The organism is Citrobacter sp. Cpo100 (genome assembly GCF_030332595.1).
Taxonomy (GTDB): Bacteria; Pseudomonadota; Gammaproteobacteria; order Enterobacterales; family Enterobacteriaceae; genus Citrobacter; species Citrobacter portucalensis.
Genome location: NZ_JAOWHM010000037.1, coordinates 457,248 through 514,918, shown reverse-complemented (window position 1 = coordinate 514,918; position 57,671 = coordinate 457,248). Strand labels below are relative to the sequence as shown.

The following is a 57,671-nucleotide window of genomic DNA, read 5'->3' as shown; positions in this document are numbered from 1 at the left end:
ATCTGATGATACGACTTGGTATGAATAAAACAGAAGAGTTCACGCATCCCGCGTTGCCGCCAGATCATCGATTGGCACAACATGTTCTGTATCGTCTTTGCCGATAATTAATCAGTCTATTTTGCTCCTTTTCTCATATCAGAGAAAATAACTAAGCCAATTCCAGCCAAAATAATGACGCTTGCGAGAAGGATTCTGACGGTGAGCGTTTCGCCCAAAAATAGGATCCCACCGAGAGTGGCCAGACAAGGTACGCTGAGTTGAATAGTACTGGCCGTTGTGGACCTGAGTAAGGGGAGCAATGAATACCAGAGCAGATATGCACCTCCCGATGTAATTGCACCAGAAAGCACGCCCAGAACTAATCCATATATATCAATATGAAGATGAGAGCGGAAGAACAGAGGGATAATCAATGCGACCGGGATTGCCAGGATGAAATTCCCCCCGGTTGAGGCAGCAGCATCCGTGATTTTTTTCCCTGTGATACTGTAGAAAGCCCAGGCTAACCCAGCAATAACCATCATTATTGCAGCATACAAGGAAGGGCGTTCTGCACCAGGAAGCAGCAATATGGCTATTCCAGCCAATGCCCCGAGTATACCTGTTATTTTTAAAATTATGAGCTTTTCTCCCTGAGCTATCCCCCATACTGTCATGACGAGCTGAACGGTACCAAAGAGCAGCAGGGCACCAGCACCGGTGCTGAGAGAAACATAGGCAATGGAGAATGAAAAAACATAGATACAAAGGAGCAGGGCATTTAACCACTTGAACTCAAATTTTCTGCTGTCAGATGTTATCGCAATAAATAAGAAAAGGGCAATTGCGCCACTTATCAACCGGAGGCTGCTGAATGAAATAGCATCAGCATGCATCCCCTTCAATGCGAGTCGGCAAAGTACGGAGTTGCCGGCAAATGCGACCATTGCGATGATGATTCTGATGAGCAAGATAACGTCCTTTAGTCGATACGATAATTAGCGCAAGATGCAGGTGTTGTCTTTAAAAACAGGTGTGTTGATTAACATAATTGCCAACATCAACGACTCTATTCGTGTTGGGATCGACATTAAGAACGACAAAACGCATTTGCGGGCAGAACAGCTCTGCACTTTTCTTGCTGCATTCAGTTTGTAGCCATCGATGCTCACCCTGTTCGGTTACAACCGTGTTCACGTTTCCGTATTCGCTGCACACAAAACCTTTTTCAGTTGCTCTTTGCCTTGCTGCCTCCAGGCTCAGACCAATAACATTCAGCTCATCGACCTCTTTGGCATGTGTGCTGTCGGAAACACGGGTTAATGTGCAGCTCGACAGCGTAGAGGTAGAAAGTAGTAATAATATGATACGTAAGAAGATGTTATCGTCTTTTAGGAACATGGACTGATGCCTTAAACAGATCGTTATGGTGATGATTTCACGACGCACTGCGCCGGGTCAAATACGGTCTTCCAGTCCTGTTTCATATCAACCACGGTCCAGCCATGCGATTTCGCCTGCGTTAATCCATCAACAAGTTTTCCGCTTGCGGGTGGGTGACTATCATAGGCGTATTCACGTGCGGCATCGGTATGATGGACCAGCAGTCCGAAGGTTTTCGCGTCCGGATTGGCGGCCGTGTACTGCAGCATGGCGAGATCGCCATCGCTATTGCCAAATGCGCCCACGGGGCGCTGCCCCATAAACAGGTGGATCGCCACGGGCTTGTTCGCCGCGTCATCATTGAAGGCTCCCGACATCGTCTTGGTGATTGTTGTCCCATCTCCGGATAACGCGAACTCGCCGAGCGCGAACGATCCGATCACCTGTTCTGGCGGAATACCATACATTTTTTGCGAGAGCACGCGCATGAAATCTATCCCGCCGCCGGAAACAATCCAGGTTTTAAAGCCATTCTCTCGTAGATAATCCAGCAACTGACGCATAGGTTGATATCCCATCTGGTCATACTGGCAGCCAAAACGTGGGTCTTTATGCGTTGAAACCCAGTTGGCAACCCGCTGAGTAAAGTCCTCCGTTGTCATGCCACTGTGCGTGAGCGATAGCAGGTGCATAAGCCCTTTTTCTCCTGAACCGACGACGCTTTTGAGGTCGTCTTTCAATACGGCCTGCACCAGCGGATCGTTCGACCAATTGGGATTTTCTGGGGCAAGACGTTTAATCTCGTCCAGCGCGAACTGGATCTGAAACGTCATCGGCGCTTCCGGCCACAGTGTCCCGTCATTATCAAATACGACGTAGCGTTTATCAGTGGGAATAAACGTTGGACGATCGGGGTTGGTGGCATTTTGTACCCATTCTTCAATAGCGTGTTTGGCTGCCGTGTCATTCCATGCGGAGAGGGGCTCAGCCGCGGCGGTGCTGCAAAGGCCGCATAAAGCCAGTGTAATTAACGTATGCTTCATTGTGAGTTCCTGTTATCTGGGGTTTGTCCCGGTAACGAAATCGGCTGCCAGAATCGGCACCAGCGGTGAGATAAATAACGCGTGCTACGCAGCAATGTGCGGCGGAAAATAAACATAAGAACGAGTAAAGCGAGGCCGCCCGTCAGCAGCAGCACGGTCGACCAGGTGAAGGTGTCGCGGCTGCCTTTTAACACAGATTCTGCCCCAGCGGTGCGTGAAGCGGCAACGGTATATTTACTGCCGGGCAGTTCAGCGATTTGCCATTGCTGATGGGTTGTATCCCACCAACGTAATTTAATCGGCGGTAGTGTGATTTCTCCTACATCAACCGGTAAATAGCGGAGTGTTTCCACGCGTTCAGCGCCTGTAATGTCACCGCGCCCCGACGTCAGCATACGGTTTTCTGGTGTCAATCGTTGGGTGTGCGTGCCGTTTATAGCATACAGCAACTGTGGGATCTGAGCGGGCATCACATCGGTAGCATTGGCTGTGACGACGCGTTCGATTACGTCACCGGCGCGCAGCGTTTTATCTTCACCACTGCGGTAAATATTGACCTTCTGGCTGAGAGAAAAGCTGGAAGCGGGCAGAAAACGGTCCGGTTGTTGGACTCCTGTCGGCCAGCTAACCGCCGTTTCCAGTGCAGGCAGTTTGACCGTAACGGGTGCTTGCCCGGATGCGGTTAATGTCATTTCGAAAGCCGGTAAATCCAGCTTACCCTGATCCCATGCAGTGATTTGGCGTTCCATGCGCACGCCGCTCCAGCTTGTACCGCCATCGTGACGGGTCAGCAATTGATTCGGTGACGTGCTGGTTAGAATATCGCCATTTTCTACTGGGAAATCGGGCCACTGCGGCGGCGGGTTAAACCAGGAATCTGTCCAGAACGTTACCGCTACCCGCACCGGCTGGCCAGGGACAACGTGTTCTGGGGCGATCAATTCGCGGGAGACCGTCATTGCCGCCTGGCAGGGAAGTACCGCCAGCAGTAATAACCAGATAAGCTTCATTGGTCTTCTCCTGGCTGGGTTCGGTAGAGGCTTTCTAACAGCCCAGAAGGTGAAACCGCCAGATTTTCATACCACTGATTCACCTGTGGATTCCCTCCGGCAATGGGCTGAATATCCTTTTGGTCTGCCCCCTGGTGGGGCTTCAGGTCGTGCTTAATTTCATCGGGTTTGTAATCTTCTTCTTCTCCCTGAGCCGATTTATTTTCGCGCTCCTTTTGTCGCAGTTGCATGATGATTGCGGCGATTTTTGCGCGGTTACCCTGCGCCAGTTTCCAGTCCGGGCGCAGGCTTAATGCCCGATCATAGCTGTTCAACGCCTGTTGCCACTGTTTTTGCTGGGCGTAGCTATTGCCTGTCCAAAGCAGCGCTTCCGGGGTTTGTTCCGCCTGTCGGAACGCGGCGGTAGCGGCGGGATAATTTCCCGCCCGATACCATGCGATACCTTGCCGGAGTGGATCGTTAAAATGCTGGGCAGCGCGTGCGTAATCCCCCCTGGAGAACGCACGCTGCCCCTGCACATCGGGGCTTACCCAGGCATCCAGCCAGGCGGCGTGGCCGGAAGGCTGCCAGAACAGCAGCGGCGCGACCAAAACCCAGCAAAAGAGCTGGCGTCGCCAGATTAACAGCAGGGCAAGTATTGGGATCGTTAGCATCCAGCCATCGCTCCGCCAGTGTAAATCGCTGCGGGCATTGTTTTGCGCGGTGACACTTTGCTGGATGTGGCTCTGTACCACGGGCAGGTCTTCATCATCGGTGGTTACCAGCGTGACCGGAATTCCGTCGTCGCGCATCTGCTCGAAGCGCGAAACGTTCAACCGTGTATCCGTACCGCTGGCGGCATATTTCTCGGGCAGCGCGCCCCCTTGCGCGGTTCCGGGCACCCAGATTTGTAGCGGCGTATTTTGTTCACCAAGCCATCTGGCGTCTTCCGCGCTTAAGGTATCGGTCACCAGGATAATGCTGCGCGGCGCGGCGGGCATATTGTGCATTGCCAGCGAGACCGCATGTTGTAATCCAGAACCTTCGCCAGAGGGTAATAGTGCAGGCGTTTGCGCATGCAGGAACAGCGAGTAAAAGGCCGTATCGACGGTAAGTGGAGTGGTAAGCCAGGCCCCGGCGTTATAGACCACCAGGCCAAAGCGTGTTCCCGGCATGCGTTCCATCAGCGACATGATTTTGGTCTGCATCCGCTGATGTCGGCTGGGAGGCAGGTCGCTGGCAAGCATCGCGGTATCCTGCTGCAAAATCACCATCACGTTGCTTTCTGGCGTCAGGGCGGCGGGAAGCTGACGCTGCCAGCTTGGGCCTGCGAGCGCGATAACACCAAGCATCACCAGCCACGGCAGCGCCCGACTGAGTTTACGTTGTCGCCCGACGATCAGCGCGTTTGCTAGCGGCTTATCCATAATGCGTGACCAGGCGCTACGCCCGGCAGAGGGTAACCACCACAGCGCGATGGCAGGAATCAACAGCAGCAAACACCAGGGGTATAAAAAGTGAAAATCACTCATGCCATTCTCTCCCTGAGCGCGCGATAAATATTAAAAGCCAGCAATAAAACCAGTGCGGCAGCGAGAGGCCAGGCAAACAACGGTATTCGCCATGACCAGCCAATACTCTTCACCTGCACCGGCGTGATGGCGTCAATTTCTTGCCAGACCGCATCCAGCGACGCACCGCTGTTCTGCGCCGTCCATGCGCGCCCGCCGGTGGTATGGGCGATATCCTGCAAAAGACCTAAATCCACCTTGTCATCGCCGCTGCTGTTGACGTCGCCAAAAGCGATGGTGTGGACCTGTACGTGATGGCTGGCCGCCAGCTGTGCGGCAAGGCGAGGTGTCAACTGCGAAGCTGTGTCGTTACCGTCGGTCAGAAGAATGGCCAATTTGCTGGCTTCATTATCACCGCTGGAATCTAACAGTTTCACCGTCACGCCCAACGCGTCGCCAATCGCCGTCTGTTGCCCCGCCATGCCTGGCGCAAGCTGATTGATACGGGTTTCCAGCGCCTGTTTATCCTCACTGACGGGCGCAAATGGCCAGGCGCTGTTAGCAAAGATCACCAGACCGATACGATCTGATTTGCGGGCGGCCACGAATTTTTTAACCGATTCCTGCACCGCCTGTAACCGGGTAATGCCCCCCGCAACATCGTTTTTTTCCATTGATCCAGAAACGTCCAGAATCAGCATGATGTTGCGCATTGGTTTTTCAATATGTTGTGGCGGAGTCAGCAATTCCGGGCGGGCAAGCGCGCAGACCAGCAGCACCCAGACCAGCCAGAACAGCCCGGTCGATAACTTTCCGCTGTGGGCAGGCTGGCTATTGAGCTGGAGTTCATTGATCAGCCCGGGCAAAAAAGGGACCCGAACATACTCTTTAAGTGAGCGCTCTTTGGCCATCACAAAGTGGCCTACCAACGGTAGGATAAGTAGCAGCCAGGCCCATGGCCAGGCGAACGCCAGGCGTGAGAAGTATTCAGACATGGGGTAGTCCTTCAAGCCAGGTGCGAAGCTGCACACGCAGCCGCGCGGTATCGGCATCACTCAACTGGTTGTCTGGTTGACAGTATCGTTCGCAAAGACGTTGGCGCAGCGCATTATCCAGTGGGACGGACGGGAGCCATTGGGCAGGGTCCAGCGCACCGCTAACCTGTTCACGCGGCTGATGCACCAGCAAAATACGTTTGATCAGCAGCAGCCAGCTGTCCACCGTTTGTGGTTGAGTGAGGGCCGTCAGGGCCTGACGACGCCACAGATTACGGCGCCATCTGGCGACGCGAATGATGAGAAAAACAAGTATCACGAGGAGCACGACGCCGCCCAGAGCGAACCATCCCGGCGGCAGGGGAAACCATGACGGTGAATCGGGGAGAACCGGTTCCGCCAGTTCGGGTACCGTAAATCCTTTCTCCAGCATCTAAACCCCTTTTTGTAGCTGTCTGAGCAGATCCCCGGCGACAACAATCTGCTTCACCTGGACGCCAAGCCGCGTGAGGCGCGACGCCTGTGCCGAAAGCCGCGCAGTAATACTCTGTTTGATGCCGTCCTGTAGTTCAGGCGAGAGTGAAAATGCCGCCTCTTGCCCTTCATAACGGGCCGCCAGTCGCCCGTGAGCAGGCAGGCGCAAATGCAGATCGTCGAGCATCACGAACGCGCTCACTTCTCCCCGACGGCGCAGGGCCGCCAGCAGTGCATCGCATTCACTATCCATATCGTGAAAGTCGCTGATTAACGCGACCCAGCAGCCGGTTGGAATCAACGGCAGGCTGTGGCGCAGGATGGCTGCCAGCGTGAGCGGATGGGGAGCTTCATGCGGATAGTTGTCCGCCACGGCGTGGTTGTACTGCACTAAATCGTCGAGAAATGCAGGGAGTGAAGCGTTTGGCGCACGGCATTTGCGCAGGGAAAAGTCCTGGTCACCAAAGACGATACCGCCTAAACGATCGCCGTCGTGCCAGCTGCGCCAGGCCAGCAGCCCGGCGGTTTTAGCCGCAGCGACGGATTTTGTCTGCACGCGCGTCGAAAAAAACATATCCCGCCGCTGGTCGACCAACAAGAACACGGGACGTTCTTTCTCTTCGTTATACAGGCGAATCCACGGCGTACGCATGCGCGCGGTGGCCTGCCAGTCAATCAGCCGGACGTCGTCGCCGGGCTGATAGCGACGTAGGCTGTCAAAGTTCAGCCCGCGACCTTGCTGTCGTGATGTGCGCTCTCCGCCAAGTGCGCCTGGTGGGATCTGCCCTGGCGGATTGGCAATGGCTCGCGCATCGCCAGCGAGCTTCAGCAGCGTATCGCGGTCAACGCGAACGGCACTGTTCATCACGCTACCACGGCATCAAGGAGCATCCGTACGGCATCATCCGGCGTGCAGTTGTCGGCGCTGGCCTGGTAGCTGAGCATCAGGCGGTGGCGCAACACGGCCGGGGCTATCTTTTTAATGTCTTCTGGCAGCACCGCATCCCGACCTTCCAGCCAGGCCTGCGCGCGACCGCAACGCTCAAGGGCCAGGGTGCCGCGGGGACTAATGCCAAAGGTCAGGTACCCGGCCAGCGTATCGTTCACCGACTGCGGATGGCGGCTTAAGTCCACCAGATTGACGATATAGTTTTCGACAGTAGAGGAAACATGAACGGCGGAAATAGCCTGCCAACATTCGGCAATTTCTTGTTGGCTCAGCATCAGCGCATCGGGTTGTTCAGGTGCGGCCGGTGTGGCGTTCGTCAATTGTTGGTACTTTTGCTGCTGTTCTCTGCGCACCAGTTGCATCACTTTCTGTTCGTTTTCTTTAGACGGGTAATGCACCAGCACCTTCATCAAAAAACGGTCCAGTTGGGCTTCCGGCAGCGGCCAGGTTCCTTCCTGATCCACCGGGTTTTGCGTGGCAAGGACCATAAAAACACCGGGCAGAGGCCAACTGTTGCCCGCCACCGTTACGTGACGTTCTTCCATGGCTTCCAGCAGAGCGGACTGCACGCGCGCCGAGGCGCGGTTAATTTCATCGGCGAGAATGATATTGCCGAACACCGGGCCAGGGCGGAAGCGGAACTGCTCCTCTTCGCGGGAAGCGTTTTGCTGATAGATTTCGCTGCCGGTGATGTCTGAAGGCAGAAGGTCCGGCGTGAACTGAATACGGCGGTAATCCCCCTCAACGTGGCGCGCAAGCTCACGCACAGCGCGAGTTTTCGCCAGACCCGGTAGGCCTTCCAGCAGAACGTGTCCATCACAAAGCAGGGCGATGATCAGCATGCGCACCAGCTCTTCCTGACCGAGAACCTGCTCATTCATGCGTTGTTCAAGCTGTAATAATTTTTCTCGATTTATCATCGGCGTAGCCCTGCAAAATCACGTTTAAGTAAGGTTGTGATGCCCACCAGAATCGGCTCGGAATAGTTAAAAAAGGCTTTAATGCCCGGGCAAAGGTAGTTCAACCCCAGCTCGCCATCCGGTGTGCGGACAATGCGGTTTTTCGGGCATTCGCCCCAGCACAGCTTCAGATAAGGGCAGGTTTTGCAGTAGTTGGGTAGCGTGTCGCGTTTGCCCATGCCGAAGGCTTTTTGCCGTTCGGAAAAAGCCAGGTGTGAAAGCTGGGCATGTTCAATATTGCCGATCTGGTACTCGGGATAGACGTAGTGATCGCAGGAAAAAATATCGCCGTTTTTCTCGATCGCCAGCCCTTTACCGCAGAACTCTGAATGGGTACAGATTTGAGCAGGCATTCCCATCGTCTGCGCGACCGCCGTTTCGAACAGATTGACCTGTACGCGGCCCAGATCGTTATTAACCCACTCTTCAAACACGGCGATCAGAAATGTGCCCCAGTCCTCCGGGTCAACTGACCAGTCGGTGACGATCGAATCGAGATCGCCAGGGCGCGCGCGGCGGCTACCGGTCAGCGGGATGCTTTCGTCCTGCCAGAACTGTGGTGCGGTTTGCTTGAAATCGACCGGTTCGACGCACGGGTTAAACTGTACGTAGGTTGCGCCCAGTTCACGGGTGACGAAGCGGTATACTTCCAACGGAAAGCGGGCATTGGTGCGGTTTACCGTGACCAGGGCGTTAAATGGGACGCCGTGACGCTTGAGGGCCTCAACGCCCGCCATCACTTTGTCGAATGTCGGTTTGCCGCTACGGGTGACACGGTAGCGGTCATGCAGTTCTCGTGGGCCATCAATTGACAGCCCCACCAGAAATTGATGTTCTTTAAGAAATTCAGCCCATTTGTCGTTCAACAACACGCCATTAGTTTGTAAATCGTTCTCGACGCGCTGGCCGGGCTTCTGGTACTGCTTCTGAAATTTGACTACTTTCTGGAAGAATTCCAACCCCATCAATGTGGGTTCGCCACCTTGCCAGGAAAAGACCACCTGGTCGCCGTCCTGGCCATCAATGTACTGGCGAATGAAATTCTCTAGCACCTCATCGCTCATGCCAGTATGTCTGTCCTGATGCAGCAGCTCTTCTTTGTGCAGGTAAAAACAGTAGGAACAGTCAAGGTTACAGGTCGAGCCGGTGGGCTTGGCCATCACATGAAAGCGGCGCTTGTATTCTGGCCCTTTGCCGTCATATTTTTCCGCCGACGGAAGCGCTTTAACCGGTAGTGTGGTGCTGTACTTCATATAGCAGACCCCTAACAAGAAAACGTCACTACTCTTCAAAAAACGGGCAGGCTGTCTGAACAGCCTGCCCGGAGGCTTAGGTTATTTATTGATATTAGAGCCTTGTTCCAGCATCGCCGAAGCGTCGGAAATGGTGAACGAACCCGGTTTCTGACGCGGTGGGAACTCTTTGAAGGTTTCCAGCATCTCTTTCGCGTATTTCTGCGCGCCGCCCATCAGGAACAGACGGTCGTAGAACCAGGAGTTGTAGCCCATACCGTCGCTGCCTTTCTCCAGCGGATCGACTTCAAGGTCAAAGATCAGTGGCGTACGCAACTTGGTGAATGGGTATTTCCACAGATCAAGACCGGTATGCTCCTGAATCATAAAGTGAACTTTCCAACGCTCGTAGCGCATAGCCAGCAGATCGCCGTCATCGCTCCAGTAGAAGAACTCTTTACGTTGATTCGGGCCCTTGCCCTGGAGGTAGTCGAGCTGGTTGTAGCCATCCAGGTGCACCTTGTAGGTAATGGACGGCGTTTTGTAGCCTTTTAACAGCTCGTTTTTAATGTTCGGATCGCCCGCAGCCGCAACCAGGGTAGGGAACCAGTCGTTACTGCCGAAAATGCCGTCAACGATGGTGCCTGGCTTAACGTGGCCCGGCCAACGAATCATCGCAGGTACGCGGAAACCACCTTCCCAACCGGTGTTCTTCTCGCCGCGGAAAGGCGTTTCGCCTGCATCCGGCCAGGTTGCTGTCATCGGGCCGTTATCGGTGGTATAGACGAGGATCGTATTGTCTTCGATGCCGAGATCTTTAATCTTCTGCAGCACTTCACCAATCATCTTGTCATGTTCCACCATGCCGTCGGCGTAGGTTCCAAGGCCCGTAGCACCAATGCTCCCGTCTTTCAGGTGCGTTTTGTTATGCATACGGGTGGTATTGAACCAGGTGAAGAATGGCTTACCGGCTTTAACCTGACGTTCCATGAAGTCGTTGTTGGCCGCGAGCGTTTCTTCGTCCACGGTTTTCATACGCTGGACGGTAAGCGGACCGGTATCTTCAATCTTGCCATCGGCGGTGCTCTTAATGACGCCACGTGGGCCAAACTCTTTGCGGAAGGCCGGATCTTTCGGGTAGTCCGGGTTCTCCGGTTCTTCTTCGGCGTTCAGGTGGTAAAGGTTACCCATGAACTCATCGAATCCGTGCGCGGTTGGCAGGAATTCATCGCGATCACCGAGGTGGTTTTTACCAAACTGGCCAGTAGCGTAGCCCAGTTGCTTCAGGATGTTCGCAATGGTCGGATCTTCTTTTTGCAGACCCTGCGGCGCACCCGGCATCCCCACCTTACTCATCCCGGTACGGAACGGCATTTGTCCGGTAATGAATGAAGAACGGCCAGCGGTCGAGCTTTGCTCAGCGTAGTAGGAGGTGAACTTGGCACCTTCGGCAGCGATGCTGTCGATATTTGGGGTTTTATATCCCATGGTGCCCTGATTGTAGGTACTCAGGTTCCAGTATCCGATGTCATCGCCAAATATAACGACAATATTTGGTTTAGATGAGTCTTGCTTTGGCGCATTTTCCGGTGCGGTAGATGTCGCCGGTGCAGCATGAACAGTGGACACAGCGCCAGCTGCTAACGTTAGCACACTGGCAATCATCGTCCTTCTAAAAGGGACACTTTTATGCATGGTGGGGAACTCCGTTCATTAGGTAAGCCTTTTGAGTATAGACACGAAAAAATCCTCCAAATTTTTTCTAATGGAGGTTAATTACTTTCACAAGATAACTATTCGAGAATTCCTGCAAAAATATGAATAATGCAGGGCATATCTTTCGCATCGTGATTAATTTAATGCAGCTTAATTAAGGCGGAGGGGTTATTCCATCTGGAAGTTATTTAATAATAAATTATGGAAGAAGTTATGATTATTGGATTTCAACATAATGCTGAATCGATGCAACACATACTGTCAGTTAATTTCACGCACCAGGGCGCGATGCAAGCCACGCGGATACATAGCTGCCAAACGCTCTATTCAGGTCAAAGAGGTGCTATTTCTTTACGAATGGATACGCTGACTGACCCCGTAGGGAAACGTTATTTACCTTTTTATCAGAGGGGATAATCGAACGCTTATATTTAGTGATGAGGAAAAGAACCTTTGAAAGGCAATGTCATCTTTCACATGAAATGAAGACCTCTTTATCACTAACATTGCGTAAGTGAAAGGCTGGTCTATGCTAAAAAAAGCAATCAAATTTGCGTTGGCTTTTTGAATAATAACGATAATTCTCGTGTTTTTGGTGGCGAATATGAACAGGATTGTGATCGCTTTTTTAATGTGCTTTCTTTCCTCTTTGGTTGTTAACACATATGCGGCGGAACCTCGTCAGGAGCCCACCGAAAAGGAACGCGCGCGAACGGTTTATATTTTTCATCAACCGATTGTCATGCTCCAGGCGAAATTCGGCCTTACTACGCCAGAAGAGCGGGTGCTGCGCATCCGCAATACGCTACGAAATTTCACTGAAGCCGATGTTCGCGAACCGCTACAGGTTGTATCGGTCACGCGTTATAACCAGCCGGGAAGGCTTATCGTGATGAACGGTAAACCGGTGATGTTGCTGACACAAGGCGATCTCGACGAAGGAGACGATCTTACGCTCGACCAGGCGGCGCAGCGCGTACTGGCGCGCATGGAGGCGCAGCGGTCTGCATTGAGCGATCAGTATAACAGCAGCTGGCTGGCGCTGTCGGCGGTGAAAACGGTGGCTGGTCTGGTGGGACTGGTACTGTTTTGGTTCGGTGCATACCGTTCCTGGCGTTGGGTCAGACGCGTTTATCGTCGTCGCATTTTTGAGAACAAAAGCTGGATCCCCCAGAGTTGGCGGCGTTTTATCGGCGCTATCGAGACACGCCTGTACGCACTGTTGATGATCCTGCTGGGTATCGTTGCACTTTACGTTTGGCTGAGTTGGGTCTTTAGCCTGTTTCCCTGGACGCGCGTCTGGGGAGAGTCCCTTGGTGACTGGTCTGTACGCGTAGTGCGTGATATTGCATTGTCGATTGTCTCAGCGTTACCTGGCTTGATGATCGTCCTGATCATTTTTCTCATCACGGCGTTCATCCTGAAGTTGCTTAAGGTGGTTCTCAACCAGGTGGAGGCAGGGCGTTTGCAGTTGCCTGGAATTCATCCAGAAACCGTGGGCGCAACCCGTAAGTTAATCTCTGTAGTGGTGTGGCTCTTTGCGCTATCTGCAGCCTATCCCTTTTTGCCCGGTGCCAATTCACTGGCGTTTAAAGGTATCAGCGTTTTCTTTGGCCTGATGCTCACGCTGGGGTCGGCCGGGGTGATGAACCACGCAATGAGTGGACTGGTTTTGATCTATTCGCGCGCGCTGCGCAAAGGCGACATGATTCGGGTAGCGGACAACGAGGGATTGGTAAGCGAAATTGGTATGCTCGCGACCAAAATTATTACTCGTGAAAATTACGTGGTCACCGTGCCAAATGCGGTAGTGGTTAGTGGAAAAATTACTAACCTTAGCGCGCAAAGCACCAACGGCGGCGTCAATCTGACGGTTGGCGTTACCATTGGCTACGACACACCCTGGCGCCAGGTCCACGCAATGCTGGAGTTGGCAGCCAAGCGGGCCAAAGGAATCGATCTTTCACAGCCGCCGTTGGTGCGTCAGCTGAGTCTGATGGACTGGTATATTTCCTATGAATTGCAGGTGCGCCTGCTGCCGGATGTATCTCTGGCAGATGCCCGTAATGAACTGCACAGCAATATTCAGGACGTCTTCAACGAATTTAACGTGCAGATTATGTCTCCGAATTTTGTGCTACAGCCAGAAAACAGCGTGATGGTGGCCAAAGATAATTGGTATACCGCACCCGCAACACCGCCAGAAGGCGGGAAATAATGCGTTGGCTTTTTCTGCTAATTCCTCTGCTGTGCTGGCGCGCTATGGCGACAGGGCTTATTGATCCTGAAGACGGCATGGTGGACATGAGCCGTTATTTACAAGAAAACCCGTACGGTTTTCTACCGATTCCGCTGGTTATTACCGAACCGGCCGTTGGTTATGGCGGCGGCCTGTTCGGTCTGTTTCTGCATGGCAAGGGACGACAGGTTGATGGGCAGTTTATTCCCCCGGCCATGAGCGCGTTTGGCGGTGGCGGAACGCAAAACGGTACCTGGTTTGTAGGTGGAGGGCATCGCCACACCTGGCAGGATGACCACATTCGCTATCTGGTTGCAGGAGGCTATGCCGATGTCAATCTGGATATATATTCCGGTGACGTATTGGGCTTTGGCAATAACCAGGCCGTGGAAACCGAAACTCGCAGTTATGGCGGTATGCAAAAGCTTCTCTTTCGCGCAGGGGATTCTCCCGTTTTTTTGGGAGCATCACAGTTCTGGGCAAAGATGGATATCTCTGCCCGCAATAATCCGCTCGTCAACCAGGTATGGCGGCAGCTATTGGGTGAAAGCAGCATCACCTCTGCATTGGGGCTGGTAGCGGAATACGACACAACTGATAACTTCTTTTGGCCCGGACGCGGGCTTTCTCTTAGCGGCGAGTATCAATTCTACGGCCACTATCTTGGGGGCGACTATCGCTATGACCTGCTGACGCTCGAAGGCAAGTTTTTCCTGCCACTGAACGCCGACTGGACGCTTTCACTTGCAGGGGACTATCAAACGCTGTCGCAGCAGGATAAACATCTGCCACCAATGGCGCGCCCTTATATCGAACTTCGTGGTATCTCTCGCTATCGCTACCAGGGGGATGACGTGAGTACCGTTCAGACGCAGTTAGCCTGGCAAATGTCGTCGCGTTGGATTGTTTTGGGTTTTGTCGGTGCTGGAAGTGCGGCAGACAGTACATCAGAGCTTTACCGTAGCGCAGAAGTGGCCTGGGGCAGTGGTATTCGATATTTGATTGCGCGCGAATACGGACTGCGTACCGGTGTAGATGTCGCTTTTAGCGATAACGAACAAGCAGTTTATTTTAATGTTGGCTCTGGCCTGTAGGGATGAGCGGAATGAATGAGGACAAATAATGAAATGGTTCCACGCGGTTGTTCCGTTGCTGTGGGTTTCCGGCGTGGCCAGCGCAGCTGAAACTGATGCCAGCACGTTTCCGATTTGGGGCGAGGAGGCCAGGGCGCGGGGATATGCCATTCCGCTACCGTTTGGCATCAACCTGAGCTATATGAACATGCGGCAAAATATTGATGTCGATAGCATCAGTTTTTCCGGACTGGCGCTTGGCAATCACCCGATTCCTGTCGATATGTTCAATATTGATGCCGGCCATACGCGTGAACAGAGCAAAACTGAAAACCTGCGTCTGGACATGTGGGTCTTCCCGTTTTTGAACATTTACGGGCTGGTAGGGCACACACGCGGATCGTCGGTATCGAATGTTTCAGTAGATGCAGACCCTTCGCGCTACACCGGTGTTGACCGCATTATCGCATCATCTGTGCATCAGCTTTATCAGAGCGGTGAGCTACAGGATATTGATTTTGTTCTCGATTTTAAAGGCACAACCTGGGGAACCGGTATTACTTTGGCAGGAGGATACGAAAACTGGTTTGCCCTGGTGGATACCAACTATACCCGTACTGATTTTGACATTCTGGATGGCAAAATTTCAGCCCTTACCGTGTCTCCCCGTGTTGGATATCGCTTTAAATTTCAGGGGCCGGTGGGCGAATCGCATCTGAGCGTCTGGGTGGGGAGTATGTACCAGAACGTGCAGCAGGAGTTCAGGGGTAGCCTCTCCGATCTGCATATGCCCGCTGAGCTTCAGCCACTGATCCAGGCCGTAAACCAGGATGGCAACGGGCGATTTGATGTTAAACAGAATCTGACTTCTCCGTGGAACATGCTGCTGGGGACTCAGTTTGAAATGACACCACAATTTAACGTCCTGACGGAGTTTGGATTTAACGAACGCAATAGCTTCTTTATTGCCGGTGAATATCGCTTCTGATGAACGGTTATCGCGTCATGTTGACATCGCTATTGGCTCTGACGACCTGGTCTGCGGAGGCGTTAACATTGGATCAACCCTCAATTGACGCTTTCCTCGGGAAGCTGGGTGCGGATAACCAGTACGATCCGGCAAAAGGGGTGAACTGGAGCGTGTTGCCGGGGCCATTTTACACTCCAGAGCTGAAGCTGGGTCTTGGCATGGCGGTGGCGGGGATCTACCGGGTGGATGCGGCAGATAAAACAACTCAGAACTCTTCTGTTTCCTTGACAGGTTATGTCAGCGCCAGCGGGGCGTTGGGAATGGGGATCAGCAGTTATACCTTTTTTACCGACGACCGTTGGCGATTGTTTGTGGACGGCTCAGTGAACAAAGTGCCAACGGGTTTTTGGGGCATTGGCTACGACGCAGCCCAGGGTAATGAACAGGATTACACCAACAACTCCGTGAGTTTGCATCCTGTATTGATGCGAGAAATCGCTGAACGCGTTTATCTCGGCGCGGGTTGGGATTTTTCTTCTATGCAGGCGGACGTTGACGATCCGCATCAGGGGGACGTGTTCAGCCTAAATAATGCGCAGACATCGCCGTTATCGTCTGGACCCAGTGTAAGTCTGAGTTACGACACGCGTGACGTTGTCACGCGGCCACAGCATGGACACTATTTTAAGCTGGAGTACACCTGGTTTGATCCGTCTTTTGGTTCAGATACTCATTTTACGGCAGCACAGGTTCAATACGATCGTTACCTTTTACTTGATGACAGGACTGTGCTGGCGTTCGATTTATGGGGACGTTTCACTCGTGGAGACGTGCCGTGGGATCGTTTATCAATGGCCGGAGATGACCGCCGTCTGCGGGGGTATTACCAAGGGCGTTATCGGGATAAGGATGTGGTAAGTGGGCAGGTGGAATATCGAAAAAAACTCAACTGGCGACATGGTTACGTGTTGTGGTTGGGCGCAGGAGCTTTAGGCAGAAACATTGACGATATGGGACATCATCCGATCTTACCTAATGCGGGTGTCGGTTATCGCTTTGAAGTGAAGCCCGCCATGAATATCCGCCTGGATTTAGGTTTTGGGAGAGAGAGTGCAGGATTCTATTTTCAAATTGCGGAGGCATTCTGAATGGCTAAAGGATTTCTGTTTTTACTGCTGGTAGCCGGATTTGCCTGCGCGGAAGTTCCTGGCCTCACTCTTAAACAAGCGCATAAGGCATATCCCGTTGTCGGCCATTTAGCACCGCCGGAGTCACTACGCCCATGCTGCGCGTTTGGCTATGATCTTCATGTCAGGGCGATAGGTGTGCCGATCCCTGTCTACCAGATTGGCAATGTATTAACGTTAGATTCACTGGGGCGTCATCACTATAACGATAGTGCGTTGGGGGCCGTGAAAAATATCGTTGGACTGAGTGAGGAAAAAAACGGACTGCTTTATACCCACCGTGGGGGTTTTATCGACATAGCGCACGTTCGCGATACGGCGGATAACACCTTTTACCTCTTTTCTCGTATTTATCCAAAACTTGGTCAACAGTGGCGTTTTTTTTACAGCGAAGAATTGGGCGTCAGACGGATACAGCTACACGGTTTCACACCTCCTGCAGCAATGGCGCAGCGTTACACATTGGCCGCCTGGTTGGCGGGGAATCTGGCCTTTGAACTGGCTCAATGGCACGAAATTGCACAGTGGTATGGATTCGAGTCTGTTCCCGGTTTTTCTGAGCAGATTTCTGCATTTTCCCCGGAAGATCTCTATTCAAATCTACTGGGTGCTCGTATCGCCATCAACGTGATTTTACAGGGCAGGGTGGAATCCATTGCGGCCTACAACGCGGCGGTGGATCGCGAACTGCAGCGGGTTTTACTGCAACTTGGCGTCGCAACCCGGACTGAAACTGAGCGTAAGTTTCGCGAATTGGACGGTGACTGGTGGAACAGTAAACGTAGGGTTCCAGATAAATTTCTGGTGTTAAAGCGTAACTATAATCTTGAGCATAACCGGTTACCAACCCCAGTTTCGTACGAGAACGCCACGCCACTGCAACTGACTTTTCCCGCCGTGATCGAAGGATATCGGCTTGCGCGCCTGGGTGAGTTACAAATTTACCCGGGCACTTCCATGCAATCGCTTCCGCGACCGAAAACTTATTACGCACCAGATAGTTTTCAGTCCCTGGCTGACACAGCGAGTGAAGCAGACAAAATTCAGCTCGAACGTATGCACAAGTCACGCTTTTAATCCTGTGCTTTTGCCTGACAATTTAAATGCTGCGAGCTACGCTTTTACAGACGCTAACTACTTCAATAATGAAGAAATTCTGCAGGTGGCATATGAAAAAATTGACCTTGATTTATCTTAGTCTTTTTTGTTCGCCGTTAGCACAAGCTAGCGCACTCTATTTTTATGAAATAGGCACCGAAGATACGGCTTTGGCAGGGGCGGGGCAGGCAGCGCGTGCGCAGGATGCCTCCACCATCGTGACTAACCCCGCAGGAATGACGCGACTTCCGGATCATATGTTCACCGGTGGATTACAGGCAATGGATGGTGATGTGTCCTACACCCTTGAAGACGAGACGGGGCGTAAAAGCCCCGGTGACATCATGCGCTTCTTTCCAAATGCCAGCGCATTCTATGCCCAGAAGGTGAATGACGATCTTTATGCTGGTATTGGGCTATACGGAAATTACGGTCTGGGGATCGATTTTGGCAATTGGTCCGGCGACCGGCTGATTAAGAAAAGCACCATGGTTGCGATGACGCTCAGTCCATCGCTGGCTTATAAGCTTAGTGACAGGGTTTCCGTTGGGGGCTCTGTTAACGTCAATTACGGTTTTCTGTCACTTACTCGAAATGTTGATGGCAACGATGAAAAAGAAAAGGATCATGACTGGGCGATGAGCTATCGTCTGGGATTATTGATGGAACTGACCGATCAAACCCGGGCCGGTATCGCCTGGACCAGCAAAACTGAGTACGATTTTGATATTGACGGCAAAGCGCGTTTCCCGAACTTACCGAACGTGGAATACGATTTGCCTATTTCTGCGCAGGTACGTGCTCCACAGCAGATTATGTTAAGTCTGGTTCATGACATTAATAAACAGTGGTCAGTGATGGGCGATCTTGGCTGGCAGGACTGGAGTCAGTTCGGCGCGCCGCAAATAACGGTGGTCGGGCAAGAAGTTGATAAGTCCAGTCGTCTTAAGGATTCGTGGCATACGGCTTTAGGTGTGCAATTTCGACCTACGGAACAATGGCGTTTGAATGCGGGCGTAGCTTTTGATAGTACGGTCTATAATTCGCAAAGCGATGTGGCGCTGACGTTGCCGACCGGTGATGAATGGCGATTTGCTACCGGAGCGCAATATCAAATTACACCACAAAGCAATATCGGTGCTGCTGTGTCGTATCTGCATATGCAGTCGTCCCACGTACAGTCACCATCAATTTATCAGGGGAGTTACGATAATCCGTATCTGTGGTTTGCCAGTGTGAACTACAGTTATCAGTTTTAATGTTCAGTGAAGTGAGAGTCGCGGTGGAATTGTAGAAGACATAAAACAGCTATTTGCATAACCAGCTGTAGTCGAGAGCCATCATCCAGAACTGTTAGCGCTGTTGAGGCAACTGTGCTTGAAAGGGTTTTGAGGCGTCATTATTGAGCAGCACAAGGATGACCATAAAACATCAGATTCAGCCTTTATCTACGTTAGTGCGCATAATGTATATTATGTTAAATACAATTTGATACGTACTCAGTTAAGTCCCCATGTGGCCCACGTTGGCCATTGACCTCCTCTGCTCATTACAATCATGAAAGCCTGAGAAACAGAGTTCGTTCCTGCAGTTGAGATGCTTTGAATCCGTGGTGAAGATAAAAACGTTTAGCTTCGTCTGTGAGCGCATGCACCATAACGGCACGCACGCCAATATTTTCTGCCACTTTGTAACACCGCAGTACCGCATCGTGAAGCAGATCGGCCCCTAACCCTTTTCCACGAACAGAAAGATCTACGGCCAATCTGGCAAGGATAATTACGGGGATTGGATCTGGCATGTTACGCCGAAGATTGCCTGTTGCTTCTGTGTGGTTGACGCTACCAGTGGCCAGTGAATAAAAGCCAGCGACTTTTCGCGTGTCTGTTTTGCAGACAACAAACGTCCTGGCTGCGCCGAGAGCCTGATTTTTTAGCCCTTTTTGCTTTAACCAATCATCGAGAACAATTTCTCCGCTGACAAATTCCGCCAATTGATGAATGTGAGTTAGCGGCTCTGGTGCGGTTACAAATCCCACTGTGGTTTCCTTGCCAGTAGCTTCCTGATAGCGGGATCTTCGGCAACCGGAGCATCAAGCATCTCGATAAACTCAGCGTATTGTTCATCATTAAAATTAAACACTCGGCGATCGAGAATAACGTTCTCTGCCGCCTGGCAGGCCATTTCCAGAATAAAGTCTGTACGCGATTTATGTAGAATCTCTGCGGCCGCATCAATAAGCGCGCGTTGGGATTCTTTAGCTCTAAGGTTGAGCTGGACATCTGATTTCATTATTAAGCCTCTTGTATAGCAATTGCTTTACAAGCATACCATAAGGCTTATGTATAGCAACTGCTATACAGTCTCTTACAACTCAATACTCTGATAAGCAACAATAAAAAACCCGCCAGTGCTGGCGGGTTATGGCATGGTTTGGCTCTAAAGTTAAGGCGTTACCATGTTAAACCAGAAATCAAAGCTATCTAAATACCCGAGGAACTCATCAAGCTTGGCATGATTGCCGGAAATTTGTACATCACCCTTCTCTTCTGCCTGTTGCAGCGATTCTTCCTTGAGAATAATTTTGTTCAACGTTGCACGGTTAAGCGTAATGGAGGCATCAGCATTGCTGGCCTGTGCATCAGCGCTATGGTTAAGAACACCGTTTTCCAGTTCCAGTTTGTATTTACCGCCGTCAGCACCTAAATCGACGTTGAAGACTGCCTGCGCATTTGCTGCTTTTTCTCCGTTAATATGTACCGCGAGATAATCAAAGAACATCTCAGGTGACATGGCCTTAACGGTATCCGGGCTGGCGGTATTTGGTGTCGCGCCTTTTACCACACCGTTGCGTAATTCTTGTGCACCCGTCAGATAAAAATTACGCCATGGACCGGACTCAGCCTGGTAACCCATTTGTTCAAGGGCATCGGCTTCCAGATTACGGGCTTCTTTATTGCTCGGATCAGCAAAAACGATATTGTTAGTGACTTGCGCCACCCAACGGTAATTGCCCTGGGCGTAATCCGTTTTCGCTTTTTGCATGATTGCATCGGCGCCGCCCATATAATCGACATATTTCTTCGCGGCATCAACGGGCGGTAATTCATTCAGTGTTGCCGGATTACCATTGAACCAGCCGAGGTAAAAGACATACGTTGCTTTCACATCATGGCTGACAGAACCATAGTATCCACGGCTGGCCCATGATTTTTCCAGGCCAGACGGCAGTTTGAAGTTAGCGGCGATTTCGTCACGGGTCAGCCCCTGGTTAGCCATGCGCAGCGTCTGATCGTTGATGTAACGGTACATATCACGCTGACTTTTCATTAACTTCACCACATTTTCATTACCCCAGGTCGGCCAGTGATGCTGAGCAATAATAATGTTTGCCTTTCCACCCCAGCGGCCAATAACGTCATTGATATATTTTGACCATGCCAGCGGATCGCGGATCTTCGCGCCACGTAATGAATAAGTGTTATGCAGCGTATGGGTGACATCCTCTGCAGCTTCGATCATTCCCTTCTCTTCTACATACCACAGCATTTCAGAAGGTGCTTCCGATCCCGGCGCCATCATGAAATCATAGGTTAGACCGTCGATAACTTCTTTCTGCCCGGTGTGGGTAATATAGTTAGTGGGTTCAATCAGCGTCACCGTACCGGCGGAGGTTGTCGTTCCCAGACCCGCACCGACCTGACCTTTTGCATCCGGTTTCAACAGATTGCCATACATGTAACTGGCTCGGCGACTCATGGCGTTACCTGCCATAATATTTTCAGATACAGCTTCCTTCATAAAACCAGCCGGTGCATATACCTTCACTTTACCGGACTTCACATCCGCTTCATCAATCACGCCGCGGACGCCACCGTAGTGGTCAACATGGCTGTGCGTATAAATGACGGCAACAACGGGTCTTTTACCGCGATTCTTATAATAAAGGTCCATTCCCACTTTCGCGGTTTCTGCCGAGACAAGCGGATCAATGACCGTAATACCCTCTTTCCCTTCCATAATTGTCATATTCGAGAGATCAAGATTACGGATTTGATACACGCCATCGGTGACCTGGAACAAGCCGCCAATATTGATCAACTGCGACTGACGCCACAGGCTTGGATTAACCGTGTCGGGGGCTTTTTCGCCCTCTTTGATAAAGGCATATTGCTGAGGGTCCCAGACAACATTTCCCTGCTTCCCTTTAATCAATTCATTGGGAAGCGGAGCAATAAAACCTTTATGAGCGTTCATAAAATCGGTTTTATCAGTGAATGGCAATTGACCATATAAGGCGTCATTCGCACTTTTGGTCTGAGCAGTCGCATCTTTTGCCCCTTCCTGTGCCAATACAGGTAGTGATATTAATGATGTTGAACACACACCAGCCAAAGCCAGATAACTTACTAGTTTATTAAGTTTCATAAATCCTCGCTAATAATATATTATCAAGAAGAAAGAAACCCTGCTGCTCTGATTGCTGAGAAGCTTCCTTAATACTGTATTTATCAGGTTTCTATGATCTAATGCTCGTAGGCTAACATGGTCTTCTGAAACAATGTAATGCAATGACATTTATTTTTAAATTTCCTTTTGTTTTTATTTAAACAAAATAGCTGTAGACACCTGACTGTATAAAAAGATAATGGCTGGCATCCATTGTCTTTAGAACACTATATATGCGCACTCTCTATCTACTTCTCATCACTGGGATACTTTCTGGCTGTAATACTTCTCCCCCAGAGAAAGTTGTTAAGATCAATAAAATGGTGATCCCTGTTGTTCAGGCACAACCCGAGTCAAAATCAAGTAGTGACTCGGCATCCCTGTCCTTATATCAGGATAATAAACAGCAAATTGAAAACGTCGTGAGTTCGTTAAAAAATGAATATCTTCATGAGGTTAAGCCAAGAGAGATGTTTGACGTTCATAGCCAGGCATACCAGGTTTATGCTTCTTTAACCAAGCTCGAACAAATGCAGCAAATGAACAATTTTTATTATAAGGAGCATAATCAAACAGGACTGTTAAGCATTAATCAGTCCGTGAACTCTCTTATTGAATAACAAGAAGTCCTCCTCAGAGAATGATGAGGAGGTTTTTTTACGATTGATATATGGCATGCTACTACAATAGAATATTAAAGTTAGATAATCGATTTGTAACTTGTTTGTGGGTTTATTTAAAATCGCTCAGGCAATTTATTGATGGAAGTAAGATACCCTCCGCGTTCAAAATCAATATACCCTCCTTTTTTTAACGCAGATACAACATTTAAAACACTGCTGCGCGATAAGTGGGTCCGATCCTGAATATAATCCAAAATAGAAACTCGCTTGCGCGTCTCTTCCGGCAACAAAATCATCTCTTCGAGGTGGTTACGTATCACTGAATAAGTACGCTGCTGTACGACTAAATCATCACGATAAAAGAGATAACCCGTATGATATGAAAGCACTGCCGCCGCATCTTCCCACAAGCCTTGTTGATGAAAGAGTTCTCGTGCTTTATCGGCATCGACGCGTAATAAGGTTGATTCAGCTTCAGCGCGCAATAAATGGCCGTGTACCGGTTGGATCATTTCGGCAATACCGAACAGATGGGGTTCATAGACGGTCACGATTAACAGACCATCAGAAGAACGTAAAATGGACAGCTCCCCTTGCAAAAAAAGGTAGAGTTGAGGCTTATTCTTGTATTTCCACATGATACGCCGCCGCGGCACAACCTTCATCTTTTCTGCAATCGGTTCAAGTGCTTGCATTAAACGTTGTATGCTTTGTTCTGGGCGTACCGGAGGTGAAATTTGCATAATCAAACCTGTATTATTTAGATTGAAAACAATATGCTTTTACCTATATTCCATGAAGGTAGTACAGATTCATATTAAAACCATAAATAGCTCAATAATAAAAGTACAAATTTGTTTTTATTTAAACGAGCGTGTGTGATACGACCACCAGCAGACGGTTACCAGACACTGTCGGATAGATAATCCGCTATGGTGACTATTAACAATGCGTGAGATATTTAATCGGGAATAACGGCGCTAGAATTGATAGCTGTAGTTGACACTGGCAAACCATAACCACGGGTTCTTATACTGGCCTGCAAAGATATCAGATTTGACGTTGGACGACTGCATGTGCAAATACTCAACGGCAACGCCAATATTGCTGGCTGGCGTAATCTGGTACTGTGCACCGGTGGCAAGTCGCCATTCATCGCCGGTTGGCATCGAAAGCGCTACATCACTTTGCGATTTGTACGGTGAACTGTCATACGCAATACCGGCATTAATGCGCCACTGCTCATCGGGATGATATTGCACGCCCAACGCTGTATGCCATGTATCTTTCAGACGATTATCACGATCGCTTTGCTGACCATTTATTGTAATCTGCGGGCTGCCAAACTGACTCCAGTCCTGCCAGCCAAGATCGCCCATCACTGACCATTGACAGTTGATATCGTGAACCAGACTAAACATCACCTGCTGCGGAGCACGGACTTGTGTGGAGATCGGCAGATCATATCCAATATTAGGTATATTGGGAAAACGCGCTGTCCCGTCAATATTGAAATGATAATCAGTCTTGCTGGTCCAGGTTACACCCGCCCGAGTATTGTCAGTTATGTCCATTAATAACCCAAGGTGGTAATTCATCGCCCAGTCATGATCGCTTTGTTTCTCATCGTGGCCATCGACATCTCTGCTTAGCGACAGAAAACCATAGTTTAGCCCTGCAGCTGCGCCAACCGACACCTTATCACTTAGTTTCCATGCAACGGCGGGACTCAGCGTCATCGCAACCATGGTACTTTGTTTAATTAACCGATCCCCTGCCCAGTTGCCGAAGTCGATACCTAACCCATAGTTGCCGTACAAACCCAAACCGGCAGAAACGGTATCACTCAGCCGTTGCGTATAAAACATGCTGGCATTGGGGAAAAGCGTCATTACATTACCGGGGCTTTGTCTGCCATCTGTCGTATTATTCAGCGTATAGGGAATATCTCCGCCCATCGCCTGTAATCCTCCGGTGACCATATGGTCAGGTAAACGAGTCATCCCCGCAGGGTTCGTTAACAGCGTAGAGGCATCCTGAGCACGAGCGGCCTGCCCTGCACCAGCCAGTGCGGTATCCTCCGTTCCGATTTCATAGAAATAGAGCGCACTGGCGTGACCGACCGACGAAAAGATCATCCCGGAGAGAAAAATTATATTTTTTTTCATTGTATTACCTGTTTGGAGAGGTCGTTCTTTACTAAACGTAGGGTCAGCTATCACACGGTATTGATTTATGCTAATAGCATAATCAGGCATCAGGAATGATGTCGTGTTAAATTTCATCCAATATTAAATTTTATAATTCAACACAATGACATCTTAAAAGTCGACTTAATGAGAACTCTTCTTAATAAGTGATTTGACATGAATTCTAATGTAAAGAAATGAAAATTTAATCTTTTCATAAAAAAGTATGAGTGAAGTCGTCAACGGAAAAACCATAGTTATGATCATCACATAACTGTAATATGCGTTTTAAAAAGTAAAACCTTTACAGCCTTGAGGAGACCTTGTCTTCTCAAAACTGCGCGTCTCGAATATACCTTTAATTTCAATGGGGCACGATGATCATCAACCGCTCAAACCTAATATATAAGTGAGGTGCATATCTTACTGTGCTAACTAAATTTCAGGAGAATAATGCTAATCAAGTCGTAGATACTTCATTTTTTTAAATATGGAGTTTTAATCATGCAATAACAATCAGGTATCTTATACGACTCATTCTTCTGTCAATTTTTGTAAGTGGAAGAAAAGAGTGATGATAGCTAATACAGGTAAAGATAGGGGTAATGACTTATGGCCTCACAATATGACTTTACTGTCACTCTGCACGATCTTGCTTTTATTCTTAAGCAGATCAAAATATCCGAAGCGGCAACTAACCCGGATGGCAGCGTTAATGCTGAATTGCTTAGAGAATTAGTTTCCAGTCCGCTATTGCCTTATGGACTTCGCACGGTAGATGGTTCATGGAATAATCTTCTACCGGGTCAGGAGTTATATGGCTCTGCCGACCAGACAATGCCGAGATTAACCGCGTTAAACTGGCAAGATGCGGACCAAATGACCAGTTATATCCAAATTGGTGGCACCGTTATTGATGCCGACCCACGTATTATTAGTAACTTAATTTCCGATCAAACGGCATCTAACCCAGCCGCACTGGAGGTATTTAACGCGTTAAAAGATGCTCCCGGCGGGGGGACTATTACAGGAGACGGAGAAACGTTATCCATTCCTAACCAGTCTCCCGATATCGGTCTCTCCCCTGCTTTTAACGGCTGGATGACCTTCTTTGGCCAGTTTTTTGACCACGGTCTGGATTTGATTCCCAAAGGAGGCAACGGTATCGTTTTCATTCCGCTACAGCCAGATGACCCTTTATATGTGGAAGGGTCGTCAACAAACTTTATGCTACTAACCCGGGCTACGGTGGATGAAAATCGAGAGACAGTAAACCTGACGACCCCCTTCATCGACCAAAACCAAACCTACACCTCCCATCCTTCACATCAAATTTTCATCCGCGAATTCGTCATTATTGATGGGAAACCTGAGCCTACCGGGAATTTATTAGGCGGTGCGAACGGTGGACTGGCGACCTGGGCCGACGTTAAAAACCAGGCTGAAACCCTGCTTGGCATTAAACTCACCGATCAGGATGTGTTTAATGTTCCCCTGCTGGCGACGGATCGCTATGGTAATTTGATTTTAAGTGAAAATGGAAAGGTACAGATTGTTACCACCGGCGGACTGGTTGAAGCCAACGGCGGTCTGTTGCCTGAGGGAACATTCCGCACCGGCCATGCGTTTCTTGATGATATTGCGCATACTGCCGCGCCAAAAGCGGGTCTGCTGGCAGATGATGACACTGCGATTGGGGGCGAAGGAGCGCAACCGGCAGGAACCTATGATAACGAACTGCTCGATCGTCACTTTATTACCGGTGACGGGCGTGGGAACGAAAATATAGGTTTAACCGCGGTGCACGCCGTTTTTCACAGCGAGCATAACCGTCTGGTTGAGCAATATAAAACAACACTGCTGGAAACCGGTGATATCGACCTCATTAATCAGTGGTTGATGCCCAATCATCAAATCACGGAATTACCTGCCGATACCAGTACGCTGGTATGGAACGGTGAGTACCTATTCCAGGCAGGCCGCTTCTCCACGGAAATGCAATATCAGCACCTCGTATTCGAGGAGTTTGCCCGTACCGTACAACCCGCCGTCGATCCGTTTGTTTTCTCCAACACGGCGGATATAAACCCGATGATCTTTGCCGAGTTTGCGCATGTGGTTTACCGTTTTGGGCATTCAATGCTGACAGAAACCGTGGCGCGCACCGACATTGATATGCAAAGCGGCGATATTGACCTGATTTCAGCATTCCTGAATCCGGTAGCATTTAATCAAATCAACGGGGCCACCGTCACGGACGATCAGGCTATTGGCGCAATTGTGCGTGGTATGACGCGTCAGGTGGGTAACGAAATTGATGAATTTATTACCGATGCTCTGCGTAATAATCTCATCGGCCTGCCCCTCGATTTAGGCGCGCTTAATATAGCCCGTGGCCGTGACACCGCAATGCCGACGCTGAACCAGGCCCGCGAGCAGTTTTTTGCATTAAGCGGTGATAGTCAACTGAAGCCTTATACCAGTTGGGCTGACTTCACTACCTACCTGAAAAATCCCGCTTCAATCATTAACTTTATGGCCGCCTATGGTCAGCATGAGCTGATCCTCAATGCCACCAGCCTTGAAGGTAAGCGTGCAGCGGTAAACTTCCTGTTGTTTGGTGATGCTAACAATGCCCCGCCTGCGGATGCGATGGATTTCTTTAACAGTACCGGAGCGTGGGCAACCAAAGAGACCGGCCTGAATATGGTCGATTTCTGGATTGGCGGGCTGGCAGAGCGCAAAAATGAATTTGGCGGCATGCTCGGCTCAACCTTCAACTTCGTCTTTGAAACACAAATGGAAATGCTTCAGGACGGCGATCGTTTCTACTATCTGAGCCGCGTTCAGGGATTGAACTTACTCAATGAACTGGAGGCCAACTCGTTTTCCGCACTAGTAATGCGTAACAGCGATCTTGGTGATGAGGGATCCTCCCACCTGCCCGCAAATCTGTTCCAGACACCGGACCATATTTTTGAAGTGAACCGCGTGCTGCAAACGGAAATCGACCCGAAATGGGGTAATCCGCTGAAGGATCTGCTCTCGCCGTTGTTGGTGCGTCGCGACCCAGGTGTGGATGTTGACGGCGATAGTTTTGCCGATGGCGGGTATCTGAAATATACCGGCGATGGGCATGTGGTGCTTGGAGGGACGGCAGGCAATGATACGTTAATCGGCGGTAAAGGGATCGACAGTCTGTGGGGTGATGGCGGAGATGACCGACTGGACGGCGGCGACGAAGCAGACGTGGTCCATGGCGGTGACGGTGATGACATTATTACCGATACCGGTACGCCTGTTGGTGATGCGGACTTCCTGCACGGTGATGCCGGACATGACGTTATCTTCTCCGGTAACGGAAACGATCTGGTCTTTGGTGGCAGTGGTAGCGACTTCGTGGTGGTCGGCGAAGATGCACAGGAGGTCTTCTCGGGTCAAGATAACGACTTTGCGCTTGGCGGCTCAGGTGGTGATTTCCTGATGGGCAACGAAGGCGATGACTGGCTGGAAGGCGGTGACGGGTTTGACACGCTGGCGGGTGACAACTCCGAGTTGTTCTTCAACAGTACCATTATCGGTCACGATGTCCTCAACGGTCAGGGTAACGACACCGACTACGATGGCGAAGCCGGTGACGACATCATGGTTCAGGGCGCGGGGATCCAGCGCAATAATGGCATGGCCGGTTTCGACTGGGCTATCCATAAAGGCGACCCAAATGGCGCTAACTCTGACCTTGGGATCCCTATTTTCGTCAACCAGCAGGAGTTTATTCTACGCGACCGTTTTGATCTTGTTGAAGGGCTGTCGGGCTGGAAATACGACGATATCCTGACCGGGACAGAACAGCCGATAGGTACTGCGCCTGTTCAGGGCGTTCCCCTCTCTAACAACCTGACCCAGGAAGGTGCGGATCGGATCACCGGTTTACAGGCTATTCTCGGCGTAGAGCGTTCTACAAATCCGGACGCGGTGCTCCTGAATCCTGATGATGGTAGCGATATTTTACTCGGCGGTGGCGGTAGCGACCGCATTATGGGTAAAGCCGGTAACGATATCATTGATGGTGATGCATGGCTCAACGTGCGTATTGCCGTTACGGGTATGGCAGGGCTCACCAGCGCCGAAGGTATGGCTGAACTGAAATCGTACATGCTGGCCGGCACGCTGAAACCGAATCAACTGTCGATTGTGCGAGAAATCCTGCATGAAGGTAACGGCACGGAAACTGACGTCGCGGTGTACCGTGATGTCAGCAGCAACTATGTCTTTACCCGTATGGCAGACGGTAGCCTGCGCGTCGATCACGCCACGCCGGATGCCGCGCTGAACCTGAATGATGGCATCGATCGTCTGTTGAACATCGAAAAACTGGAGTTTGGCGATGGGAAGCAGCTGTGGGTGACGGGGCAACAAGCGACGGGCGATCTTACCATCAGTAACCCTAACCCTTCGGTGGGCGACCTGCTGCGCGTCAACGTGGCGAACTTGCTGGATGGTAACGGGCTTGCGGCGGATGTGGCCATCACCATGACCTGGCAGGCATTCGTCAACGGCCAATGGCGAGATCAGGCAACCGGCGTTGAGTTCAGAGTGCCTGGTGCTATTCAGGGCGCACCGCTGCGTGTGGTAGCCAGCTTTAACGACCGCATGGGTGACGCTGAAACCCTGGTGTCGGCACAAACTCAGGCGATCCTACCGCGAAATCAGGCCACGACTGGTGTGCCGGTAATTAACGACCTCACCCCAACTGAAAGCCTGACGCTGACCGCGGTGGTTTCAGGCATTGCTGACGCCGATGGTCTGAGCGGCGGTAATTTCACTTATCAATGGAGAATGAGTTCGCCAACCGGATTCGTCAACATTAACGGTGCGACTTCCGCCACCTATACGCCGGGCCAGGCTATGGTTGGCAGAACGTTGCAGGTGGTCGTTACCGTCGTCGACGATGAAGGCAACCCCCCTGTTGTCCTGACGTCGACCACCACCCAGCCCGTGGGCGATCTGATTGTGGGTACCAACGGGGCTAACACCCTCGTCGGTACTGCCTGGAGCGATATCCTACGCGGTGAAGGCGGTAATGACACCTTACTCGGCGGTGCAGGTGACGATCTTCTCATTGGCGGTGCGGGAAACGACAACCTCTCTGGTCAGGCGGGGCAAGATATTCTGCAAGGTGATGCCGGTAATGACACGCTTGATGGCGGGCTTGGTGCCGACAGTATGACCGGCGGCACGGGCGATGATACCTACATTGTTGATGATTTCGGTGATGTAGTTATCGAAGGTGTGAATGGTGGCACGGACGTTGTCCGAACCAACCTCAGCAGCTACGACCTCACCGATAACGTGGAAGAACTGGTATTTACCGGCAGTGGTAGTTTTATCGGTACCGGTAATGCCATTGCGAACACCATTACGGGAGGGACCGGTAACGACTATCTGTTCGGCATGGGCGGTAACGACCAGTTGTTTGGTGGTATCGGGAATGACTTCCTCGATGGCGGAGATGGCGCTGATAATCTGCAAGGTGGAGTTGGCAACGACGTCATGATTGGCGGTGCGGGCGCGGATACCCTTTCCGGCGGTAGCGGGGACGATATTCTTAATGGTCAGGAAGGTAACGACATTCTGGACGGTGGTGCCGGGAGCGATATCTTTGCCTTTGGCGCCAACTTTGGGCAGGACCGAATTACCGGTTTTGACAGTAACCCCAACGGCGGGCAGGACTTCCTTGATCTCGTCTTGTTAGGTATCAACGCGGGTAATTTTGCCAGCAGCGTGTCTATCACCGGAAACAATGGCAACACCATTGTGACTATCGGTACAGATACCATCACATTGGTGGGCGTCAACTCAACCACCGTGAATATTGGTGACTTTTATCTGGAAATGCCCACTACCCTTGCCAGTAACAACGGCAATAGTTCATTGATCGTATAAGGAGAAGACTATGTCGCGCCAGCATACGCCAACAGAACTGAATGATGCATTAAAGGGAACGAAGCCCACTTTTCTGATGCTGTTGTTTTTTAGTTGTGTGATTAATATGCTTATGCTGGCGCCGGCAATTTATATGCTACAGGTATACGACCGTGTGCTGGTCAGTAAAAATACCACCACGCTGTTAATGTTGACCTTATTGATTGTCGGCTTGTACATCGTTATTGCCATGATTGAATCTGCCCGCGCGCAGGTTATGGTCAGACTTGGCAACCGGCTTGATATAAAGCTAAGCCAGTTGGTCTTTAACGCAGCCTTTAAAAGAAAGATGGTTACCGGCGATAACAACCCGGCGCAATCTTTAGCCGAGCTGGATCAGGTTCGTCAGTTTCTTTCCGGGAATAGTCTATTCGCCTTACTGGATATTCCCTGGACGCCGATATATCTGTTCATCGCCTTTTTGGTCCATCCCCTGCTGGGATACCTTTCTCTCGGCGGAATAACGTTATTATTCATTCTGACGCTGGTATCTGAAATCTCTACCAAGCGCCCGATTCAGCAAGCGCACGCCTTAACCATTAACAATGCCAGCAAACTGAATAAACAGCTGCAAAACGCCGATGCCATTGAGGCGATGGGGATGCTTTCGACCCTGAAGTCCAACTGGCAGGAGCAACATAACAAAGTGCTGGCACTACAAACGCAGATTGCCGACAAAACGGCCGGGTTAAGCAGCCTCAGCCGCTTTGTGCGGGTGTTGCTGCAATCTATTGCGCTGGGCGCAGGGGCTTTACTGGTGATCGGCGGCCATATTACTCCGGGCTTGATGATCGCCGCCTCGATCATTCTTGGCCGCGTCCTCAACCCGGTAGAACAAGTTATTGGCAGCTGGAAGCAGTTCGTGCAGTTTCGTAGCGCGTGGCATCAGCTCTCAACCTTGCTGAAGGAGTATCCTGCACCGAAAGAGGTACTGACCCTGCCGCGTCCGAACGGCAACATCAGCGTCGAAAGCGTCTTCGCCGCTGCCCCCGGCCAGCCTTCCCCGCTACTGCGTAATATCTCATTCCAGCTGGAGCAAGGTGAAGTTCTGGGGATTATCGGCCCCTCAGCCTCAGGGAAAACCTCGCTGGCAAAGGTTCTGGTTGGCGTCTGGAAACCGATATCAGGGAAAGTCAGATTAGACGGCGCAGATATTTGTCAGTGGGATAAAGCGCTGCTGGGCCCGTCTATTGGCTATCTGCCGCAGGATGTGGAACTGTTTGACGGTACCATCGCGCAAAACATTGCCCGCTTCGCGCAGAATGACAGTGAGCTTATCGTCGCCGCCGCATTACTGGCAGGCGTTCATGAGATGATCCTGCGCTTGCCACAAGGTTATGACACGCTGTTGGGCGCAGGCGGATACCAGCTCTCCGGCGGACAGCGGCAGCGTATCGGGCTGGCACGCGCCGTGTATAACAATCCTGCGTTCATCGTGCTTGATGAACCGAATGCTAATCTTGACGACGCGGGTGAATTTGCACTCGTTAAAGCCATCAATACCCTGCGTACACAGGGACAAACTACCGTCATTATCTCACACCGTCCGACGCTGCTCGGCGTGGTCAATAAGGTTTTGCTGCTTAACGATGGCGCCATACAGGAGTTTGGTACCCGCGATCAGGTTTTTGCCCATTTGCGTCAGGCCAACGTACTGAAACCGGTGGCTACGCCTTCTCCATCCACGACTGAACAGCAACGTGAGGCCTGATGATGAAAAAGAATCCCCACAACACGGCATCTGCTGGCGTAGATACCAATATCTGGTCGCCGATTATCCGGGGCGTGATCGTCATTGTGCTTGGTGTCGGTAGTTTTATCCTCTGGGCAGTGCAAGCTCCGTTAGATGCGGGCGTGGTCGCTGATGGTACGGTAACCGTATCGAGTAACCGCAAAACCATTCAGCATCTGAGCGGCGGTCGGGTAACGGATATCTTTATCAAAGAAGGCGACTTCGTGAAGAAAAATCAGGTTCTCGTCCGGTTGGATAAAATGCAGCTCGAAATGCGTTTCAGCGCGTTAAATGCCCAGTATATTTCTGCAAAAAGTATCGAAGATCGCCTGTTGGCAGAACGCGATGGCCTGGAAGCGATCCGCTTTAATACGACGCTGACGCAGCAATTCTCTGGCAATAAACGGCTGACAGAAGTCAGAAATCTGCAGGCCAAGCTTTTCGATACGCGTCGCAAAACGATTCAGGACGAACTGTCGATGATTGAGGAGACGCTCGATGGTCTGGTTGGGCAAACGGATAATCTCAATAAAATAAAAGGTTATCGCGACCACCAGTTTTCTCTGATTAACCGGGAGTTGGGGGCTATTCGCGCGCTGAGCGAAAAGAACTATTACCCCAAAGCGCAATTACTGGTGCTGGAGCGCGAGGCGGCTGAAATATCTGGCAGCGTTTCAGAAGATATTCTTAACATTGCCAAACTGAAATCGCAGCAAAACGAATTAAAAATTAAAGCCTACCAGGTGCGTCATCAATATTTACGTGAAGTTGAGTCTGAACTGACGGAAAACCAAAAAGAAGTGGCAATGCTGGAGGATGAACTGGTGTCCACCCGTCACGAGCTGGATAACACCGAGATCCGCTCACCGATTAACGGTATCGTGCTGGATGTTAAAGTCAGTACCGTGGGCGGCGTCATTCAACCCGGCGAACATCTTATGGATATTGTCGCCGCCGGACAACCCATGCAAATTGATGCCAAAATACCCGTGCATGCCATTGATAAACTGGTCCCCGGCTTAACCGTTGATGTGCTTTTCCCTGCCCTTAACCATGCCCTGTTGCCGTCGGTTCCGGCCCGGGTTCTGACTATCTCGGCGGACCGCTTAATTGATGAAACCACTCAGCAGCCTTACTACCTTGCGGAAGTACAGGTTTCAGCAGAGGGCGCGCGTTTGCTGGGCGATTACAAAATTAAAGCGGGAATGCCTGCCAGCGTGACGATCAAGACCGGTGAACGAACCCTGATGAGTTACCTGTTTAAACCGTTGATTGCCCGTCTGGAACTGGCTTTTAAAGAGTATTGAGCCATCCATTGCCGGTATGGCGTACGGCTTGTCGCGCCATACCGCTTTCTGCCGTTGCTGGCAGCTTTGCTTTCTTGTAACCTTCTTCCCGTCACACTACTGACAAAATCTGGAACCACTGAACTGGACTTCATATGAATGCTCATATTTCTAAAGACCCTTTACATGGCGTAACGCTTGAAATGCAGGTCAATGCCCTGGTTGAACGTTATGGTTGGGCTGAACTGGCGCAACGCATTAATATCAACTGCTTTAAAAATGAACCGAGCGTTAAATCCAGTCTGAAGTTTCTGCGCCGTACGCCGTGGGCGCGGGCAGAAGTTGAAGCGCTGTACCTTGATTCGCTGCATGACCTGGCCTCAAACAACATCCCCGAACCGGCCTTCGATCCCTGGGCTAACAGCCGTAATAAAAAGAAATAAGAGCAAAATCAGATGGCAGCATCCGGTTTCTTTTCAGGAAATTATCAAAAAAAATTGGCGAAGATTCTCGCCCGTTCTCGTGCCAGACTACCGCTGACCAACATGAAATGGTTTGCTGTACTCGTGGGCAGTATGTTGTTACTGGGCAGCTGTTCTTCACAACCGCCCGGCCCCAAAACCGCTCCGCTACCTCCGGTGAGCAAACCACAGCAGAGCAAGGAGCCAGTGCGCGGGATCTGGCTGGCGACGGTTTCACGTCTTGACTGGCCGCCTATCTCATCCGTGAACATCAGTTCGCCTGCCGTACGCATCAGCCTGCAGCAAAAAGCGCTGACGGATAAGCTGGACAACCTGAAACGGCTTGGTATTAACACCGTTTTTTTCCAGGTTAAGCCCGATGGGACCGCATTGTGGAAGTCAAAGATTCTACCGTGGTCAGATACCCTGACCGGTACGATTGGCCAGGATCCGGGTTACGATCCGCTGCAGTTTATGCTCGATGAAGCGCATAAACGCGGAATGAAAGTTCATGCCTGGCTTAACCCCTACCGCGTGTCCGTAAACACCAAACCTTCGACGGTCACTGAATTAAACAGCACGCTGTCACAGACGCCGTCCAGCGTATACGTCCTGCATCGGGACTGGATCCGCACTGCGGGCGAGCGTTTTGTGTTAGACCCCGGTATTCCCGACGTGCGCGACTGGATCACCAGCATCGTGGCGGAAGTGGTTGAGAATTACCCGGTTGACGGCGTGCAGTTTGATGATTACTTCTATACCGAATCTCCCGGCTCTGCGCTCAACGACAGCCAGACCTTCAGAAGATACGGCCAGGGATTCGCTTCCAAGGCTGACTGGCGTCGCGATAACACGCAACGGCTGATTGCCCAGGTATCGCGGACCATCAAGAAACTTAAGCCTGAGGTTGAATTCGGCGTCAGTCCTGCGGGCGTGTGGCGCAACCGTTCGCACGATCCAGCGGGCTCCGACACGCGCGGCGCGGCAGCGTATGATGAGTCGTATGCAGACACCCGCCGTTGGGTGCAACTAGGTTTACTGGATTACATTGCACCGCAACTCTACTGGCCTTTTGCCCGTGACGCAGCGCGTTACGATGTACTGGCAAAATGGTGGGCAGATGTCGTGAAATCAACCAACACCCGCCTCTACATTGGTGTAGCGCTGTATAAAGTTGGTGAACCATCGAGAAAAGAGCCAGACTGGACGGTAAAAGGCGGTGTGCCGGAACTGAAAAAGCAGCTCGATTTAAACGAATCCGAACCGTACATCAACGGCACGATCCTATTTCGCGAAGATTATCTTAATCAACCTCAAACGCAGGAAGCCGTGACCTATATTCGTAATCGTTGGGGACGTTAATAGTTGTCCTGAGTGGGAAGTCTGAGCCAGACGCTCACGTAGCGGGTAAATTTCCCCACAAAAACGCCGGCGAACATGCCGCCTGTAATGATAGCCAGAGCGCTCATTGCGGGTTGACGTAAAACGTCGGGAGCAATGGCGTTAAGTACGCCAAGAACGTACTTAACGCCGAATGCCAGCAGCATAAATGGCAATGCGGAATAATCTGCCGGACGATGAATACTCCGCGGTGCGCTACTGCGGCTCAAACGGTCTGGGTTAATTAATATGTAGCCAATTATCGCGCCGCTGATAATACCTATCGTCCACTGGATATAGGTAATGAGGGTCGGGTCGCGATAAGTTATTAAATCGTAGATATCCCAGAACAGAAAAATAGCCGGGATCAGCGCCAGCTTTTCCAGCGTGACGGTGGCGGGTGTTCTGGCTTTAATCCCTCTGTAAAGTAGAAAGGCAAACAGCAGATACACCCAAACTGGCGTGTGTTCCAGCATACCCAAGACAAATTCAGCCATAACATTGCCCCGCTCAGATTTAATTCTTCGCTAAGTGTAGCGGCTGTATCTGCGTTACCGGGACATTAACCGACGGACATTATCATCAATTTGTTTCTGAATCGTCTTCAGCGTGGATTGCGTTATCTGATCGGGGTATTTGTCCCTGGCGATAGCGCTCAATGCCGTGGCAAAGTGACAGACTTTTTCGATTATGCCGTTAACATGGTCAGCAGATAACTCAGCTTCCTGAACGCCAAGCGACTGAAGGTGCTTTCTTTCGATATCCAGCGCCTCTCCCAGCACGTCCATTTGGTGATACCCGCCAGGCCCTTCGCACCAGGTGACATCGTAAGCCGGAGCCAGAGTCCAGTCTCCATCGGCTGACATTAAATAGGCAAAATTCTTCGGATGATCGTCGCGGTTGTTAAATGCCACGTTGAAAACCACGCGTTCGAACGCTTTTGCCTTTTCTCTGACATCATTGGTACAAATCTGCGTGGCGCGCAGAAAATCCCGGTAGTCTAAAGCGCCGGGTATCTGGTAATTTGCCCCGGTAAGTGCCGCCAGGCTCTGCATAGGAATACGTATCGACTGGTCACGGTCGAAACGGCGAGTGGCAAATGCCGCCTGTCCGCCGGGCAGATTGAAATACGCAGTATCGGGCGTGGTGATCCCACATTGGCGCAAGCATTCAGCATAAACCGCTTCGATGGCACATACCTCAGCATGCTCATGCCTGGCGGGAAATTTAATCAGCCAGCTTTCGCTCCCGGGTAGCGGCGCCGTGGTGAATTTAGACGTGACAGTGTCACGATAAAGTAACGCCTTAGGCCTTGCTCCCTGTGGCGAACCGCCCATCTGGAGTAGTTTTTGCAAGAATTCCCCGCCTTCGCCGCTCAGGACCTCCTGAACCTCAGCGGCCAGTTGTGCGAGAGGAACATCCTCTTTTGACAGCGTCTCGACATCTGACTGAACGGGCTGAAATGTCATGGCGCCCATCGCGTTGTTGCCGACCCAGGTTAAGCGCTCCAATGGACCGATGCGTGCTGCGTTGAGCCCGCGGCGTTTAAATAGTCGGTCCATCAACAGCATGCCCCAGCCGTCAGGTAGCGAATCATAGACTGGCCCAGGTAATCCCAACTGATGAGCCGGGAAATCCCTGCGTAAACGGGGACCGTTCAGCGGTAACATCAGTCGGGACAGTTCCAGCCCCTTACGTAAGGCCTCTTCACTGTATTCAAAGGCGATCAACGGACGTCCGGTCAGGGCTGTGGAAGACACCAGTTTGCCCCACAGCCATTTCTCACCCCAGCCTTCATAGAAGACATCAACTTGCTCAGGCATCAGAATTTTTCCTTTTGATCCGCTGACGTGCCGCGCTCTTTTCGTAACGCAAAATATCATCCAGACTATCAATCCTGGGTTTGAATAACCCCTCCAGTGCATCGCCATAGCCTAACACCATCGCGACTTTGACCAGATTCTCAAATCCTACATTTTTCCCCGCTTCCAGATTCGACACGGTATTCACACCGACCCCTGAACGCGCGGCGACATCAGCCTGCGTCATTTGCCGGGCGAGTCGTTCTTTACGTAATCTGTCGCAAAGCAGTTTGACGATATCAGCTGCAGTATTTAGCGTTAAATCCATAATATTGGCTCTTATTGGGATAAAAACGACTTTACACCCAATATTATAGAGTTAAGTTGGGAATGATTCAAAATCTTATAAGACACAATAAAAGGGAGTTAAACCGGAAAATCTTGCTTAAGGTACATTATACTGGAGTTATCCGGGCACAAGGTCTGTACCCGGATATGGTGTGGTTATCCGGCAACGCCAGGCTCAGGTAATCTGAATGACGAAACCAGCATTGCCAGTTGTTCCGCCTCCTCTTTCAGCGCCTGCGTCCGTGCTGCGGCATCATCAATTAATGAGGCGTTTTGCTGAACGGTGCTGTCCATTTCGGTAACGGCCAGCGTAACTTCGGAAACGCCCTTACGTTGTTCTTCACCCGCAACGCGTATTTCCCCCATCAACTGGCGCACCTGACGCACATTGTTGACCAGTTCTCCCAGACGCTCACCGGCATTGTGAATTTGCTGACTTCCGCTACCAACATGAGAAACGGATTCATCAATCAACGTTTTAATTTCCTGGGCGGCGGTGGCACTGCGCTGAGCCAGCGTGCGCACTTCGGAGGCCACGACGGCAAACCCTCTGCCAGCATCGCCCGCTCTGGCTGCTTCAACCGCGGCATTCAGGGCGAGAATATTGGTCTGGAACGCAATGCTGTCGATGACCGCGACAATTTCCACCATTCTGCCGGATGAGGCGCTGACGTTATCCATTGTTGAGATCACGCCCTGCATCACATCGCCGCAGCGGTTGGCCGTTTGCGCGGTGCTATCGGATAGCTCATCCGCCAGTTGTGTATTACTGGCGTTTTGCTGAACGGTCGCATTTAACTGCTCCATAGCCGCCGAACTCTCTTCCAGCGCAGCGGCCTGCTGCGTTACGCGAGATGAAAGCTCCATATTACTGTCAGCCAGGCTAACGGCGTTATTCGCTACCACTGTGCTACTGCTTCTGACGGTGATCAGGATGGCCGAGATTTTATCGACGAACAGGTTAAACGCCTCGGCGATAGCCGAAATCTCGTCTTTGCCACGAACATCCAGACGACGGGTAAGATCGCCTTCTCCCTGCGCGATGTCATCAAGTGCCTGACGGGTATCATCGAGACGCGAAATCAGTCGACGAACCACCAGCCATGATCCCACCAGCAACAGCGTCATGATAGGGATCAATACTTCCAGAACGTCCTGCATCATCACTTTGGCAAGACCGACAATACGAGATTCCGGGGTTGCAAGTCCTACGACCCAGCCGGTATCTGGCATCGGGAACAGCATTACCTGTGACGCGGTATTCAGGACGTTGTCGTTTGCCAGCGTGATAGTCTTCACCCCATCTGTCGGGCGCAAAGATTTCAGACCGTTTTGCACCGGGATAAGCCACTGCGCGCTTTGCGCCAAATCGTTAATGGTTTTATATTTTGCCAGGTCGGCCTGCGGGAAATAGAGAATTTGTCCCTGCTTGTCTACCACAAATGCGTAACCACCGGTGCTGTTTCCCTGCTGCTGCATGAAAGTGGCGACGTTATCCAGACGGATATCAGTGGTAGCGACACCGGCAAACTTGCCCGCCTGTTGATAAGGCACGCTGCATGTCACCATGTTGACGCCTGAACTGGCATCCTGGTAAACGTCAGACCATAAACAGCTGTTTTGTGAATGGCCTTTGGCCAGTTGATACCAGCTTTCATTGTGGTATCCACTCGATCCTTCGACGTTATAATCATTGGAATACACCAGCTTTCCTTCAGCATTCCGCGCCCAGAAAAAGCTTCTTTTCTCCACACCTGCGGTGAAGGCGTCTGGTTCTGGCCAGATGCCGCCGCCGGTTATAATCGAGTCTTTACCTTCACCAATAAGATGCGGAACAACGCTTTGGTACAGTGATTCATCGTTAGGCAACACTTCAGCCAGTCGCGACAGGCTGACGGTCTCACCTTCAATTCGGGACAATACGGTACTCAACTGACGGGTTAAACCTTGCCCTGTTTCTTCGATCAGAGCGGTGTTGATTTCAACGACGCGCGGCTGACCGCGCCAGAGCATAATCACCACGATAACAAGGGTCGTTACTGCAAGCAGCAGAATGCCGCCGATGGTTAAACGCGTTGAAATACGAGTAGGATACCAGGCCATACAAACTCCTTCTGCAAAAGGCTAACTTTTATCCAGTATCGGCACAGGCGTTTATATCTTTATAAAGTTTTCTTAAGTATCACAAAACAAATTAGTGACAGCGTCACAAATAACAAAACCCAGCACTTTGGCTGGGTTTTAATAACGGTTTAATCTTATTTAGATAATTCTTTTTTGATTTCGTCTTTTATTTTACTTAATTCACTCTGCGGATGTTTCTTACAAAGTTCAACGGTCAGAGGAACTGCAGTCGTAACGGTTTCGTTATAGTCGACGTAGTCACCACCTTTGAAGTCTTCGTCTTCATTGAGCACCCAGAAGGCCACCGGAGCCATAGTTTGTGGGTTTAAATCAATAAACTCCTGGCAGTTCATGCCTTTCGGAGTCACTTCAGTTTTAGCGTTATCTGTTGCTGCATTGACGCTGACACTGGTTAACAGCGCTGCGACCAGAATACCTGCTGTAGAAAGGGAGAATTTATTCATTGTAGTACTCCATTTATAATATAAATAATATCTACACTTGCGCTTAACACCGTTAATGTAGCTCGCGAAAAATAATACCCCTACCGTCATAAGAATAAAGATTGCTGTTATTGATATGGCTGAAATTTATATTTCCCATTACTGATTCTTATGTCTGAGGGATAAATGTTGCCCACAATGTGATCGTTCCGACGAAATCAGCAGATTCATACCCCTCTTCCTCTACCGTTGCACCAAAACTGAACTACGCTGCACAAATGTTGATCATTGGTTAATGAATATCGGTTGGTTTTTAACAAAAACAGTCGGCGTGCCGCTGTTACGCACATGGCACGCGTCCTGCATTGTTAATTCGCTAACAGAAATACGGTATCTGACAGGCAACTAACAGCGAGAAGGTAATGACAGCCAAACCAGAGTTATTTACCCGCATAGAGCAAACCTTTAGCCAGCTGACGCTCAGCGAAAAGCGCGTGGCCGGGTGGCTGTTAGCCCATGCTGTGCAGATCCCATTTGAAACCGCAGATGGCATCGCCAAAGCAACCGGAACCAGCGGCATTACCGTCGGACGTTATCTGCGTAAACTGGGCTTTCGTAACCTGGAGGATGCAAAAGCGAGTCTGCGTGAGCTTCCCGTTGTTCCGTATCAGCCCTGGGGAATGAATGAACGACTGGACTCCTGGCACCAGCAACAAAGCCTGCCGGATCGGGCACAGCAGTCGCTGTTACTGGAGATCGACGCCATTACCCACGTCTATCAACTTGCCCAGGGTGAGACGTTTCAACGCATTGCACAGCAGCTGGCGCATGCGGAAGCCGTATACATCCTCGGGATCCAGTCCACCCGCGGGATCGCCAACGCCTTTTTTAGTCACCTGGAATACCTGCGACCTAAAGTCAGCTACTCCGAAGGCCTGTCCGGCAGTTGGGTAGAGTCGCTGAACTCGGGATTCAGCCAGCCTTACGTGGTTATTACCGATATGCGCGCCTACTCCGCTATTTCGCGACAATATTGCCGCGTCGCCACAGAACGCTGTATTCCGCTGGCGCTCATTACCGATGTGTGGTGCCCATGGGCCAGGGATTATTCCATTGATTTACTTCAGGTAAAAACTGACACCGGGCATTTCTGGGACTCACTGGCACCGGTGAGCTGTCTGTTCAACTTATTACTTTCTGCGGTGGTGGCGCAACTGGGTGACGCCCTCGCAGGACGCCTGCAAACCAATCGCCAGTTACAACAACAATTTGGTCAATTCGAACAATAAACAGGAAACGTGCTATGTCAGAACTCCCAGAACTGGTCGATCTGTCGGTGATATTTCCGTCGCTGCATATCGATCTTAAATACGCTACTGCCGACAACATTACCGGCGCACCTATCTACCGGGAAGCGCGTTGTCTGTTGCACACTGAGGCGGTAACCGCGCTGGCTAAAAGCATCAGCATTGCGCAACTGGCCGGCCTGCAGCTTGTGGTGTACGACGCGTATCGCCCCCAGCAGGCGCAGGCGATACTGTGGAATGCCTGTCCCGACCCGCAGTATGTTGTTGATGTCGCAATTGGTTCCAATCACAGTCGCGGAACGGCCATTGACGTTACGTTGATGGACGATCGCGGCCATCTCCTTGATATGGGGGCCGGTTTTGATGAAATGCATGACCGTTCCCATGCCTGGCACCCGTCTGTACCTCCGGCAGCGCAGCGTAACCGCCTGCTGCTCAATGCCATTATGTTTGGCGGTGGTTTTGTCGGTATTAACAGTGAATGGTGGCATTTTGAATTACCTGATGCCGCTCGCTATCCGCTGCTTGACGATCAAATAGATTGTTACACTGTCACGCCTATAACAACACAACATCCCCTTTAATTCTGGAGCCTGGTTATGAAGACTACACCTGCGTTAAACGCTTTTTTCCGCCCCGCTCTGATAGCCGTTGCGTTAGCGTTTGCCCTGCCCGCCGCACAGGCTGCCGTTCCCAAAGATATGTTGGTGATTGGTAAAGCCGCCGATCCGCAGACGCTCGACCCCGCCGTGACCATCGATAACAATGACTGGACGGTTACCTATCCCTCTTACCAGCGGTTGGTTCAATACAAAACCGACGGAGGTAAAGGCTCCACGGAAGTTGAAGGTGATTTAGCCAGCGGCTGGAAAGCCTCTGACGATCAGAAAGAGTGGACGTTTACCCTGAAAAACGATGCCAAATTCGCCGACGGAACGCCGGTAACGGCAGATGCGGTAAAGCAATCCTTTGAACGTTTGCTCAAAATTGGTCAGGGACCTGCGGAGGCTTTCCCAAAAGATCTGAAGGTCGACGTCATTGACAACAACACGGTGAAATTTACCCTCAGCCAGCCGTTTGCCCCGTTTCTGTATACGCTGGCAAATGACGGTGCCTCAATCATTAACCCGGCCATCTTAAAAGAGCATGCCGCAGATGATGCCCGCGGATTCCTGGCGCAGAACACGGCAGGCTCTGGTCCCTTCATGCTGAAGAGCTGGCAAAAGGGACAACAACTGGTGCTGGTACCGAACCCGCATTATGCCGGGGCGAAACCGACATTTAAACGTGTCTCAGTCAAAATAATTGGTGAAAGCGCCTCCCGTCGCCTGCAACTGTCACGTGGTGATATCGACATTGCCGATGCGCTTCCTGTTGACCAGCTTGCCGCTTTAAAACAGGAAGGCAAAGTGAACGTGGCGGATTATCCCTCATTGCGCGTGACCTATCTGTATCTCAACAACAGTAAGGCCCCGCTCAATCAGGTGGATTTACGCCGCGCCATCTCGTGGGCCACCGATTATAAAGGCATGGTCAACGGGATCCTGAGCGGCAACGGGAAGCAAATGCGTGGCCCGATCCCTGAAGGCATGTGGGGTTTTGACGACAAGGCCATGCAGTACAGCTTTGATGAAGCCAAAGCCAAAGCAGCGTGGGACAAAGTTGCCACCAAACCTGAAAGCCTGAGCTTCCTGTACTCCGATAATGACCCTAACTGGGAACCTATCGCACTCGCCACCCAGGCAAGCCTTGGCAAACTGGGCATTAAGGTGAAACTGGAAAAACTGGCAAACGCCACCATGCGCGACCGCGTGGGCAAAGGCGATTACGACATTGCCATTGGCAACTGGAGTCCGGATTTTGCCGACCCGTACATGTTTATGAACTACTGGTTTGAGTCAGATAAGAAAGGCTTGCCGGGTAACCGTTCGTTCTATGAAAACGGTGAGGTCGATAAACTGCTGCGCAGCGCGCTGGCCACGACCGATCAGGTGGCCAGAACCAATGACTACCAGCAGGCGCAAACCATCGTGATTGATGAAGCGGCCTACGTCTATTTATTCCAGAAAAACTATCAGTTGGCAATGAACAAAGACGTCAAAGGATTTGTATTCAACCCCATGCTGGAACAGGTCTTCAATATCTCCACCATGAGTAAATAAGCCACGTTTATGCGGAGCCGCTCTGGCTCCGCAAGGGGAAGCTAATGACGTTCTGGAATATTTTACGCCAGCGATGCTGGGGACTTATTCTGGTGGTTATCGGTGTTTGCGTAATCACCTTTATTATTTCACACCTGATACCTGGCGACCCCGCGCGGCTGCTGGCGGGCGATCGCGCCAGCGATGAAATCGTCGAAAATATTCGCCAACAGCTGGGGCTGAATCAACCGCTGTATGTCCAGTTTTTTCGCTATGTCAGCGATATTTTTCACGGCGATTTAGGCATATCCATTCGCACCGGACGTCCGGTACTGGATGAGCTGCGCATTTTCTTCCCCGCGACCCTTGAATTGGCTTTCTGCTCTTTGTTGTTGGCGCTGGTGATAGGTATCCCGCTGGGTATTTTATCTGCGGTCTGGCGTAACCGCTGGCTTGATCACCTTGTTCGGCTAATGGCAATTACCGGTATCTCCACGCCTGCATTCTGGCTGGGGCTGGGGGTTATCGTGCTGTTTTACGGTCATCTGCAAATTTTACCCGGCGGTGGGCGTTTAGACGACTGGCTGGATCCACCTGCTCACGTCACCGGTTTCTACCTGATTGATGCTCTGCTGGAAGGAAACGGCGAAGTCTTTTTCAATGCGCTTCAGCACCTGATTTTGCCATCGCTGACATTGGCTTTTGTACATCTTGGGATCGTTGCCCGTCAGATTCGTTCCGCCATGCTGGAGCAACTGAGTGAAGATTACATTCGCACCGCGCGCGCTAGCGGGCTGCCGGGCTGGTACATCGTGTTGTGCTATGCATTGCCTAACGCACTTATCCCATCAATCACCGTCCTCGGCCTGGCGCTGGGCGATCTGCTCTACGGTGCGGTATTGACCGAAACGGTCTTTGCCTGGCCTGGCATGGGCGCCTGGGTGGTGACCTCAATTCAGGCACTCGACTTCCCGGCGGTAATGGGATTTGCGGTGGTGGTCTCGTTCGCCTATGTGCTGGTCAACCTGGTGGTGGATTTACTCTATCTGTGGGTAGACCCTCGAATTGGACGTGGAGGTGCTGAATGATGCTCACACAAGAAACACCGACCGCCTCTCAGACTGCACGCCGCCGCACGGACTGGGCCAAACTGTTCTGGATGATGAAAAGTAGCCCGCTGACGCTGGTTGGCGGGGTCATCATCGTATTGATACTGCTGCTGATGGTGCTGTCGCCGTGGATAACACCCCACGATCCGAATGCCATCAATTTGAGTGCGCGCCTGCTGCCCCCGTCAGCCGCTCACTGGTTTGGAACCGATGAAGTCGGTCGCGATCTGTTCAGCCGCGTTCTGGTAGGAAGTCAGCAATCTGTCGTTGCGGGTCTGGTGGTAGTGGGTATCGCCGGGGGATTGGGCTCACTGCTGGGTTGCTTGTCGGGTGTCATGGGCGGGCGTGCCGACGCGATAATTATGCGGATGATGGACATTATGCTGTCCATTCCTTCGCTGGTGCTGACGATGGCGTTGGCCGCCGCGCTGGGCCCCAGCCTGTTTAACGCCATGCTGGCGATTGCAATCGTCCGTATCCCTTTCTATGTACGCCTCGCCCGTGGTCAGACGTTAGTGGTACGCCAGTTTACTTTTGTACAGGCTGCCCGGACCTACGGCGCTTCACGCTGGCATCTGATTAGCTGGCACATTTTACGCAATTCTCTGCCGCCGCTCATTGTGCAGGCATCACTGGATATCGGCAGCGCGATCCTGATGGCCGCCACGCTCGGGTTTATCGGTCTGGGCGCGCAGCAGCCCAGCGCTGAATGGGGGGCGATGGTCGCAATTGGCCGCAATTACGTGCTTGATCAGTGGTGGTATTGTGCTTTTCCCGGCGCCGCCATTCTGATTACCGCCGTGGGCTTTAATCTCTTTGGCGATGGTATTCGCGATCTGCTGGATCCGAAAGCCGGAGGAAAACAGTCATGACACAACCCGTACTGGAAATCGAAGATTTGCATCTGAGTTTCCCCGGCTATAAAGCTGACGTGCATGCGCTGAACCATGTATCACTGCACATCAACCGCGGAGAAATCGTTGGTGTGGTGGGTGAATCCGGTTCCGGTAAGTCCGTGACCGCCATGCTCACCATGCGTCTGCTACCGGAGGGAAGCTATCGTATTCACCAGGGACGCGTTTCGCTGCTGGGTGAAGATGTGCTCAACGCCAGTGAGAAACAAATGCGCCAATGGCGCGGCGCACGTGTCGCAATGATCTTTCAGGAGCCCATGACGGCACTGAATCCGACCCGCCGTATCGGCCAGCAAATGGTGGAGGTGATCCGCCATCATCAGGCGTTAAGCCGCACGGATGCCCGCCAGAAAGCCGTCGCTCTACTCGAAGAGATGCAAATCCCGGACGCGCCGGAGGTCATGAAACGATTTCCGTTTGAGCTTTCCGGCGGTATGCGCCAACGCGTGATGATTGCGCTGGCCTTTTCGTGCGAGCCGGAGCTTATCATTGCCGATGAACCGACCACTGCACTGGACGTCACGGTGCAACTGCAGGTGCTGCGTTTGCTGAAGTTAAAAGCGCGCGCCAGCGGAACAGCGGTGTTATTTATCAGCCATGATATGGCGGTGGTTTCACAGTTATGTGACCGGTTGTATGTCATGTATGCCGGGAGTGTGATTGAGAGTGGCCCGACGCAAACCGTTATTCAACGCCCGACTCACCCCTATTCCATCGGCTTGCTGAAATGTGCACCGGAACACGGCGAACCGCGCGCATTGCTGCCCGCCATTCCCGGCACCGTGCCGAACCTAACCTGCTTACCTGCCGGATGCGCGTTTCGCGAGCGCTGCTTTGCCGCTGGTCCTCGTTGTGAAGAAACGCCGGCGTTAAGTAGTCAGGGAGGTGCAGATCAACAATCTGCCTGCTGGTATCCGCAACTGGAGACAACACATGTCTGATTTTTTACTGGCGCTGCAGGATGTTCATGTCAACTTTCCTGCACGTAAAAACTGGCTTGGCAAGGTTACGGAACGGGTGCATGCGCTCAACGGTCTGGATTTACAGATTCGTCAGGGTGAAACGCTGGGGATTGTTGGCGAATCCGGCTGTGGAAAAAGTACGCTGGCGCAACTGTTGATGGGCATGTTGAAACCCAGCCAGGGAAGCTATTCTCGCCGTGGTGATAAGCAGCATAACGGTATGCAAATGGTCTTTCAGGACCCTCTTTCATCACTGGATCCGCGCTTACCGGTGTGGCGGATAATTACCGAACCGGTGTGGATCCAAAAACGGAGCCCGGAGCGTGAACGACGCATGCTTGCCGAGGATTTGGCACGGCAGGTGGGGATTCGTCCTGAATATCTCGACCGCTTGCCGCACGCGTTTTCCGGTGGACAGCGCCAACGTATTGCTATTGCCCGGGCGCTATCGTCAGAGCCGGATGTTATCGTCCTTGATGAGCCAACTTCAGCACTGGATATATCCGTGCAGGCGCAAATTCTCAACCTGCTGGTGTCGCTACAGGCGCGCAGAAACCTGACCTACGTATTGATATCGCATAACGTGTCGGTGGTCCGCCATATGAGCGACCGTGTGGCGGTGATGTACCTCGGGCAAATTGTTGAGCTGGGCAATGCCCAACAGGTTCTCACTCATCCCGCCCATCCGTACACACGATTATTGCTGGACTCGGTACCTAAAACGGGCGCACCGCTGGCGGAAGATTTGGTGTTACGTAAAACCGAGCTACCGGGAAACCGAACGTTGCCCCAGGGCTGCTTTTTCCGTGACAGATGTCCATTGGCAACCCAAGGTTGTGAGAAGAAACAGGCATTGCTGAAGAGTGATACCGGATGTGACGTTCGCTGCTGGCGGGCGGTTACATGACCTGAGCTGTTGAGAAAAGTCAGGTGCGATACGCCTTTTTCAGTGAATCCACCAGCACCTCGGAAGCGGTAGATAATTTATGATGCGCCGAACGCAAAACCCCGATCCGACGCTGGATCACCGGCGTATCCAGATCGATACAGGTTGCGCCTAACTCTGTCATTTGCGTGCGGCATAGTGCAGGTACGGCGCTACCGCCCAGACCGTTAGCCACCAGACGGCCAACGGTCACCAGTTGATGGCTCTCCAGCGCTACTTCCAGCGTATGTCCGCTTTGCACCAGTTGTTCTTCCAGCATCAGCCGCACGGCGGACGGGCGTTGCAGGGTGATAAAATCCAGCGTCAGCAGTTCGCGCCACGCAATACGATCCCTGTCTGCCAGTCGACAGGTTGGCGGCACAATCGCGATAAAACGATCCACGCCGAGCGGCGTGAAATGCAGATGTCCCGAATAGTCCGGCTCGAAGGCTATGCCCATCTCGACCCGGCCTTCACTGACCATTTCAATCACGTGTTCATTGATCACATCGTGAACCGTTACGTTGATACCGGAATAAGAATCACGAAATGTTTTCAGTACCGATGGCAGGACGTTAGCGGCAAATGAGGGCATGGCGGCGATCGATATTTTACCGCGCTGCAGCGTAAAGCGCTGGCGCATGGCTTCTTCCGTATTCTCCCAGTCCGCCAGCAGTTGTCGCCCCATATTCAGCAGCGTTTCTCCCTCCTGCGTCAGGGTCACTTTGCGAGTTGTTCTTAACAGTAACGCCCCGCCCAGCGAATCTTCCAGTCCTTTAATCGCCAGGCTTAACGCGGGTTGCGACATATTCAGTCTTTCGCTGGCATGAGCAAAATTCAGAGTGTGAGCTACCGCTAAAAATGCGCGTAACTGTTTGATGCTCATTCCCATTTCGCATTCCTTTAACTTGTTGAATACCTTTAATTAACATTAAATTGATAAAAAAACCCAATGAGTGAGTCACAAATTTAAAATTAACAAATCATTTTTCACCCCCAATGATGTCGGCAAGGACAACTGGGGAGGCAAGTGTATGGCTGGACTGGATAAACGTGTTGCCACTTATCAAGAGGCGCTGGAAGGACTGACCGACAACATGACGCTGCTGGCAGGTGGTTTTGGTCTATGTGGGATCCCTGAAAACCTGATTACCGAAGTACGCCGTCGGGAGGTTCAGGGACTTACCGTTGTATCAAACAACTGCGGCGTGGATGGCTTTGGCCTTGGCGTACTGCTGGAAACGCGTCAGGTGCGCAAAGTGGTCGCGTCCTATGTGGGGGAAAACGCCCTGTTTGAGAGACAGGTGCTTAGCGGCGAACTGGAAGCCATCCTGACGCCACAGGGTACGCTGGCAGAGCAGTTGCGCGCGGGCGGCGCGGGAATCCCGGCATTTTTTACCGCGACCGGATATGGAACCCCCGTGGCGGAAGGGAAAGAGGTTCGCGAGTTTGCCGGACGCCCTTACATCCTTGAGCAGGCGATAACCGGTGATTTTGCGTTGGTTAAAGGCTGGAAAGCCGACTGGTACGGCAACATCATCTATCGCCACACCGCACAGAATTTTAATCCGCTGATGGCCGCCGCCGGGCGCATTACCGTCGTGGAAGTCGAAGAGATTGTCCCTCCCGGAGAACTGGACCCTGCTGCGATTCACACTCCCGGAATTTTCGTTAACCGCATCATTCAGGGGCAGTTTGAAAAACGTATTGAACAACGCACCCTGCGCCAGAAAGGAGCCTGACCATGTTAACGCGTGAACAAATGGCGATGCGCGTCGCCCGCGAGCTGCGCGACGGATATTACGTCAACCTTGGGATCGGCATTCCCACGCTGGTGGCAAATTACATCCCTGATGGCATGGACGTGATGCTGCAATCAGAAAACGGTTTGCTGGGTATGGGCCCGTTTCCCACAGAAGACGAAATTGATGCCGACATGATCAACGCCGGGAAACAGACAGTGACGGCGCGCAAAGGCGCGGCGATTTTCGACTCGGCGCAATCCTTCGCCATGATCCGCGGCGGCCACGTTGATCTGACGGTGCTCGGTGCGTTTGAAGTCGATGTTAACGGCAATATCGCCTCATGGATGATCCCCGGAAAAATGGTGAAAGGCATGGGCGGCGCGATGGACCTGGTTGCCGGAGCTGACAATATCATTGTGGTAATGACCCATGCTTCCAAAAACGGTGAGTCCAAACTGCTTCCCGCCTGCACCTTGCCGCTGACCGGCGTGGCCTGCATCAAACGCGTGCTTACCGACCTGGCTCTGCTGGAAATTGCCGACGGTGCGTTCATTCTGCGTGAACGCGCACCGGGCATTAGCGTGGATGAGATTGTCGCCAGAACAGCAGGCAAGCTGATCGTTCCCGAAACTGTCCCCGAAATGCACTTTAGCTGAGGAGCTGACCATGCAGGATGTTGTCATTGTCGCGGCAACGCGCACCCCGATTGGCAGTTTTCATGGCGCGCTGGCACCACTTTCCGCGGTTGAGCTTGGTTCAGTGGTGATCCGTTCGCTGCTGGAAAAAACGGCTGTGGTGCCTGAGCAAATTGATGAGGTGATTTTAGGTCAGGTTCTGACTGCGGGCTGCGGTCAGAATCCGGCCAGACAAACGGCGTTACGGGCAGGACTGCCGGTCACCACGCCCGCGTTAACCATCAACTTGGTGTGTGGTTCGGGTCTGAAGGCGGTGCATCAGGCGGTACAGGCGATTCGCTGTGGCGATGCGCAAATCGTGATTGCCGGGGGCCAGGAGAGCATGAGCAATGCGCCCTATTATCTCGACGGCGCGCGGGCCGGTCTGCGGTTGGGTCATGCCAGTATGAAAGACAGCGTGGTGCATGACGGCCTGTGGGATGCGTTCAACGACTATCACATGGGTATTACTGCCGAAAATCTGGCGGATAAGTTCGTAATCAGTCGTGAGCAGCAGGACGCTTTTGCCCTGCACTCCCAGCAAAAAGCTGCCGCCGCCATTGAAGCGGGTCGTTTTAACGCGGAAATCACGCCGGTCAGCGTCCCACAGGGCAAAAAGCCGCCACGTGTGGTGGACCGTGACGAACAACCTCGCCCGGATACTCAGGCTGACAAGCTGGCGCAACTTAAACCGGCGTTTCGTCCGGGTAACGGCACGGTGACCGCCGGAAATGCATCATCCATCAATGATGGTGCCGCCGCGGTGATGTTGATGAGCGCCGCCAAAGCGGCGGAACTCAATCTGCCAGTGCTTGCCCAGGTGGCGGGCTACGCGGTTTCTGGCGTCGATCCCGCCATTATGGGCATTGGGCCGGTAGAAGCGTCACTCCAGTGCCTGAAGCGTGCTGGCTGGACGCTAAATGACGTGGATCTTATCGAAGCCAACGAAGCCTTTGCTGCGCAAGCGCTGGCGGTTGGCGAATCCCTGAACTGGGACAGCAACCGGGTAAACGTGAACGGCGGTGCGATTGCGCTGGGGCACCCGATTGGCGCATCAGGTTGCCGAATTTTGGTAACACTGCTGCACGAAATGGCTCGCAGCAATGCAGCTAAAGGGCTGGCTACGCTGTGCGTAGGTGGCGGTCAAGGTGTGGCGCTGGCGGTAGAACGTCCGCAGGGGGTAGCTCATGCAAAGTAAGCCTATCTGCGTTCTGGGCGCGGGGTTAATGGGTGTCGGCATTGCTACCCACTTCGCCCGTTTTGGTTACGATGTCTGGTTATACGATACCGATAGCAGCCGAATTGCAGAAATAAGCGGAGTTGCTGGCGGTATCCTGGATGAGCTGATTGTCACTGATCAATTTGCAATTGGTGAAAAAGCGACGGTCGTGGCTCGCCTGCACGGCACAACCTCGCTACAGGATATTGCCGCATGCCGGTTACTGATTGAAGCGATCCCGGAGCGGCTCGAACTTAAACACGCACTGTATGCGCAACTGGAAGAGCTGATCGCGCCGGAGGCCGTTATTGCCAGTAATACCAGCGGCCTGCCGCCGGATGCGTTGGCAGAAAAACTCGCCCATCCTGAACGGTTGCTGATCGCCCATTTCTGGCACCCGCCACATTTTATTCCGCTGGTCGAAATTGTACCTGGCACCGCAACGAAGCCGGAGTATCTCCATGAATTGCAACAACAACTGATCGCGATGCAACTTGAGGCCGTGGTGCTCGACCGCGCAGCACCAGGGTTTGTTGGCAATCGACTGCAGTTTGCTCTGCTGCGTGAAGCGCTACATATCGTTAAAAGCGGCATCGCCAGCGCAGAAGTGGTTGATCAGGTGATGCGCGCCTCGCTCGGACGTCGCTATGCAATGGTCGGTCCGATGGAGGCTGCTGATATGACCGGACTTTCTACGGTGCAGGACATTTGTCGGCATCTGCTTCCGGAACTGGCAACCGGCAGCGACATGATGTCGCTGGTCGCTGACAAGGTTGCCAACGGTAATACCGGTGTGCGCAGTGGTCAGGGTTTTTATCACTGGGATGATTCGCGCAAGGAATACATCCAGCAACGCAGGGAGCATCAACTGCGCTTTGCCCTGAAACCGTAACTTCTCTTTCTGTACCCCACTATAACAATGATATTGAGGAGTCATGATGAGTGTATTAATCGCCCTGGCAGCGTTGGGCCTGCTGATGCTGGCAGCCTATCGCGGATATAGCGTTATCCTGTTTGCCCCCATCGCGGCATTAGGTGCTGTATTGCTTACCGAACCCAGCGCCGTCGGCCCTGCTTTCACCGGCCTGTTTATGGAAAAAATGGTCGGTTTTGTGAAGCTTTACTTCCCGGTGTTCTTGCTGGGGGCAGTGTTTGGCAAGTTAATCGAGTTATCTGGGTTTTCACGTTCCATTGTTGCCGCCGCTATCAACATTCTCGGCCGTCGCCATGCCATTCCGGTTATTGTGCTGGTATGTGCGCTGTTGACCTACGGCGGCGTATCGCTGTTCGTCGTGGCGTTTGCGGTGTATCCGTTCGCGGCCGAACTGTTCCGTCAGAGCAATATTCCTAAACGCCTGATCCCGGCAACCGTTGCGCTGGGCGCGTTCTCCTTCACCATGGATGCCCTGCCAGGCACACCGCAGATCCAGAACATTATTCCGACCAGTTTCTTCGGTACCAACGCCTGGGCCGCGCCGTGGCTGGGTCTGATAGGTTCCGTGTTTATCATCGTTGTTGGTCTGGTTTATCTCGAACGTCAGCGTCGTAAAGCGCAGGCAAAGAATGAAGGCTATGGGACTGAACTGTTAAACGAGCCGGAAACGCCGGATAACATTAATCTGCCGAACCCGATCATCGCGATCTCTCCGCTGATCCTGGTTGGGGTATTTAACCTGCTGTTTACCCGCTGGATCCCACAATGGTATGGCGCCACGCATCAGCTTGAACTTCCGGGCCTTGCCAAGCCGATTACCACCGAAGTCGGTAAAATCACCGCTATCTGGGCAGTGGAAGCGGCGCTGATTTCTGGGATCCTGCTGGTGGTGCTCTTCGGCTATCGCAACATTAAAGGTCGCCTGGCGGAAGGCAGCAGAACGGCGGTTGGCGGCGCGATCCTCGCGGCGATGAACACCGCGTCAGAGTATGGTTTTGGCGCAGTGATCGCCGCCCTGCCAGGTTTCCTTGTACTGTCAAAAGCACTGGCGGCTATTCCTGACCCGCTGCTCAATGAAGCTATCAGTATCACTACGCTTGCCGGGATCACCGGTTCGGCGTCTGGTGGGATGAGTATTGCCCTTGCCGCCATGTCTGACACCTTTATCGCGGCCGCTCACGCTGCCAATATCCCACTTGAAGTCTTCCACCGCGTGGCGTCTATGGCCAGCGGTGGTATGGACACCCTGCCGCATAACGGCGCAGTCATTACCTTATTAGCTATCACCGGTCTCAGCCATCGTCAGGCGTATGGCGGAATTTTTGCTATTACCGTCATTAAAAGTCTGGCCGTACTGTTTGTCATCGGCGTCTTCTACACCACCGGAATTGTTTAAGGAGAATCATCATGAACTTAACGGGAAAAACCGCCCTGGTTACCGGCTCGACCAGCGGTATCGGATTAGGTATCGCACAGGTGCTGGCGCAAGCGGGTGCCACCCTGATCCTCAACGGGTTTGGTGATGTGGATGCCGCCAAAGACGCTGTTGCGCAATATGGCAAAACACCAGGCTATCATGGCGCAGATCTGAGCGATGAAGCGCAAATTGCCGACATGATGCGCTATGCCGAGAGCGAATTCGGTGGCGTTGATATTCTGGTCAACAATGCGGGGATCCAGCATGTATCCCCGGTGGAAACCTTCCCGGTTGATAAATGGAACGCGATTATCGCCATTAATCTCTCTTCCGTTTTTCACACCACGCGTCTGGCACTTCCTGGTATGCGCGCGCGAAACTGGGGGCGCATCATTAATATCGCTTCTGTTCACGGCCTGGTGGCCTCAAAAGAGAAATCTGCCTACGTAGCGGCGAAGCACGGCGTGGTGGGATTCACCAAGACCATCGCACTGGAAACCGCGCAGACGGGTGTCACCTGCAATGCGCTGTGTCCCGGCTGGGTGCTCACGCCGCTGGTCCAGCAGCAGATCGATAAGCGTATTGCCGAAGGCGCAGAGCCTGAGGCTGCGCGTGACGCCCTGCTGGCGGAAAAGCAGCCATCGCGCGAATTCGTCACGCCGGAACAGTTAGGTGAGCTGGCACTATTTCTGTGTTCAAACGGTGCGGCGCAGGTGCGCGGCGTGGCGTGGAATATGGATGGCGGTTGGGTAGCGCAATAACATCATCAGGTGCCGGATAAGACTGACTTACATCCGGCGCAATCGTAGGCCGGATAAGACGCAGTCGCATCCGGCACGCCACGATTAAGACTTCAGCTGATAATCCAGCGTAATTTCCGCGTTCAGTACCTGCGATACCGGGCATCCGGCTTTTGCTTTCTGGATGATGCCGTCAAACGTGGCGGCGTCTATCCCCGGCACGCTCACCTGGCTATGCAACGCGACTTTAGTGATCGCAAACCCGGCATCTACTTTATCCAGAGAAACATCGGCAGTGGTGTCAATGGCATCTGGGGTAAACCCCGCTTCACCCAGCATCAGCGAAAGCGCCATCGAGAAGCAGGCTGCATGGGCCGCGCCAATCAACTCTTCAGGATTGGTGCCTTTCACACCTTCAAATCGTGTATTAAACCCATACGGTTGCTGATTCAACACGCCACTTTCGGTCGACACAGTGCCTTTGCCGCGCTTAATGTCGCCTTCCCAGTGTGCCTGACCTTTCTTATGGATAGTCATTACCGCTCTCCTGTATTGTCGTCGGAGTTACTAGTATAGGACGGCTGAGAAAAAGCATGTTACATACGGGATAGTTCTCATTTGCCGCTTAAGCATTGACCTTTCAGATAAAATGACCGACCATCCAGTAAGCCGTTATGTTGAACATCGGCTTTATATCAGGTTGTATTTCGTCCGTTCTCATACGGGCTCGCCCTTGAAACCAGTAACAGGATTAAGGAGTTAGAATGAAATCGAACCGTCAGGCCCGTCATATTCTCGGACTGGACCACAAAATCTCAAATCAACGTAAAATCGTGACCGAAGGTGACAAAACCAACGTGGTCAATAATCCTACTGGAAGAAAGCGCCGCACTGACGGCAAGTAGCCTTTCGCACGTCTGACTGAGTAACGAGATAAACACCATTGCAACCGCAGTGGTGTTTTTGCTTATAAAACCCCTTAACCCATTCACAATGCTTTATACTTCGCCCGTTTCCCTGGCGGACAGGCCACATACGATCATAAAGAGCGCCAGGGACGGTTATTCAAAAAAGAGTGAGTGACATGGAAAACGAAACCAAAAAACTGCGTTCCCTTTACATCCCCTACGCTGGCCCGGTACTGCTGGAATTCCCTTTACTGAATAAAGGGAGCGCCTTCAGTGTGGAAGAACGCCGTAACTTCAACCTGCTGGGGTTACTGCCGGAAGTGGTCGAGACGATTGAGGAACAGGCTGAACGCGCCTGGATCCAATATCAGGGATTCAAAACCGAAATCGACAAACATATTTACCTGCGCAACATCCAGGACACCAACGAAACCCTGTTTTACCGACTGGTGCATAATCACCTGGATGAAATGATGCCAGTTATCTATACCCCAACGGTCGGCGCGGCCTGTGAGCGTTTCTCTGAGATTTATCGTCGTGCGCGCGGCGTGTTTATCTCTTATCAGAACCGCCACAATATGGACGATATCCTGCAAAACGTCCCTAACCACAATATCAAGGTCATCGTTGTCACCGATGGCGAACGTATTTTAGGTCTTGGCGATCAGGGGATCGGCGGGATGGGTATTCCAATCGGTAAACTGTCGCTGTATACCGCATGTGGCGGAATTAGCCCGGCCTATACTCTTCCGGTGGTACTGGACGTGGGGACCAACAACCAGCAACTGCTGAACGATCCGCTGTATATGGGCTGGCGCAATCCGCGTATCACTGATGATGAATACTACGAATTCGTTGATGAATTCATCCAGGCCGTGAAGCATCGCTGGCCGGACGTGCTGTTGCAGTTTGAAGATTTCGCCCAGAAAAACGCTATGCCACTGCTGACCCGTTATCGTGATGAAATTTGCTCGTTTAACGACGATATTCAGGGCACCGCGGCGGTTACCGTCGGTACGCTGATTGCGGCTAGCCGCGCGGCCGGTAGCCAGTTGAGCGAACAAAACATCGTCTTCCTCGGCGCAGGTTCCGCCGGTTGCGGGATCGCCGAGCAGATCATTGCGCAGATCCAGCGTGAAGGTTTAAGCGAAGAAGCGGCGCGTCAACGCGTATTCATGGTCGACCGCTTCGGCCTGTTAACAGACAAAATGCCGAACCTGCTCTCCTTCCAGACCAAACTGGTGCAAAAACGCGAAAATCTCCAGCATTGGGATACCCAAGAAGATGTGCTGTCGTTGCTCGATGTGGTCCGCAACGTTAAGCCGGATATCCTGATCGGCGTTTCCGGACAAACCGGCCTGTTTACCGAAGAGATCATCCGCGAAATGCACAAGCATTGTCCGCGTCCGATCGTCATGCCGTTGTCTAACCCCACTTCCCGTGTTGAAGCTACACCACAGGATATTATCGCCTGGACCGAAGGTAACGCGCTGGTTGCGACCGGTAGTCCGTTCGCACCGGTACTGTGGAAAGATAAAATTTACCCAATCGCCCAGTGTAACAACGCCTATATCTTCCCGGGTATCGGCCTGGGTGTGATTGCGTCTGGCGCGTCGCGCATCACTGATGAAATGCTGATGTCGGCGAGTGAAACGCTGGCGCAGTATTCACCGCTGGTGTTCAACGGTGAAGGTCTGGTGCTACCGGAACTGAAAGATATTCAGACAGTTTCTCGCGCCATTGCCTTTGCCGTCGGTAAAATGGCTCAGCAGCAAGGTGTGGCAGTGAAAACCTCCGCCGAAGCGCTGCAACAGGCAATTGACGATAATTTCTGGCAGGCAGAATATCGCGACTACCGTCGTACCTCTATTTGACGGTTTGCCCGGCGGCACACTGCTGCCGGGCGTTCAACACTTGCGCTTTTGCGTAACTTACGATTACACTTTCACCACCGATTAACATTCTGAAAAATAAAAGGAGGATACTTATGCTGTACTGTGAACGTTTTATCGTTTCACATGCTTTTGGCGATCGCCAGTGCTCAAGCGTTATCG

51 protein-coding genes (1 of these 51 only partly in view) are annotated in these 57,671 nt (G+C 51.9%); 28 read left to right on the top strand and 23 right to left on the bottom strand.

The features are described from left to right. On the top strand, positions 1-107 hold the 3' portion of the coding sequence (locus OGX96_RS17990) for a GNAT family N-acetyltransferase (RefSeq protein ID WP_286584220.1). 415 nt of this gene lie to the left of the window's left edge; only the last 107 of its 522 coding nucleotides appear in the window; the start codon falls outside the window, past its left edge; it ends in the stop codon at positions 105-107. 9 nt (positions 108-116) lie between these two features. On the opposite strand, the gene OGX96_RS17985 is transcribed toward OGX96_RS17990, so the two are convergent. The 11 genes from OGX96_RS17985 to OGX96_RS17935 all read right to left on the bottom strand — a co-directional run bounded on the left by OGX96_RS17985 (position 117) and on the right by OGX96_RS17935 (position 11,212). After that, on the bottom strand, positions 117-953 hold the full coding sequence (locus OGX96_RS17985) for a DMT family transporter (protein ID WP_219988093.1): 837 nt from the start codon (positions 951-953) through the stop codon (positions 117-119). Between the two features lie 52 nt (positions 954-1,005). Next, complete coding sequence (locus OGX96_RS17980) at positions 1,006-1,383, bottom strand: hypothetical protein (RefSeq protein WP_153753089.1); 378 nt, start codon at positions 1,381-1,383, stop codon at positions 1,006-1,008. 23 nt (positions 1,384-1,406) lie between these two features. Continuing rightward, on the bottom strand, positions 1,407-2,408 hold the full coding sequence (locus OGX96_RS17975; protein ID WP_153753087.1) for an HAD family hydrolase: 1,002 nt from the start codon (positions 2,406-2,408) through the stop codon (positions 1,407-1,409). Then, positions 2,405-3,418 (bottom strand): oxygen tolerance domain protein, encoded by a 1,014-nt coding sequence (locus OGX96_RS17970; RefSeq protein WP_286583795.1) that lies wholly within the window; start codon positions 3,416-3,418, stop codon positions 2,405-2,407. The genes OGX96_RS17975 and OGX96_RS17970 overlap by 4 nt, the downstream gene beginning before the upstream one ends. Beyond that, on the bottom strand, positions 3,415-4,929 hold the full coding sequence (locus OGX96_RS17965) for a tetratricopeptide repeat protein (RefSeq protein ID WP_286583793.1): 1,515 nt from the start codon (positions 4,927-4,929) through the stop codon (positions 3,415-3,417). Before OGX96_RS17965 ends, OGX96_RS17970 begins: the two co-directional genes overlap by 4 nt. Continuing rightward, positions 4,926-5,903, bottom strand: a complete 978-nt coding sequence (locus OGX96_RS17960) for a VWA domain-containing protein (protein WP_286583791.1) — start codon at positions 5,901-5,903, stop codon at positions 4,926-4,928. The genes OGX96_RS17965 and OGX96_RS17960 overlap by 4 nt, the downstream gene beginning before the upstream one ends. After that, positions 5,896-6,336, bottom strand: coding sequence for a DUF4381 domain-containing protein (locus OGX96_RS17955; RefSeq protein ID WP_103285202.1), 441 nt, complete (start codon positions 6,334-6,336; stop codon positions 5,896-5,898). Before OGX96_RS17955 ends, OGX96_RS17960 begins: the two co-directional genes overlap by 8 nt. Further along, entirely contained in the window at positions 6,337-7,242 is a 906-nt protein-coding gene (locus tag OGX96_RS17950; protein WP_153753081.1) for a DUF58 domain-containing protein, read from the bottom strand. Further along, positions 7,242-8,246: an AAA family ATPase gene (locus tag OGX96_RS17945; protein WP_286583788.1), complete on the bottom strand. Its 1,005-nt coding sequence runs from the start codon at positions 8,244-8,246 to the stop codon at positions 7,242-7,244. Before OGX96_RS17945 ends, OGX96_RS17950 begins: the two co-directional genes overlap by 1 nt. After that, positions 8,243-9,538, bottom strand: a complete 1,296-nt coding sequence (locus OGX96_RS17940) for an anaerobic sulfatase maturase (protein ID WP_286583785.1) — start codon at positions 9,536-9,538, stop codon at positions 8,243-8,245. Before OGX96_RS17940 ends, OGX96_RS17945 begins: the two co-directional genes overlap by 4 nt. An 81-nt stretch (positions 9,539-9,619) precedes the next feature. Continuing rightward, complete coding sequence (locus tag OGX96_RS17935) at positions 9,620-11,212, bottom strand: arylsulfatase (RefSeq protein ID WP_079934031.1); 1,593 nt, start codon at positions 11,210-11,212, stop codon at positions 9,620-9,622. Between the two features lie 625 nt (positions 11,213-11,837). Between OGX96_RS17935 and OGX96_RS17930 the strand changes: the two genes are divergently transcribed. The 6 genes from OGX96_RS17930 (at position 11,838) to OGX96_RS17905 (ending at position 19,059) form a co-directional block, all read left to right on the top strand. Then, on the top strand, positions 11,838-13,451 hold the full coding sequence (locus OGX96_RS17930) for a mechanosensitive ion channel family protein (protein WP_286583782.1): 1,614 nt from the start codon (positions 11,838-11,840) through the stop codon (positions 13,449-13,451). After that, positions 13,451-14,566 carry a BamA/TamA family outer membrane protein gene (locus OGX96_RS17925; protein ID WP_502872648.1) on the top strand — a complete coding sequence of 372 codons (1,116 nt, stop codon included), beginning with the start codon at positions 13,451-13,453 and terminating at the stop codon, positions 14,564-14,566. The genes OGX96_RS17930 and OGX96_RS17925 overlap by 1 nt, the downstream gene beginning before the upstream one ends. Positions 14,567-14,594: 28 nt before the next feature. After that, complete coding sequence (locus OGX96_RS17920) at positions 14,595-15,533, top strand: hypothetical protein (protein WP_008784763.1); 939 nt, start codon at positions 14,595-14,597, stop codon at positions 15,531-15,533. Between the two features lie 17 nt (positions 15,534-15,550). Further along, positions 15,551-16,663: a BamA/TamA family outer membrane protein gene (locus tag OGX96_RS17915; protein ID WP_225280800.1), complete on the top strand. Its 1,113-nt coding sequence runs from the start codon at positions 15,551-15,553 to the stop codon at positions 16,661-16,663. Then, on the top strand, positions 16,664-17,779 hold the full coding sequence (locus tag OGX96_RS17910; protein WP_079934033.1) for a DUF4056 domain-containing protein: 1,116 nt from the start codon (positions 16,664-16,666) through the stop codon (positions 17,777-17,779). 92 nt (positions 17,780-17,871) lie between these two features. Then, complete coding sequence (locus tag OGX96_RS17905; protein ID WP_060682211.1) at positions 17,872-19,059, top strand: OmpP1/FadL family transporter; 1,188 nt, start codon at positions 17,872-17,874, stop codon at positions 19,057-19,059. Between the two features lie 296 nt (positions 19,060-19,355). On the opposite strand, the gene OGX96_RS17900 is transcribed toward OGX96_RS17905, so the two are convergent. The 3 genes from OGX96_RS17900 to OGX96_RS17890 all read right to left on the bottom strand — a co-directional run bounded on the left by OGX96_RS17900 (position 19,356) and on the right by OGX96_RS17890 (position 22,228). Continuing rightward, the gene (locus OGX96_RS17900) at positions 19,356-19,838 is read right to left on the bottom strand and encodes a GNAT family N-acetyltransferase (RefSeq protein WP_198802197.1); all 483 of its coding nucleotides are present in this window, start codon (positions 19,836-19,838) and stop codon (positions 19,356-19,358) included. Beyond that, on the bottom strand, positions 19,826-20,092 hold the full coding sequence (locus tag OGX96_RS17895) for a type II toxin-antitoxin system TacA family antitoxin (protein ID WP_008784769.1): 267 nt from the start codon (positions 20,090-20,092) through the stop codon (positions 19,826-19,828). The genes OGX96_RS17900 and OGX96_RS17895 overlap by 13 nt, the downstream gene beginning before the upstream one ends. A 153-nt stretch (positions 20,093-20,245) precedes the next feature. Beyond that, positions 20,246-22,228: an alkyl/aryl-sulfatase gene (locus OGX96_RS17890; RefSeq protein WP_198802199.1), complete on the bottom strand. Its 1,983-nt coding sequence runs from the start codon at positions 22,226-22,228 to the stop codon at positions 20,246-20,248. Positions 22,229-22,482: 254 nt separating this feature from the next. On the opposite strand from OGX96_RS17890, the gene OGX96_RS17885 reads away from it, so the two are divergent. Continuing rightward, a complete protein-coding gene (locus OGX96_RS17885; RefSeq protein ID WP_008784771.1) occupies positions 22,483-22,869 on the top strand; it encodes a KPN_03583 family lipoprotein in 387 nt (128 codons plus the stop codon). A 116-nt stretch (positions 22,870-22,985) separates the two neighbouring features. Here the strand turns inward: OGX96_RS17885 and OGX96_RS17880 are convergent, their stop codons facing one another. Together OGX96_RS17880 and OGX96_RS17875 are read right to left on the bottom strand one after the other, a co-directional pair. After that, positions 22,986-23,615, bottom strand: a complete 630-nt coding sequence (locus tag OGX96_RS17880; RefSeq protein WP_008784772.1) for a winged helix-turn-helix transcriptional regulator — start codon at positions 23,613-23,615, stop codon at positions 22,986-22,988. 237 nt (positions 23,616-23,852) lie between these two features. Further along, the gene (locus OGX96_RS17875) at positions 23,853-25,040 is read right to left on the bottom strand and encodes an OmpP1/FadL family transporter (RefSeq protein ID WP_103285213.1); all 1,188 of its coding nucleotides are present in this window, start codon (positions 25,038-25,040) and stop codon (positions 23,853-23,855) included. Between the two features lie 633 nt (positions 25,041-25,673). On the opposite strand from OGX96_RS17875, the gene OGX96_RS17870 reads away from it, so the two are divergent. The 5 genes from OGX96_RS17870 (at position 25,674) to OGX96_RS17850 (ending at position 35,887) form a co-directional block, all read left to right on the top strand. Then, the gene (locus OGX96_RS17870; RefSeq protein WP_286583777.1) at positions 25,674-31,007 is read left to right on the top strand and encodes a peroxidase family protein; all 5,334 of its coding nucleotides are present in this window, start codon (positions 25,674-25,676) and stop codon (positions 31,005-31,007) included. A 10-nt stretch (positions 31,008-31,017) separates the two neighbouring features. Continuing rightward, on the top strand, positions 31,018-32,757 hold the full coding sequence (locus OGX96_RS17865) for a type I secretion system permease/ATPase (RefSeq protein ID WP_128611581.1): 1,740 nt from the start codon (positions 31,018-31,020) through the stop codon (positions 32,755-32,757). Further along, positions 32,757-34,085, top strand: a complete 1,329-nt coding sequence (locus OGX96_RS17860) for an HlyD family type I secretion periplasmic adaptor subunit (RefSeq protein ID WP_194841943.1) — start codon at positions 32,757-32,759, stop codon at positions 34,083-34,085. Before OGX96_RS17865 ends, OGX96_RS17860 begins: the two co-directional genes overlap by 1 nt. Before the next feature lie 134 nt (positions 34,086-34,219). Further along, positions 34,220-34,507, top strand: coding sequence for a VF530 family protein (locus tag OGX96_RS17855; protein WP_286583774.1), 288 nt, complete (start codon positions 34,220-34,222; stop codon positions 34,505-34,507). A 12-nt stretch (positions 34,508-34,519) separates the two neighbouring features. Then, positions 34,520-35,887, top strand: coding sequence for a glycoside hydrolase family 10-like protein (locus OGX96_RS17850; protein WP_286583772.1), 1,368 nt, complete (start codon positions 34,520-34,522; stop codon positions 35,885-35,887). Here OGX96_RS17850 and OGX96_RS17845 read toward each other — a convergent pair. The 5 genes from OGX96_RS17845 to hdeB all read right to left on the bottom strand — a co-directional run bounded on the left by OGX96_RS17845 (position 35,884) and on the right by hdeB (position 40,643). Then, positions 35,884-36,402 (bottom strand): hypothetical protein, encoded by a 519-nt coding sequence (locus OGX96_RS17845; protein WP_071446395.1) that lies wholly within the window; start codon positions 36,400-36,402, stop codon positions 35,884-35,886. The genes OGX96_RS17850 and OGX96_RS17845 overlap by 4 nt on opposite strands. Before the next feature lie 54 nt (positions 36,403-36,456). Beyond that, positions 36,457-37,728 (bottom strand): type II toxin-antitoxin system HipA family toxin, encoded by a 1,272-nt coding sequence (locus OGX96_RS17840; protein WP_286583770.1) that lies wholly within the window; start codon positions 37,726-37,728, stop codon positions 36,457-36,459. Next, complete coding sequence (locus tag OGX96_RS17835) at positions 37,721-38,035, bottom strand: helix-turn-helix domain-containing protein (protein WP_032943458.1); 315 nt, start codon at positions 38,033-38,035, stop codon at positions 37,721-37,723. Before OGX96_RS17835 ends, OGX96_RS17840 begins: the two co-directional genes overlap by 8 nt. 176 nt (positions 38,036-38,211) lie before the next feature. Then, positions 38,212-40,158 carry a methyl-accepting chemotaxis protein gene (locus OGX96_RS17830; protein WP_286583768.1) on the bottom strand — a complete coding sequence of 649 codons (1,947 nt, stop codon included), beginning with the start codon at positions 40,156-40,158 and terminating at the stop codon, positions 38,212-38,214. A 155-nt stretch (positions 40,159-40,313) separates the two neighbouring features. Continuing rightward, positions 40,314-40,643 carry an acid-activated periplasmic chaperone HdeB gene (gene hdeB / locus OGX96_RS17825; protein ID WP_003019999.1) on the bottom strand — a complete coding sequence of 110 codons (330 nt, stop codon included), beginning with the start codon at positions 40,641-40,643 and terminating at the stop codon, positions 40,314-40,316. Positions 40,644-41,044: 401 nt separating this feature from the next. On the opposite strand from hdeB, the gene OGX96_RS17820 reads away from it, so the two are divergent. The 7 genes from OGX96_RS17820 to OGX96_RS17790 are packed head-to-tail and all read left to right on the top strand — an operon-like array spanning position 41,045 to position 47,962. Continuing rightward, the gene (locus tag OGX96_RS17820) at positions 41,045-41,911 is read left to right on the top strand and encodes a MurR/RpiR family transcriptional regulator (protein ID WP_286583766.1); all 867 of its coding nucleotides are present in this window, start codon (positions 41,045-41,047) and stop codon (positions 41,909-41,911) included. Between the two features lie 14 nt (positions 41,912-41,925). Beyond that, on the top strand, positions 41,926-42,513 hold the full coding sequence (ddpX, locus tag OGX96_RS17815; protein WP_003832991.1) for a D-alanyl-D-alanine dipeptidase: 588 nt from the start codon (positions 41,926-41,928) through the stop codon (positions 42,511-42,513). Positions 42,514-42,528: 15 nt separating this feature from the next. Continuing rightward, positions 42,529-44,091, top strand: coding sequence for an ABC transporter substrate-binding protein (locus tag OGX96_RS17810; protein ID WP_003832992.1), 1,563 nt, complete (start codon positions 42,529-42,531; stop codon positions 44,089-44,091). Positions 44,092-44,135: 44 nt separating this feature from the next. Further along, positions 44,136-45,158, top strand: a complete 1,023-nt coding sequence (locus OGX96_RS17805; protein WP_286583764.1) for an ABC transporter permease — start codon at positions 44,136-44,138, stop codon at positions 45,156-45,158. Then, positions 45,155-46,051, top strand: a complete 897-nt coding sequence (ddpC, locus tag OGX96_RS17800) for a D,D-dipeptide ABC transporter permease (protein ID WP_198802209.1) — start codon at positions 45,155-45,157, stop codon at positions 46,049-46,051. Before OGX96_RS17805 ends, ddpC begins: the two co-directional genes overlap by 4 nt. Then, the gene (locus OGX96_RS17795; protein ID WP_181511109.1) at positions 46,048-47,034 is read left to right on the top strand and encodes an ABC transporter ATP-binding protein; all 987 of its coding nucleotides are present in this window, start codon (positions 46,048-46,050) and stop codon (positions 47,032-47,034) included. The genes ddpC and OGX96_RS17795 overlap by 4 nt, the downstream gene beginning before the upstream one ends. Next, positions 47,027-47,962: an ABC transporter ATP-binding protein gene (locus tag OGX96_RS17790; RefSeq protein WP_191227177.1), complete on the top strand. Its 936-nt coding sequence runs from the start codon at positions 47,027-47,029 to the stop codon at positions 47,960-47,962. The genes OGX96_RS17795 and OGX96_RS17790 overlap by 8 nt, the downstream gene beginning before the upstream one ends. Positions 47,963-47,981: 19 nt before the next feature. On the opposite strand, the gene OGX96_RS17785 is transcribed toward OGX96_RS17790, so the two are convergent. Then, a complete protein-coding gene (locus OGX96_RS17785) occupies positions 47,982-48,872 on the bottom strand; it encodes a LysR family transcriptional regulator (protein WP_003020016.1) in 891 nt (296 codons plus the stop codon). Between the two features lie 142 nt (positions 48,873-49,014). Here OGX96_RS17785 and OGX96_RS17780 point away from each other — a divergent pair, with 142 nt between their 5' ends. Genes OGX96_RS17780 through OGX96_RS17755 form a run of 6 tightly spaced genes read left to right on the top strand, consistent with a single transcriptional unit; the run spans position 49,015 to position 54,730 of the window. Continuing rightward, the gene (locus OGX96_RS17780; RefSeq protein WP_286583759.1) at positions 49,015-49,722 is read left to right on the top strand and encodes a CoA transferase subunit A; all 708 of its coding nucleotides are present in this window, start codon (positions 49,015-49,017) and stop codon (positions 49,720-49,722) included. A 2-nt stretch (positions 49,723-49,724) separates the two neighbouring features. Further along, a complete protein-coding gene (locus tag OGX96_RS17775) occupies positions 49,725-50,381 on the top strand; it encodes a CoA transferase subunit B (protein ID WP_191214660.1) in 657 nt (218 codons plus the stop codon). A gap of 10 nt (positions 50,382-50,391) precedes the next feature. Next, positions 50,392-51,597, top strand: coding sequence for an acetyl-CoA C-acetyltransferase (locus OGX96_RS17770; protein WP_060682196.1), 1,206 nt, complete (start codon positions 50,392-50,394; stop codon positions 51,595-51,597). Beyond that, the gene (locus OGX96_RS17765; RefSeq protein WP_198802211.1) at positions 51,587-52,510 is read left to right on the top strand and encodes a 3-hydroxyacyl-CoA dehydrogenase family protein; all 924 of its coding nucleotides are present in this window, start codon (positions 51,587-51,589) and stop codon (positions 52,508-52,510) included. Before OGX96_RS17770 ends, OGX96_RS17765 begins: the two co-directional genes overlap by 11 nt. Positions 52,511-52,553: 43 nt before the next feature. Continuing rightward, positions 52,554-53,948, top strand: a complete 1,395-nt coding sequence (locus OGX96_RS17760; RefSeq protein ID WP_196776256.1) for a GntP family permease — start codon at positions 52,554-52,556, stop codon at positions 53,946-53,948. 11 nt (positions 53,949-53,959) lie between these two features. Further along, a complete protein-coding gene (locus OGX96_RS17755) occupies positions 53,960-54,730 on the top strand; it encodes a 3-hydroxybutyrate dehydrogenase (RefSeq protein WP_198802212.1) in 771 nt (256 codons plus the stop codon). A gap of 84 nt (positions 54,731-54,814) precedes the next feature. On the opposite strand, the gene OGX96_RS17750 is transcribed toward OGX96_RS17755, so the two are convergent. Then, on the bottom strand, positions 54,815-55,246 hold the full coding sequence (locus OGX96_RS17750) for an OsmC family protein (protein WP_005126807.1): 432 nt from the start codon (positions 55,244-55,246) through the stop codon (positions 54,815-54,817). A 227-nt stretch (positions 55,247-55,473) separates the two neighbouring features. Between OGX96_RS17750 and sra the strand changes: the two genes are divergently transcribed. Beyond that, on the top strand, positions 55,474-55,614 hold the full coding sequence (gene sra, locus OGX96_RS17745) for a stationary-phase-induced ribosome-associated protein (protein WP_003833009.1): 141 nt from the start codon (positions 55,474-55,476) through the stop codon (positions 55,612-55,614). A 179-nt stretch (positions 55,615-55,793) separates the two neighbouring features. After that, the gene (gene maeA / locus OGX96_RS17740) at positions 55,794-57,491 is read left to right on the top strand and encodes a malate dehydrogenase (protein WP_286583755.1); all 1,698 of its coding nucleotides are present in this window, start codon (positions 55,794-55,796) and stop codon (positions 57,489-57,491) included. The last annotated feature ends 180 nt before the right edge of the window (positions 57,492-57,671 follow it).

What these genes read in the sequence shown, in the direction of transcription:
- OGX96_RS17980 (WP_153753089.1), bottom strand. Translation starts at nt 1,383, where the DNA reads ATGTTCCTAAAAGACGATAACATCTTCTTACGTATCATATTATTACTA.
- OGX96_RS17975 (WP_153753087.1), bottom strand. Translation starts at nt 2,408, where the DNA reads ATGAAGCATACGTTAATTACACTGGCTTTATGCGGCCTTTGCAGCACC.
- OGX96_RS17970 (WP_286583795.1), bottom strand. Translation starts at nt 3,418, where the DNA reads ATGAAGCTTATCTGGTTATTACTGCTGGCGGTACTTCCCTGCCAGGCG.
- OGX96_RS17965 (WP_286583793.1), bottom strand. Translation starts at nt 4,929, where the DNA reads ATGAGTGATTTTCACTTTTTATACCCCTGGTGTTTGCTGCTGTTGATT.
- OGX96_RS17960 (WP_286583791.1), bottom strand. Translation starts at nt 5,903, where the DNA reads ATGTCTGAATACTTCTCACGCCTGGCGTTCGCCTGGCCATGGGCCTGG.
- OGX96_RS17955 (WP_103285202.1), bottom strand. Translation starts at nt 6,336, where the DNA reads ATGCTGGAGAAAGGATTTACGGTACCCGAACTGGCGGAACCGGTTCTC.
- OGX96_RS17950 (WP_153753081.1), bottom strand. Translation starts at nt 7,242, where the DNA reads ATGAACAGTGCCGTTCGCGTTGACCGCGATACGCTGCTGAAGCTCGCT.
- OGX96_RS17945 (WP_286583788.1), bottom strand. Translation starts at nt 8,246, where the DNA reads ATGATAAATCGAGAAAAATTATTACAGCTTGAACAACGCATGAATGAG.
- OGX96_RS17940 (WP_286583785.1), bottom strand. Translation starts at nt 9,538, where the DNA reads ATGAAGTACAGCACCACACTACCGGTTAAAGCGCTTCCGTCGGCGGAA.
- OGX96_RS17935 (WP_079934031.1), bottom strand. Translation starts at nt 11,212, where the DNA reads ATGCATAAAAGTGTCCCTTTTAGAAGGACGATGATTGCCAGTGTGCTA.
- OGX96_RS17930 (WP_286583782.1), top strand. Translation starts at nt 11,838, where the DNA reads ATGAACAGGATTGTGATCGCTTTTTTAATGTGCTTTCTTTCCTCTTTG.
- OGX96_RS17925 (WP_502872648.1), top strand. Translation starts at nt 13,451, where the DNA reads ATGCGTTGGCTTTTTCTGCTAATTCCTCTGCTGTGCTGGCGCGCTATG.
- OGX96_RS17920 (WP_008784763.1), top strand. Translation starts at nt 14,595, where the DNA reads ATGAAATGGTTCCACGCGGTTGTTCCGTTGCTGTGGGTTTCCGGCGTG.
- OGX96_RS17915 (WP_225280800.1), top strand. Translation starts at nt 15,551, where the DNA reads ATGTTGACATCGCTATTGGCTCTGACGACCTGGTCTGCGGAGGCGTTA.
- OGX96_RS17910 (WP_079934033.1), top strand. Translation starts at nt 16,664, where the DNA reads ATGGCTAAAGGATTTCTGTTTTTACTGCTGGTAGCCGGATTTGCCTGC.
- OGX96_RS17905 (WP_060682211.1), top strand. Translation starts at nt 17,872, where the DNA reads ATGAAAAAATTGACCTTGATTTATCTTAGTCTTTTTTGTTCGCCGTTA.
- OGX96_RS17895 (WP_008784769.1), bottom strand. Translation starts at nt 20,092, where the DNA reads ATGAAATCAGATGTCCAGCTCAACCTTAGAGCTAAAGAATCCCAACGC.
- OGX96_RS17890 (WP_198802199.1), bottom strand. Translation starts at nt 22,228, where the DNA reads ATGAAACTTAATAAACTAGTAAGTTATCTGGCTTTGGCTGGTGTGTGT.
- OGX96_RS17885 (WP_008784771.1), top strand. Translation starts at nt 22,483, where the DNA reads ATGCGCACTCTCTATCTACTTCTCATCACTGGGATACTTTCTGGCTGT.
- OGX96_RS17880 (WP_008784772.1), bottom strand. Translation starts at nt 23,615, where the DNA reads ATGCAAATTTCACCTCCGGTACGCCCAGAACAAAGCATACAACGTTTA.
- OGX96_RS17875 (WP_103285213.1), bottom strand. Translation starts at nt 25,040, where the DNA reads ATGAAAAAAAATATAATTTTTCTCTCCGGGATGATCTTTTCGTCGGTC.
- OGX96_RS17870 (WP_286583777.1), top strand. Translation starts at nt 25,674, where the DNA reads ATGGCCTCACAATATGACTTTACTGTCACTCTGCACGATCTTGCTTTT.
- OGX96_RS17865 (WP_128611581.1), top strand. Translation starts at nt 31,018, where the DNA reads ATGTCGCGCCAGCATACGCCAACAGAACTGAATGATGCATTAAAGGGA.
- OGX96_RS17860 (WP_194841943.1), top strand. Translation starts at nt 32,757, where the DNA reads ATGATGAAAAAGAATCCCCACAACACGGCATCTGCTGGCGTAGATACC.
- OGX96_RS17855 (WP_286583774.1), top strand. Translation starts at nt 34,220, where the DNA reads ATGAATGCTCATATTTCTAAAGACCCTTTACATGGCGTAACGCTTGAA.
- OGX96_RS17850 (WP_286583772.1), top strand. Translation starts at nt 34,520, where the DNA reads ATGGCAGCATCCGGTTTCTTTTCAGGAAATTATCAAAAAAAATTGGCG.
- OGX96_RS17845 (WP_071446395.1), bottom strand. Translation starts at nt 36,402, where the DNA reads ATGGCTGAATTTGTCTTGGGTATGCTGGAACACACGCCAGTTTGGGTG.
- OGX96_RS17840 (WP_286583770.1), bottom strand. Translation starts at nt 37,728, where the DNA reads ATGCCTGAGCAAGTTGATGTCTTCTATGAAGGCTGGGGTGAGAAATGG.
- OGX96_RS17835 (WP_032943458.1), bottom strand. Translation starts at nt 38,035, where the DNA reads ATGGATTTAACGCTAAATACTGCAGCTGATATCGTCAAACTGCTTTGC.
- OGX96_RS17830 (WP_286583768.1), bottom strand. Translation starts at nt 40,158, where the DNA reads ATGGCCTGGTATCCTACTCGTATTTCAACGCGTTTAACCATCGGCGGC.
- hdeB (WP_003019999.1), bottom strand. Translation starts at nt 40,643, where the DNA reads ATGAATAAATTCTCCCTTTCTACAGCAGGTATTCTGGTCGCAGCGCTG.
- OGX96_RS17820 (WP_286583766.1), top strand. Translation starts at nt 41,045, where the DNA reads ATGACAGCCAAACCAGAGTTATTTACCCGCATAGAGCAAACCTTTAGC.
- ddpX (WP_003832991.1), top strand. Translation starts at nt 41,926, where the DNA reads ATGTCAGAACTCCCAGAACTGGTCGATCTGTCGGTGATATTTCCGTCG.
- OGX96_RS17810 (WP_003832992.1), top strand. Translation starts at nt 42,529, where the DNA reads ATGAAGACTACACCTGCGTTAAACGCTTTTTTCCGCCCCGCTCTGATA.
- OGX96_RS17805 (WP_286583764.1), top strand. Translation starts at nt 44,136, where the DNA reads ATGACGTTCTGGAATATTTTACGCCAGCGATGCTGGGGACTTATTCTG.
- ddpC (WP_198802209.1), top strand. Translation starts at nt 45,155, where the DNA reads ATGATGCTCACACAAGAAACACCGACCGCCTCTCAGACTGCACGCCGC.
- OGX96_RS17795 (WP_181511109.1), top strand. Translation starts at nt 46,048, where the DNA reads ATGACACAACCCGTACTGGAAATCGAAGATTTGCATCTGAGTTTCCCC.
- OGX96_RS17790 (WP_191227177.1), top strand. Translation starts at nt 47,027, where the DNA reads ATGTCTGATTTTTTACTGGCGCTGCAGGATGTTCATGTCAACTTTCCT.
- OGX96_RS17785 (WP_003020016.1), bottom strand. Translation starts at nt 48,872, where the DNA reads ATGGGAATGAGCATCAAACAGTTACGCGCATTTTTAGCGGTAGCTCAC.
- OGX96_RS17780 (WP_286583759.1), top strand. Translation starts at nt 49,015, where the DNA reads ATGGCTGGACTGGATAAACGTGTTGCCACTTATCAAGAGGCGCTGGAA.
- OGX96_RS17775 (WP_191214660.1), top strand. Translation starts at nt 49,725, where the DNA reads ATGTTAACGCGTGAACAAATGGCGATGCGCGTCGCCCGCGAGCTGCGC.
- OGX96_RS17770 (WP_060682196.1), top strand. Translation starts at nt 50,392, where the DNA reads ATGCAGGATGTTGTCATTGTCGCGGCAACGCGCACCCCGATTGGCAGT.
- OGX96_RS17765 (WP_198802211.1), top strand. Translation starts at nt 51,587, where the DNA reads ATGCAAAGTAAGCCTATCTGCGTTCTGGGCGCGGGGTTAATGGGTGTC.
- OGX96_RS17760 (WP_196776256.1), top strand. Translation starts at nt 52,554, where the DNA reads ATGATGAGTGTATTAATCGCCCTGGCAGCGTTGGGCCTGCTGATGCTG.
- OGX96_RS17755 (WP_198802212.1), top strand. Translation starts at nt 53,960, where the DNA reads ATGAACTTAACGGGAAAAACCGCCCTGGTTACCGGCTCGACCAGCGGT.
- OGX96_RS17750 (WP_005126807.1), bottom strand. Translation starts at nt 55,246, where the DNA reads ATGACTATCCATAAGAAAGGTCAGGCACACTGGGAAGGCGACATTAAG.
- sra (WP_003833009.1), top strand. Translation starts at nt 55,474, where the DNA reads ATGAAATCGAACCGTCAGGCCCGTCATATTCTCGGACTGGACCACAAA.
- maeA (WP_286583755.1), top strand. Translation starts at nt 55,794, where the DNA reads ATGGAAAACGAAACCAAAAAACTGCGTTCCCTTTACATCCCCTACGCT.